The sequence below is a fragment of the Dellaglioa algida genome, from assembly GCF_030127605.1.
Classification (GTDB): Bacteria; Bacillota; Bacilli; order Lactobacillales; family Lactobacillaceae; genus Dellaglioa; species Dellaglioa algida.
This window is the reverse complement of the sequence record NZ_JANXLE010000004.1, coordinates 115,154-172,824: the sequence shown is the minus strand read 5'-3', so window position 1 is coordinate 172,824 and position 57,671 is coordinate 115,154. Positions and strand designations below refer to the sequence as shown.

General features: G+C 35.1%; 56 protein-coding genes and 1 CRISPR repeat array (2 of these 57 running past the window's edge). Of the genes, 11 read left to right on the top strand and 45 right to left on the bottom strand.

Annotated elements, in window-relative coordinates; all coding sequences use genetic code 11:
• Positions 1-672 carry the 5' portion of an ABC transporter permease gene (locus N0K73_RS04995; RefSeq protein ID WP_112249768.1) on the bottom strand. 303 nt of this gene lie to the left of the window's left edge, so 672 of the gene's 975 nt are visible here — the first part of the coding sequence; its start codon is at positions 670-672; its stop codon lies beyond the left edge, outside the window.
• Between the two features lie 22 nt (positions 673-694).
• A complete protein-coding gene (locus tag N0K73_RS04990; protein ID WP_057973486.1) occupies positions 695-1,018 on the bottom strand; it encodes a metal-sulfur cluster assembly factor in 324 nt (107 codons plus the stop codon).
• Between the two features lie 173 nt (positions 1,019-1,191).
• On the opposite strand from N0K73_RS04990, the gene N0K73_RS04985 reads away from it, so the two are divergent.
• Positions 1,192-2,004, top strand: coding sequence for a Cof-type HAD-IIB family hydrolase (locus N0K73_RS04985; RefSeq protein WP_057973485.1), 813 nt, complete (start codon positions 1,192-1,194; stop codon positions 2,002-2,004).
• A gap of 89 nt (positions 2,005-2,093) precedes the next feature.
• Here N0K73_RS04985 and thmT read toward each other — a convergent pair whose 3' ends face one another.
• Positions 2,094-2,282 (bottom strand): 2-hydroxymuconate tautomerase, encoded by a 189-nt coding sequence (gene thmT, locus N0K73_RS04980; protein WP_057973484.1) that lies wholly within the window; start codon positions 2,280-2,282, stop codon positions 2,094-2,096.
• Between the two features lie 15 nt (positions 2,283-2,297).
• Positions 2,298-3,188 (bottom strand): YitT family protein, encoded by an 891-nt coding sequence (locus tag N0K73_RS04975; protein ID WP_057973483.1) that lies wholly within the window; start codon positions 3,186-3,188, stop codon positions 2,298-2,300.
• Between the two features lie 217 nt (positions 3,189-3,405).
• Here N0K73_RS04975 and N0K73_RS04970 point away from each other — a divergent pair, with 217 nt between their 5' ends.
• Together N0K73_RS04970 and yjeM are read left to right on the top strand one after the other, a co-directional pair.
• A complete protein-coding gene (locus N0K73_RS04970; protein WP_112249766.1) occupies positions 3,406-4,842 on the top strand; it encodes a C69 family dipeptidase in 1,437 nt (478 codons plus the stop codon).
• Positions 4,843-4,874: 32 nt separating this feature from the next.
• A complete protein-coding gene (gene yjeM / locus N0K73_RS04965) occupies positions 4,875-6,350 on the top strand; it encodes a glutamate/gamma-aminobutyrate family transporter YjeM (RefSeq protein WP_112249764.1) in 1,476 nt (491 codons plus the stop codon).
• A 39-nt stretch (positions 6,351-6,389) separates the two neighbouring features.
• Here the strand turns inward: yjeM and N0K73_RS04960 are convergent, their stop codons facing one another.
• Positions 6,390-6,746 (bottom strand): iron-sulfur cluster biosynthesis family protein, encoded by a 357-nt coding sequence (locus N0K73_RS04960; protein ID WP_057973480.1) that lies wholly within the window; start codon positions 6,744-6,746, stop codon positions 6,390-6,392.
• Positions 6,747-6,859: 113 nt separating this feature from the next.
• Between N0K73_RS04960 and N0K73_RS04955 the strand changes: the two genes are divergently transcribed.
• Both N0K73_RS04955 and N0K73_RS04950 read left to right on the top strand, forming a co-directional pair.
• Positions 6,860-7,852 carry an MBL fold metallo-hydrolase gene (locus N0K73_RS04955; RefSeq protein WP_112249762.1) on the top strand — a complete coding sequence of 331 codons (993 nt, stop codon included), beginning with the start codon at positions 6,860-6,862 and terminating at the stop codon, positions 7,850-7,852.
• Between the two features lie 49 nt (positions 7,853-7,901).
• Positions 7,902-9,119, top strand: a complete 1,218-nt coding sequence (locus tag N0K73_RS04950) for a multidrug effflux MFS transporter (protein ID WP_112249760.1) — start codon at positions 7,902-7,904, stop codon at positions 9,117-9,119.
• Between the two features lie 55 nt (positions 9,120-9,174).
• Here N0K73_RS04950 and N0K73_RS04945 read toward each other — a convergent pair whose 3' ends face one another.
• A complete protein-coding gene (locus tag N0K73_RS04945) occupies positions 9,175-9,597 on the bottom strand; it encodes a hypothetical protein (protein ID WP_057973477.1) in 423 nt (140 codons plus the stop codon).
• A 47-nt stretch (positions 9,598-9,644) separates the two neighbouring features.
• Here N0K73_RS04945 and N0K73_RS04940 point away from each other — a divergent pair, with 47 nt between their 5' ends.
• On the top strand, positions 9,645-10,685 hold the full coding sequence (locus tag N0K73_RS04940; RefSeq protein ID WP_112249758.1) for a protein kinase domain-containing protein: 1,041 nt from the start codon (positions 9,645-9,647) through the stop codon (positions 10,683-10,685).
• Positions 10,686-10,726: 41 nt separating this feature from the next.
• On the opposite strand, the gene N0K73_RS04935 is transcribed toward N0K73_RS04940, so the two are convergent.
• Positions 10,727-11,281: a DUF4352 domain-containing protein gene (locus tag N0K73_RS04935; RefSeq protein ID WP_057973475.1), complete on the bottom strand. Its 555-nt coding sequence runs from the start codon at positions 11,279-11,281 to the stop codon at positions 10,727-10,729.
• A gap of 186 nt (positions 11,282-11,467) precedes the next feature.
• Positions 11,468-11,926 carry a Fur family transcriptional regulator gene (locus N0K73_RS04930; protein ID WP_057973474.1) on the bottom strand — a complete coding sequence of 153 codons (459 nt, stop codon included), beginning with the start codon at positions 11,924-11,926 and terminating at the stop codon, positions 11,468-11,470.
• A gap of 131 nt (positions 11,927-12,057) precedes the next feature.
• Between N0K73_RS04930 and N0K73_RS04925 the strand changes: the two genes are divergently transcribed.
• On the top strand, positions 12,058-12,738 hold the full coding sequence (locus N0K73_RS04925; protein WP_057973473.1) for a VIT1/CCC1 transporter family protein: 681 nt from the start codon (positions 12,058-12,060) through the stop codon (positions 12,736-12,738).
• Positions 12,739-12,755: 17 nt separating this feature from the next.
• Positions 12,756-13,454, top strand: a complete 699-nt coding sequence (locus tag N0K73_RS04920; protein ID WP_112249756.1) for a VIT1/CCC1 transporter family protein — start codon at positions 12,756-12,758, stop codon at positions 13,452-13,454.
• Between the two features lie 156 nt (positions 13,455-13,610).
• On the opposite strand, the gene N0K73_RS04915 is transcribed toward N0K73_RS04920, so the two are convergent.
• Positions 13,611-14,456 (bottom strand): SDR family oxidoreductase, encoded by an 846-nt coding sequence (locus N0K73_RS04915; RefSeq protein ID WP_112249754.1) that lies wholly within the window; start codon positions 14,454-14,456, stop codon positions 13,611-13,613.
• Positions 14,457-14,573: 117 nt separating this feature from the next.
• Between N0K73_RS04915 and N0K73_RS04910 the strand changes: the two genes are divergently transcribed.
• A complete protein-coding gene (locus N0K73_RS04910) occupies positions 14,574-15,041 on the top strand; it encodes an Rrf2 family transcriptional regulator (RefSeq protein WP_112249752.1) in 468 nt (155 codons plus the stop codon).
• A gap of 111 nt (positions 15,042-15,152) precedes the next feature.
• Positions 15,153-17,366: a CRISPR direct-repeat array (repeat unit 36 nt; unit sequence GCTAATAAACTCATTGATTTGATACTCTTCTAAAAC).
• A 26-nt stretch (positions 17,367-17,392) separates the two neighbouring features.
• Here the strand turns inward: N0K73_RS04910 and csn2 are convergent.
• The 19 genes from csn2 to N0K73_RS04815 all read right to left on the bottom strand — a co-directional run bounded on the left by csn2 (position 17,393) and on the right by N0K73_RS04815 (position 39,066).
• On the bottom strand, positions 17,393-18,064 hold the full coding sequence (gene csn2, locus N0K73_RS04905; RefSeq protein WP_112249750.1) for a type II-A CRISPR-associated protein Csn2: 672 nt from the start codon (positions 18,062-18,064) through the stop codon (positions 17,393-17,395).
• Positions 18,061-18,366, bottom strand: coding sequence for a CRISPR-associated endonuclease Cas2 (gene cas2, locus N0K73_RS04900; RefSeq protein ID WP_225416472.1), 306 nt, complete (start codon positions 18,364-18,366; stop codon positions 18,061-18,063). The genes csn2 and cas2 overlap by 4 nt, the downstream gene beginning before the upstream one ends.
• Positions 18,344-19,249 carry a type II CRISPR-associated endonuclease Cas1 gene (gene cas1, locus N0K73_RS04895; RefSeq protein WP_112249746.1) on the bottom strand — a complete coding sequence of 302 codons (906 nt, stop codon included), beginning with the start codon at positions 19,247-19,249 and terminating at the stop codon, positions 18,344-18,346. The genes cas2 and cas1 overlap by 23 nt, the downstream gene beginning before the upstream one ends.
• 238 nt (positions 19,250-19,487) lie before the next feature.
• Positions 19,488-23,549 (bottom strand): type II CRISPR RNA-guided endonuclease Cas9, encoded by a 4,062-nt coding sequence (gene cas9, locus N0K73_RS04890; RefSeq protein ID WP_112249744.1) that lies wholly within the window; start codon positions 23,547-23,549, stop codon positions 19,488-19,490.
• 157 nt (positions 23,550-23,706) lie between these two features.
• Positions 23,707-24,054, bottom strand: a complete 348-nt coding sequence (gene rplS / locus N0K73_RS04885; protein WP_057973468.1) for a 50S ribosomal protein L19 — start codon at positions 24,052-24,054, stop codon at positions 23,707-23,709.
• A 129-nt stretch (positions 24,055-24,183) separates the two neighbouring features.
• Positions 24,184-24,915 (bottom strand): tRNA (guanosine(37)-N1)-methyltransferase TrmD, encoded by a 732-nt coding sequence (gene trmD, locus N0K73_RS04880; protein WP_112249742.1) that lies wholly within the window; start codon positions 24,913-24,915, stop codon positions 24,184-24,186.
• Between the two features lie 2 nt (positions 24,916-24,917).
• Positions 24,918-25,433: a ribosome maturation factor RimM gene (gene rimM / locus N0K73_RS04875; RefSeq protein ID WP_057973466.1), complete on the bottom strand. Its 516-nt coding sequence runs from the start codon at positions 25,431-25,433 to the stop codon at positions 24,918-24,920.
• Between the two features lie 71 nt (positions 25,434-25,504).
• Entirely contained in the window at positions 25,505-25,750 is a 246-nt protein-coding gene (locus N0K73_RS04870) for a KH domain-containing protein (protein ID WP_057973465.1), read from the bottom strand.
• Positions 25,751-25,760: 10 nt separating this feature from the next.
• Positions 25,761-26,036, bottom strand: coding sequence for a 30S ribosomal protein S16 (rpsP, locus tag N0K73_RS04865; RefSeq protein WP_057973464.1), 276 nt, complete (start codon positions 26,034-26,036; stop codon positions 25,761-25,763).
• Positions 26,037-26,176: 140 nt separating this feature from the next.
• Positions 26,177-27,613 carry a signal recognition particle protein gene (gene ffh, locus N0K73_RS04860; protein ID WP_057973463.1) on the bottom strand — a complete coding sequence of 479 codons (1,437 nt, stop codon included), beginning with the start codon at positions 27,611-27,613 and terminating at the stop codon, positions 26,177-26,179.
• 15 nt (positions 27,614-27,628) lie between these two features.
• The gene (locus N0K73_RS04855; protein ID WP_057973644.1) at positions 27,629-27,970 is read right to left on the bottom strand and encodes a putative DNA-binding protein; all 342 of its coding nucleotides are present in this window, start codon (positions 27,968-27,970) and stop codon (positions 27,629-27,631) included.
• Positions 27,971-28,083: 113 nt separating this feature from the next.
• Positions 28,084-29,109 (bottom strand): signal recognition particle-docking protein FtsY, encoded by a 1,026-nt coding sequence (gene ftsY, locus N0K73_RS04850; protein WP_112249740.1) that lies wholly within the window; start codon positions 29,107-29,109, stop codon positions 28,084-28,086.
• Positions 29,110-29,140: 31 nt separating this feature from the next.
• Positions 29,141-32,671 (bottom strand): chromosome segregation protein SMC, encoded by a 3,531-nt coding sequence (gene smc / locus N0K73_RS04845; RefSeq protein ID WP_112249738.1) that lies wholly within the window; start codon positions 32,669-32,671, stop codon positions 29,141-29,143.
• Positions 32,672-32,695: 24 nt separating this feature from the next.
• Positions 32,696-33,388: a ribonuclease III gene (rnc, locus tag N0K73_RS04840; RefSeq protein WP_057973460.1), complete on the bottom strand. Its 693-nt coding sequence runs from the start codon at positions 33,386-33,388 to the stop codon at positions 32,696-32,698.
• A gap of 145 nt (positions 33,389-33,533) precedes the next feature.
• Positions 33,534-33,776 carry an acyl carrier protein gene (gene acpP / locus N0K73_RS04835; RefSeq protein WP_057973459.1) on the bottom strand — a complete coding sequence of 81 codons (243 nt, stop codon included), beginning with the start codon at positions 33,774-33,776 and terminating at the stop codon, positions 33,534-33,536.
• Positions 33,777-33,836: 60 nt separating this feature from the next.
• Positions 33,837-34,847 (bottom strand): phosphate acyltransferase PlsX, encoded by a 1,011-nt coding sequence (gene plsX, locus N0K73_RS04830; protein WP_112249730.1) that lies wholly within the window; start codon positions 34,845-34,847, stop codon positions 33,837-33,839.
• 24 nt (positions 34,848-34,871) lie between these two features.
• Positions 34,872-36,905: an ATP-dependent DNA helicase RecG gene (gene recG, locus N0K73_RS04825; protein WP_112249724.1), complete on the bottom strand. Its 2,034-nt coding sequence runs from the start codon at positions 36,903-36,905 to the stop codon at positions 34,872-34,874.
• Between the two features lie 76 nt (positions 36,906-36,981).
• Entirely contained in the window at positions 36,982-38,664 is a 1,683-nt protein-coding gene (locus N0K73_RS04820) for a DAK2 domain-containing protein (protein ID WP_112249722.1), read from the bottom strand.
• A 39-nt stretch (positions 38,665-38,703) separates the two neighbouring features.
• Positions 38,704-39,066 (bottom strand): Asp23/Gls24 family envelope stress response protein, encoded by a 363-nt coding sequence (locus tag N0K73_RS04815; protein WP_057973455.1) that lies wholly within the window; start codon positions 39,064-39,066, stop codon positions 38,704-38,706.
• 239 nt (positions 39,067-39,305) lie between these two features.
• Between N0K73_RS04815 and rpmB the strand changes: the two genes are divergently transcribed.
• Positions 39,306-39,491, top strand: a complete 186-nt coding sequence (rpmB, locus tag N0K73_RS04810; protein ID WP_057973454.1) for a 50S ribosomal protein L28 — start codon at positions 39,306-39,308, stop codon at positions 39,489-39,491.
• 46 nt (positions 39,492-39,537) lie between these two features.
• Here the strand turns inward: rpmB and N0K73_RS04805 are convergent, their stop codons facing one another.
• The 11 genes from N0K73_RS04805 to gmk form a co-directional block, all read right to left on the bottom strand.
• Positions 39,538-40,191 carry a thiamine diphosphokinase gene (locus tag N0K73_RS04805; RefSeq protein WP_112249720.1) on the bottom strand — a complete coding sequence of 218 codons (654 nt, stop codon included), beginning with the start codon at positions 40,189-40,191 and terminating at the stop codon, positions 39,538-39,540.
• Entirely contained in the window at positions 40,188-40,838 is a 651-nt protein-coding gene (rpe, locus tag N0K73_RS04800) for a ribulose-phosphate 3-epimerase (RefSeq protein ID WP_057973452.1), read from the bottom strand. Before rpe ends, N0K73_RS04805 begins: the two co-directional genes overlap by 4 nt.
• 10 nt (positions 40,839-40,848) lie before the next feature.
• The gene (rsgA, locus tag N0K73_RS04795) at positions 40,849-41,736 is read right to left on the bottom strand and encodes a ribosome small subunit-dependent GTPase A (protein WP_057973451.1); all 888 of its coding nucleotides are present in this window, start codon (positions 41,734-41,736) and stop codon (positions 40,849-40,851) included.
• A gap of 102 nt (positions 41,737-41,838) precedes the next feature.
• On the bottom strand, positions 41,839-43,833 hold the full coding sequence (gene pknB / locus N0K73_RS04790) for a Stk1 family PASTA domain-containing Ser/Thr kinase (RefSeq protein WP_112249718.1): 1,995 nt from the start codon (positions 43,831-43,833) through the stop codon (positions 41,839-41,841).
• Positions 43,830-44,576, bottom strand: coding sequence for a Stp1/IreP family PP2C-type Ser/Thr phosphatase (locus N0K73_RS04785; RefSeq protein ID WP_112249716.1), 747 nt, complete (start codon positions 44,574-44,576; stop codon positions 43,830-43,832). Before N0K73_RS04785 ends, pknB begins: the two co-directional genes overlap by 4 nt.
• Before the next feature lie 15 nt (positions 44,577-44,591).
• Entirely contained in the window at positions 44,592-45,944 is a 1,353-nt protein-coding gene (gene rsmB / locus N0K73_RS04780; RefSeq protein ID WP_112249714.1) for a 16S rRNA (cytosine(967)-C(5))-methyltransferase RsmB, read from the bottom strand.
• The gene (gene fmt / locus N0K73_RS04775; protein WP_112249712.1) at positions 45,941-46,888 is read right to left on the bottom strand and encodes a methionyl-tRNA formyltransferase; all 948 of its coding nucleotides are present in this window, start codon (positions 46,886-46,888) and stop codon (positions 45,941-45,943) included. Before fmt ends, rsmB begins: the two co-directional genes overlap by 4 nt.
• A gap of 14 nt (positions 46,889-46,902) precedes the next feature.
• Positions 46,903-49,329, bottom strand: coding sequence for a primosomal protein N' (priA, locus tag N0K73_RS04770; protein ID WP_112249709.1), 2,427 nt, complete (start codon positions 49,327-49,329; stop codon positions 46,903-46,905).
• 30 nt (positions 49,330-49,359) lie between these two features.
• On the bottom strand, positions 49,360-50,562 hold the full coding sequence (coaBC, locus tag N0K73_RS04765; protein ID WP_112249707.1) for a bifunctional phosphopantothenoylcysteine decarboxylase/phosphopantothenate--cysteine ligase CoaBC: 1,203 nt from the start codon (positions 50,560-50,562) through the stop codon (positions 49,360-49,362).
• A gap of 113 nt (positions 50,563-50,675) precedes the next feature.
• Entirely contained in the window at positions 50,676-50,891 is a 216-nt protein-coding gene (gene rpoZ / locus N0K73_RS04760) for a DNA-directed RNA polymerase subunit omega (RefSeq protein ID WP_057973444.1), read from the bottom strand.
• Positions 50,888-51,508, bottom strand: coding sequence for a guanylate kinase (gmk, locus tag N0K73_RS04755; RefSeq protein WP_057973443.1), 621 nt, complete (start codon positions 51,506-51,508; stop codon positions 50,888-50,890). The genes rpoZ and gmk overlap by 4 nt, the downstream gene beginning before the upstream one ends.
• Positions 51,509-51,689: 181 nt before the next feature.
• Here gmk and N0K73_RS04750 point away from each other — a divergent pair, with 181 nt between their 5' ends.
• Positions 51,690-52,022, top strand: a complete 333-nt coding sequence (locus N0K73_RS04750) for a hypothetical protein (RefSeq protein ID WP_112249705.1) — start codon at positions 51,690-51,692, stop codon at positions 52,020-52,022.
• Positions 52,023-52,062: 40 nt separating this feature from the next.
• On the opposite strand, the gene N0K73_RS04745 is transcribed toward N0K73_RS04750, so the two are convergent.
• The 6 genes in view from N0K73_RS04745 to N0K73_RS04720 are tightly spaced (at most 59 nt apart) and all read right to left on the bottom strand, a layout consistent with a single transcriptional unit that may run on beyond the window.
• Positions 52,063-52,716: an ABC transporter permease gene (locus N0K73_RS04745; RefSeq protein WP_112249703.1), complete on the bottom strand. Its 654-nt coding sequence runs from the start codon at positions 52,714-52,716 to the stop codon at positions 52,063-52,065.
• Positions 52,717-52,718: 2 nt separating this feature from the next.
• A complete protein-coding gene (locus tag N0K73_RS04740) occupies positions 52,719-53,651 on the bottom strand; it encodes an osmoprotectant ABC transporter substrate-binding protein (RefSeq protein WP_112249701.1) in 933 nt (310 codons plus the stop codon).
• A gap of 13 nt (positions 53,652-53,664) precedes the next feature.
• Entirely contained in the window at positions 53,665-54,294 is a 630-nt protein-coding gene (locus N0K73_RS04735; protein WP_057973439.1) for an ABC transporter permease, read from the bottom strand.
• A 2-nt stretch (positions 54,295-54,296) separates the two neighbouring features.
• Positions 54,297-55,496 carry a betaine/proline/choline family ABC transporter ATP-binding protein gene (locus N0K73_RS04730; protein WP_112249699.1) on the bottom strand — a complete coding sequence of 400 codons (1,200 nt, stop codon included), beginning with the start codon at positions 55,494-55,496 and terminating at the stop codon, positions 54,297-54,299.
• Between the two features lie 56 nt (positions 55,497-55,552).
• Positions 55,553-57,232 (bottom strand): DNA repair protein RecN, encoded by a 1,680-nt coding sequence (gene recN / locus N0K73_RS04725; RefSeq protein WP_112249697.1) that lies wholly within the window; start codon positions 57,230-57,232, stop codon positions 55,553-55,555.
• A 59-nt stretch (positions 57,233-57,291) separates the two neighbouring features.
• On the bottom strand, positions 57,292-57,671 hold the 3' portion of the coding sequence (locus N0K73_RS04720) for an arginine repressor (protein WP_057973436.1). The gene runs 76 nt beyond the window's last position; the window shows 380 of its 456 coding nt (coding positions 77-456); its start codon lies beyond the right edge, outside the window; it ends in the stop codon at positions 57,292-57,294.

Sequence of the window (57,671 nt, the reverse complement as noted above, 5' to 3'; positions counted from 1 at the left end):
CCCAATTGTTTGTTGCCAGTGCCGACGAATCCATGAATGGTTAGTTAAAATAAGATCTGCCTTAACTTGTTTAGAAACAGTCGTATTAGCTAATTTTGAAGTTAATGTTGGCTTCGTCATTAAATCCTTTGAATCAAGTATAATGTTTGCATTTTCTGCCTTTAATTTACTTGGATTAGCGTCTGACATTGCAATAAAAATTTGATTATCTAACTCAGAATTGTATTTATCTCCCATAATCCCGATAACAGCAACATATTGACCATTTAATTTATAATATTGCTGGTGAAATGGTGAATACAGCGTCTTGCTAACGTTTCGCCCTACCACAGCAACTGGCACCTCTGATAAGAAATCATTGCTTGAGAAAAAAGTCCCAGAAACCATAGGTGGCTGTTCATAACTACCTTTCGCGTAAAAATAAGAAACATTTTTCTTATTTTTCACCTGATAATGGATTTGAAAATCAGATATTTTTTTTGAATTAACTAATGTCGTATTATAGTTATCCAAATTTTGTTCCTTTGTTTTAAGAACATACGCATTTTCAGAAAGATTATGGTTATCTAATTTTGTAATTAAATCCTTTTCCTGCATCTTAAAAAATAAAAAAGTAGTGAAAAATGTGAGTAATAAAATAACCACTATGAATATGTATCGTCTTCGCATCATGAACTCAGTTACCCCTTAACTTTTAATGTACACCCAATGCCATCTTCGCGTATCTTGACATACGATCAATTGACCAAGCTGGACTCCAGATAAATTGCACAGTTACCTTTTGTATTTCAAGAATTGGTTTTAAAGCATCTTCAACTAAATCCGATAAAATCCCTGTCAAAGGGCAACCCATTGTTGTTAAAGTCATTTGTACATTACAATTATTGTCATTATCTAACTCTATTTCGTAAACTAACCCCAAATTAATAATATCCATATCCAATTCAGGATCCATAACTTTTTCTAAACGCGCTAAAATATCTTGCTTAATTATTTCTATATTTCGTCTCTCTGCCATAGGATTAACCTCCTCTTGAAGAACTAATATTTACAGTTTATCGTTTATATTTTGGCAATGCAATCAATTATTTTAATGTTATTAAACTCTTTACCATTGTAAAAAAGTAATTGTACTAGAATTCAGTACGGTTATATGATATTTTAGATTAAGTTAATGGAGGACATAAACATATGAATAAAAAGTTAATTACAATTGATTTAGATGGTACCACTTTAAATAATAAGGCGGAAGTTAGTTCAACCACAAAAAAAGTACTTAGCCAAGCAACTGCCGAAGGCCACATTGTCAGTATTGTGACAGGTCGCCCTTATCGAATCTCAAAACAAATATATGATTCATTAGGCTTAACAACACCAATGATTAATTTTAATGGTGCATTGGCTCATATTCCTCATAAAAATTGGGATAAATCATATGAATATACAATTAATCGCGATATTGTTTTTGATATCCTGAATTCAAGGAAAGAACTTGGTATTAACATGTTGGCTGCTGAAGGAAAACATATGCTCCTAGCAGATAACACAAGTCAATTAGTTGAAGGTTTTTTCCCGCAAGCTTTAAAATCAAATCAGATTCTTAATCAACAGAACCTGCAACATGATCCAACATCGATTACTATGTTTGTTGATCAAGACAAAAAGCAATTAATTACGGATAGATTACTAAAAAAATATGGCGATGTGATTGAAGTAAACACTTGGGGTGGCCCAAAAGCAGTCCTTGAAGTTGTTTCAAAGGGTATCCAAAAGGCCGTTGGCGTTTCATACCTGGCTGATTACTATGGTATCGCGCAGAAAGATATTGTTGCCTTTGGTGATGAAAGTAACGATAAAGAAATGCTTTCATATGCCGGTTGGGGTGTTGCTATGCAAAATGGTACTCCTGAAATTAGAGGATTAGCTAATGATGTCACTACATTAAATAATCAAGAAAATGGACTTGCCCACTATCTAGAAGATTACTTAAACTTAGCTAAATAATATTTATTGCTGGACCAATGTTGGTCTAGCTTTTTTTGTAAAAAAATGACCTACGGATATTAATATCCATAGGTCATTTTTAATAGTGATTAGTTTTCGTCACTTTTTAAAACACCGCCAACACTATAACGATCTTTTCGCATTTCATTTAAAATAACATGAATGTGTTCTGCAGGTGCCCCAGTATTTTTTGCGACAACATCGGTAACATCTTTAACTAAATTTTTAAGCTGGTCTTGCGAGCGTCCTTCAATTAAATCAATATTTACAATAGGCATAATAATTCTCCCTTCTTATTTCGTTAATTGTTCTCTTCGCAATAATTCTTGTTGATCCGAGTTCAAGAAGTTACCTTCAATGTCAGCCGTATTAACTAAATTTATAAAGGCATTTGGATCAACTTCTCTAATTCTCATTTTTAAATTATATAATTCATAACGTGTAATAACTAACATTAACACTTTGCTATTCTCGTTTGAGAATGCCCCTTTTGAATCAATAACTGTAATCCCACGGATTAATGATTTTTGTAACGTGCTAATAATGACATCGGCCTTTTTTGTAACAACAAAGGCCGTTAATTTTTCATGAGAAGTATGGATGCTGTCAACAACTCGTGACATAGCGTAATTCGAAATAATTGTATAAAGAGCACTTTCCCAACTAAAATAAAAACCCGCCGTTAAAATAATGATCATATTCGTTAGCAACATTAATGAGCCAACCGTTCGTCCTGTTGTTTTAGTAAGAACTAGCGCAATAATATCCATACCACCAGTTGAAAATCCATATTTCAATGCAAATCCAACACCCGCACCTGTTATCACTCCCCCAAATAATGCTGCCATTAATGGGTTAGTTGATAATTGATGTACCGGTAAAATGATAGTAAAAATTGTTGTCACTGCAACGGTCAAAATACTGTAGTACGTAAAGGTGCGACCAATTTTATACCAACCTAAAATACCAATCGGAATATTTATTAACATAATTAAATAACCAGTGCCTATTTTAATATGAAATAAGTCATTAAAGATGGCAGAAATTAACTGAGCAATACCATTTGCGCCAGCACCAAAAATATTTCCAGGAATCAGAAAGAAATTAAGTGCTAAGGCAATCAATAAGCCGGAAAATCCGATCATGCCTAATCGTTTACTTGTATCAGAAATTGGTAACTTCATAAATTTTCCTCCTTAATATGTGATTCTATTTATTTTACCTTTTATTAGATAAAATTATTAATAAAATGAGAAATCTCTCATTTAATTTTTCTATTAAACTAACATTATACAAGGTAACCGGTTTATTTTGATTATTTATTCTCATATGGCGTTCAAAATGACAATTAAATGATAAAATGGTGATATATAAATTTATCCATTAGGAGGAGAAATATCCATGACAACGGACCCTTTCAATTTTTCAGCATGTACAAGCGTTTTAGCTGGTTCTAAAGCTACCGCAGACGGGTCAACATTTATTGGGCGTAATGAAGATGCTAAGACGGCTTGGCCAAAACATTTTATTGTTCACCCACATACAGAATTTGACCAATCTCCTTTATTTGAATCACCTGATAATCAATTTAAAATGGCATTACCAAAAATTCGTGGAAAATATTCATCAACACCTGAATGGACTCCTGATTTTGGCGTTTTTGAAGAAGACGGATTTAATGAATTCGGTGTCGCCATGAGTGCAACTGAGAGTGCCTACGCTAATAGTCGCGTCCTAAGTTATGATCCTTTGCTACCTGAAAATGGTATTGGTGAAGAAGCTATTGTTACCATCACACTTCCCTACATCCACTCTGCAAGAGAAGGTGTCAGCTATCTTGGAGCCTTAATTGAGAAATACGGTTCAAGCGAAACAAATGGTGTTTTATTCTCAGATAAAAAAGATGTTTGGTATATGGAAATTGCAACTGGTCACCATTGGGTTGCTCAACGCATTCCAGATGATTCATATGCCGTTGTTGCCAATCAGTTAGCCATTCAAGAAATTGATTTTACTGATTCTACGAATTTTATGTTCAGCACTGGTATTCAAGAATTCGTTACTGATAATCATCTAAATAATCAAAGAGACTCATTTAATTTTAGAAATATATTTGGAACGCATGACCAATCTGATGCTATCTACAGCACACCAAGAGTTTGGTATGGCCAACTACTTTTAACGCCATCATCTGAAACCCAAGATCCTATGAGTATGGACCTCCCATTCATCCGTCAAGCGGATAACTTAATTCAACTTGAAGACTTGGAACAAATCCTCGGGTCACACTACCAGGGAACCCAATATGATCCAATTGGTTCAGGGTCAACCCAAGATAAACATAAATTTAGACCCGTTAGTTTAGCAAAAACACAAGAATCACATATTCTACAAATTAATCCAGCATTACCTTTTGAAATTGGTGGTATTCACTGGCTATCAATGGGTGTCACGGCTCAAAGCGTTTATGTGCCTTTCTTCGCTGGTATCACGGATACGCCAGAAAATTACAAAATTGGTACCGATATGTATGACGATAAATCTACTTATTGGTTATACAAACAGTTGGGTATTTTAATTGATTCCCATTACTTAGAATTTGGGCCTTTACTAAAGGATTTACAAAAAGAACTAACTAGCCAATTTAACGCTAACGTAAAATCAATTCAGTCGAAATCTATTTCAAAAAACAACGCAGATCTTACTGATTTTTTAACTAAAGAAAATCTAAAAATTGCCAGCGATGCCGAGATTAAAGTTAAAGCCTTAATTGGCAAACTAATCACCCTGTCCACTGACTTTTCACCATTAAATTTCAAAACTGATCAAAACTTATAAATATAAGAAACTGAAAGGAATTACAAAGTCTAATGGACAAACAAAAGAAGATTTCTCTAACAAGTTTTATTTTAATGATATTTACAACAATTTTTGGATTTGCTAACACGCCCGTCGCTTTCATTCAAATGGGATATGCCAGTATTATTTGGTACGTTTTAGCCGCATTTTTCTTTTTCTTACCAACTGCTCTAATGTTCGCTGAATATGGTTCAGCACTAAATGAATCAAAGGGCGGCATCTACTCTTGGTTAGCAGAATCAATTGGCCCTAAACTTGCTTTCATGGGGACCTTCATCTGGCTTTTCTCATGGATTGTCTGGATGGTATCAATTGCTTCTAAGGTTTGGATTCCACTTTCTACAATATTTGCTGGAAGTGATCAAACTCAGTCTTGGGCAATCTTTGGTTTATCGTCTACACAGACTATTGGTATCCTTGCTATTCTATGGATTGTAATGGTTACATTTGTTGCAAGTCGAGGAATCAGCAGTATTGCTAAGATTTCTTCCATTGGTGGTATTGCAATTCTAGGCTTAAATGCCTTATTCCTGATACTAAGTGTTATCATCTTAATCGTTAATCATGGTGCGTTACAAGAACCATGGCACGGTATGACCAGCATTATTACTTCTAGAAATCCTAACTATCAATCACCTATTGCCTTAGTTTCATTTATTGTTTTTGCTATTTTCGCATACGGTGGTATGGAATCAGTTAGTGGTGTCACAGACAGTATCAAAAATCCCAAAAAGAATTTTCCGAAAGGATTAATCGTTTCGACCTTACTGATTCTTTTTGCTTATTCCATCTCAATCTTCTTCTGGGGAGTTAGTACAAATTGGAGTAAACTTGGTGGTCAAAATGCTAACTTGGGTAATATTTCTTATGTCTTAATGGAGAACCTTGGTAATTTTGCCGGTCAAAGCTTCGGCATGAGTGCTAGTGCCTCTACGATTTTGGGTCATACCCTTGCCAGAATTACTGGTTTAAGCATGTTTATGGCCTACACAGGCGCTTTCTTTGTACTTATCTACTCACCACTTAAATCTTTCATTCTTGGAACGCCAAAGGAAATATGGACACCAAGAATGACTAAATTGAACAAACACAACATTCCTGAATTTGCAATGTGGGTTCAAGCTATAGTCGTAATCGTAATCATCATGGCCGTATCATTCGGTGGTTCAAATTCAACATTATTTTATTCAAAATTAACGTTAATGGGTAATATCTCAACCTCTGTTCCTTACCTATTCCTAATTGGTGCATTTCCATTTTTCAAAAAACGCCAAGATTTAAATCGACCTTTTGAAGTGTATAAAAATAAAACCATGACAAATATTATTACTATTTTCGTCTGGTTAGTTCTAGCATTTGGAATTATCTTCACAGTCATCAGTGACTCATTAAGTAACGCCCTTTGGATGGTCGCTGGTCCCGTTATTTCTGGATTAGTTGCCTTCCTTTACTACTCTCGTTATGAACGAAAGTTAAAAAATAAATAAAAAAATGACGTAAACAAGAAATTGTTTACGTCATTTTTATTAATTCTTAGCAAAATTTTCTAATTTAACTGTACCCGTTAATAGACCTGAATTATCACCATGCAACGATAACGTGTTAAATCTCTCATTAATCAAGAGTTGCATATTTTCGTCCATATAGGTCTTACTATATCCTTTTACTCTGACTGGCCCTAAATCAGACTCGATGATTTCATCATATGCCTCACTATCATTTTGACTGTTGACAATCAATAATCTGAAGCTCGAATCCAATGAACATGTTCCCGCTTTTGATAAAGCACCAACACCGTCATCAAAATCAAGCAAAATATCCGAATCATCACCAACAAGTTTCATAATTTTCTTCTTTGCATCTTCACTAGCTTTTAAATACATAAGATTACCACCTTTCTTTAATAACTATATTGTACACCATCTATTATTCATGACAACTATACCGACTTCAAATGTCGTGGTATGATAACCTTAATTAGAAAGTGAGGCACATTATGACCACAATTAATTTAACTAAAAATAGTTACGGTACTCAATTAAAGTTTGAGCGTTCACATTCAACAATCCAATTTAACGTGAATGTGGTCCCCACAGAAAAAGTAACTGCTCTTTTTTTAACGCATTTCTCAATAGACGCACAAGAAAAAATTCTCTCATCAAAACTTATGACTGATTTACCTATTTACTTGTCAAAGGAAGCATTTGAATTGAGACAACAACTTATTTTATTAGGTGAACTTGAAAAAACACAATTAAATTATAAGATTATCCCAGTTAACATACCCGTAATTATAGATGATTTTACGATTACGGCCTTAATGTCAGATTCTATATATACTGGATCTCTAGCATTTTTAATCGAAGATGATGACCGCAAACGAGTTTTCTTTACAGGCGATACAAGGCTAAACGGGCCCCGTAAGAAGAGAACAAAAAAATGGATCCACCATATAAATCAATCACCATTAGACACTCTAATCTTGGATACTAATCACGAACCGAACGTTAATAATTATACTGAAATTACAATTCTGGACCACCTCAATAAACAACTTAAAATAAACGATCTAACAGCCATCACTTTACCTAATGAAAATCTTCATTTAGTTTACAGTTTAACCGTCCTAGCTAAAAAATTAGATAAAATAGTTGTTCTTAATTCCAAGTTAAATCACTTATTAGCTTACTTTTATCCCGAATCAAAAACTATATTATTAGATAGTTCCAGTATTCCGGTAATTAAAAATGATCCCGCTAAATATATTTTAATCAACGTTAAAGATGTCTCAGATTCATTTACCATAACGCCCAAAAATAGATATGTTCTCGCAGATTATTTTGAAGACAACAAAAATAAAAATGCACTTTCCATTAGTTCACATCTATCTCAATTAGATGTACATGAGCTTTTAAATAGATTATCAGTCAGTCCTAAACAACTAATCGTAATGGACCCAAATTTTACCGATAATACGGTATCTTACTAACATTTATTTATGGTATGCTTACTTAATCATTTAAAAGGACGTGAATCAGTTGGTTTTAACTTATTTTAAAAATCCAAAAAAACATGAGTTATTTTTAACGGTATTACTAGGAACATTAAGCGCGTTTGGGCCACTTTCAATGGACATGTATTTACCTGCTTTACCGGTTATCCAACAACATCTACATACAAATGCGTCCCTTACTCAACTAACAATTACCACCTGTTTATTAGGGTTAGCGCTTGGTCAATTAATCGTAGGCCCATATAGCGATAAAATAGGCCGTAGAAAACCTTTATTGTGGGGTTTAGTCTTATTCGCCGTCACATCTGTCATTGCAGCAACAAGCCAAAATATCACTATTTTAATTGCTATACGCTTACTGCAAGGATTAGCTGGATCTGCTGGTCTTGTTATTTCGCGGGCAATTGCCCGTGATCTATATTCCGGTAAAAAGTTAACAAAGTTCTTCTCTCTTTTAATGGCAGTGAATGGTATTTTCCCAATCATATCGCCAATAATTGGTAGCTTCATCTTAAAATTTACATCTTGGCGTGGTATCTTTGTTATTCTAACCATCATTGGCCTATTGCTATTCTTTGTCGTATTAATAACCTTACCTGAAACAAATGAAGTTACACTCTCTAAATCTAAATCAGAAGCTGCTCTTGATTCGACAGGTAACATTCTTAAAAATTTGATCTCTGATAAATTTTTCTTAAGTTACGCTTTGATTCAAGGATTCATTTCTGGTGCAATGTTCTGTTATATTTCAGGATCTTCATTTGTTTTACAAAATCTATTCGGTTTATCATCAAACATGTTTAGTTTGGTATATGCAATCAATGGATTCGGTATTGTTTTAATGTCTCAGCTAAGTTCCCGAATTTCAGATAGTTTTTCCGAAAATACTGGGCTTAAATTGGGTGTTTATCTCGCATTACTTGGAAGCTTGTTATTAACAATATCACTGTTCATCAGTAATTCACTACCTTTAGTATTAATTAGTTTATTCCTCATTGTCTCAATGGTAGGACTTGTCAATACCACGGCATTTTCATTAGCAATGCAAAAACAAGGCCAACATGCCGGAAGTGCATCCGCCGTTTTAGGCGTAGGTATGAATCTGGTTGGAAGTATCCTGTCACCGTTTGTTGGCATCATGGGTGACCATTCGTATATTCCAATGACCATCTTAATTTTAATTTGCGAATTTTTTGCATTAATCATTTATTTAAGTATTTCTAGAAAGAAAGTAGAAATTTAACTTTTTCAAAAAAGCGACGACAACCTTCTCAATTAAGTTGGTTGTCGTCGCCTTTTTATTTTTCTTCATACAATGGTTCCAGATTGTTCATCGTCAAGTGCGTTTCTAATTCAGATTTATTTTCTGAATGTAATAACGAATAAATAATATATGCATCTCGCTTATTTTTTGCGTATAATTGTGAATAGTTACTTTGTTTCAACAAGATATTCATTTCTTCTAGAGACAATTCAAATCCAAATCCTAACGAAATTAGTGCATTTCTATTCGGATTACGTCGTCCATCAAACCATTGATACGCGGAACTTGCATTTAAATCAGCACGTCTAATAACATCAATTTTTTTTGTTTTTTTTAATTTTAATAAATTTTTTAAATGTCCCGCTGCATCGCTTGGGATAAATTGATAATTATTTAAATGATCACTTGAGTCTGCATTTTTTATTTGATTAATAAACTCACTAGTATTTTTATCCATTATATTAGTACTCCCTACAACTATAATTTTTGAAAGGTTGAGATATTTTGACATTTCCTTCAGATGACACAATAGAAACTCTGCTACTTTCCCAAGATTATCAAGTTATCAGTAGGCTTAAAAGTGACTCACCAAGTCCATTGCTTGTTAAAAAAAGATCACAAATTTTTGTCGCTAAATTGATTTCTGACAATGACTTACAATTAGTTACTGCTTACAACAATAAAATACCACGTCATATGCCAAAAATTGTTGAAATAATTACGGAGCCAACACTTAAAATGACAATTGAGGAATACATATCCGGCTCAACACTAACCGATGTCGTAAATATCACACCCTTAACCTTCCAACAAATAATTAAGCTTGCCACTCAATTATTAGATAGCCTTTCGGACCTACATGAAATAAGTATTTTACATCGTGATATTACATTGACTAACATTATTCAAACTACAGACGGCAACTACCAATTAATTGATATTCATGCAGCCAGAATCTATAAGGGCGATTTACAGAGTGATACCGTCCATTTAGGAACAATTGGATTTGCTTCACCGGAACATTTTGGTTTTGCGGAAACAGATGTTAGAAGTGATATTTATTCACTGGGAGTTGTTTTAAATTTAGTGTTATTACAATCAAATCTAGATTTAACCGGCTCAAAAGTTAAAAATCTAAGATTCGTCATTGAAAAAGCAACCCAAATTGATCCGGCACAACGTTTTCAGACAATTAGTGACATGCAACAAGCGTTAACTTCCAAAAAAAAATCGAAACCAATGTTCACCATTTTAGATTGGACGGTCTATATTCTTTTTATCATATCACTTCTTTCTGAATTTAATCTCAACAATTTGGCTGAAACAGGATTTAATTGGGTAATTGTTTCCACTTTAATGCTCCTTCCGTATCTTTTTTTCAGATATTTAGCTTATTTTAATCGAATTAAACCAATCAATTATTTCACAAATGGTACTTTTTCATTAAAAATAATCGGAATAATCCTGTTTATCATCATCTGGTTTACTATTAATGGCTTCCTGCTGACAACAATTGCAACATTATTAAAAATTAAAATACAATAAAATACATCTAAGAAAGATTTATTTTTCTTAGATGTATTTTATTATTTTAAATTAACTTTGAATTTAGCAGCCTTATCAAACGAAACTAAAGGTGAAAATTGGAGTTCAATCTGTCCAAGTTCATCCGTCCCATATGCAGCCGTTACATCCATTTGCTTGCCTGCAGCAACTGCATCTAATGTTGTATTTAATGCGTATGAATCCAGTTTCTTGTTATCAGGTCCATAAGCCTCTAAATCTGTTCCAACTGGAACGTCATCCTCCGATTGATTATCAACCGTATATTTAACGATAAAAACGTTCTTTGGTTTTGTATCAGCGTATTCATTACGTTCTGTAGTCGTTTGGACACTCGTTAATTTATAGGTAACTTTCCCCACTTTAACAGAATCGCCAATTTTATAAAATTGTGTCGTTTTTTTAGTCGATTGCGTGCTTGAACCAACCTTTTCTCCCCCATTTGAAGAACCACTACTTGATACTGAAATTCCAGCAATAACTAAGATAATGATTAAAATCCAAAACCAAACTCGTTTATAGAATGGTTTCTTCTTAACATACGTATTCCCATCCGCATCTGTTATTTTTTTTGCCAAATTAATACACTCCTTCTAAATTAAACTCTTATTACTTTTTTAAGTATAATAAATTAACAATTAAAAAACGTCTGCATTTTGCATAGTTTTTAAATTTTTCCATTTATTTTAAAATGCACAAATAAAAAAAAGTATTATTAGCTTGCGTTATTTATTCAACGTAACCCGATAATACTTTTTCCATTATTATTTATTAATCTTCGTCAGTCCCAGCTTTATTTGACATTCTGGGCAGTAACCATGTGTTTCAACATGTGTACTTTCAATTAGATAACCACTTTTTTGTTCTGCCTCACGCTCTGCCTCATGAAAAGTTAATTCTGTGAATATATCCGTTATCTTCCCACAATTAAGACAAATAGCGTGATAATGTGGAATGCCGAAATAATCATAACGCATTTTACCATCATCACCATTTGATAATTCGATAACTAATTTTTGAGCAACCAGTATTTGTAACGTATTATACACGGTCGCTATGCCGAGGCCTACGCTACCATCTTTAATACCATTAAAAATTTGTTCAACAGATGGATGATTATGTTGCGTAACCAAGTATTCAAGAATTACCTTTCGTTGTGGCGTAATCCTTATACCACGATCTTTTAAAATATCCAATGCTTGTTCTAAATTCTTATCAGTCAATTCAACGACCCCCGTTTTCTCGATTAGCTACAACCATTATCGCATAATTTATAAAATTTATGGACATTATCGATTAATTTAGTTTATAATGATTATATATTTAGAATCATTATAACAAAGGAGAGTTGTTTATGTCTAAAAAAATATCTTTATCGCAGAAAATAAATGTTTTAAGAGCGGGTGTCATGGGTGCCAACGATGGCATTCTCTCAGTCGCTGGAATTGTTATTGGTGTCGCCGGTGCCACCAGTAATAATTTTTCAATTTTCATTTCAGGTATCGCTGGTATGTTAGCCGGTACGGTTTCTATGGCAATGGGAGAATATGTTTCCGTAAGTACTCAAAAAGATTCACAAGAAGTTGCCACGGCTGATTCAGAATTTAATTTAAAAAATAATTACGATGATGAATACGCATTTGTTTATAAAAAATATTTAAAAACCGGAATTTCATCAACGTTAGCCTCAAAAGCAACAACAGAAATGATGACTGCCAACCCGCTAACGACTATCGTCCGTGAAAAATATGGTTTTAACCCCGAGGTTTACACAGATCCTTATGCAGCCGCCATTGCGTCAATGATTTCTTTCCCTATTGGGTCTTTACTACCCTTGCTAGCCATCACCATGTTCCCCGCTAAATTTAAAGTTACGGCCACATTTATTTCCGTTATTATCGCACTTGCCATTACTGGATTTAGTGCTGCTACTTTAGGTAATTCAAACCGTTCAAAAGCCATTATTCGTAATATCATTTCTGGCGTCTTAACTATGTTAGTTACATATTTCATCGGAACCTTATTCGCGCACTAAGAAAGGACACTTTATTTATGACAACTGAAACAAAAATTAATACCAAAAAATATAAAACAATGGATGAAAAACTCAATTCACTTCGCGCAGGTATACTAGGTTCTAACGATGGTATTTTAACCGTCGTTGGCGTTTTGTTCAGTGTTGCCGCCGCTACAACAAATAACTTTATTATTTTCATTGCAGGACTCACCGATTTAATTGCCTGCGCATTCTCGATGGCAGCCGGCGAGTACGCCTCAGTTAGTTCACAAAGTGATACCGAAAAAGCAGCCGTCGCCGTTGAACAACAAAGAATGCTGACAAACCGCGCAACTCAAATTGAAGAAGTTCAATCCTTTTACGCTTCAAAGGGTGTCTCTCAAGCAACGTCTCTTGAGATTGCAACAGAATTAATGCAGAAAAAACCATTAGAAACCATTATTAGCGTTAAATACGGACTTGAATTAGGACACTATATGAATCCCTGGGATGCTGCTTTTTCTTCATTTATTTCTGCGGCACTAGGTGGCATCTTCCCATTATTAGCTATTATCATTTTACCAAGTAATTGGAAAATGGTGGGCACAATAATTGCTGTTTCCATAGCCGTAGCCCTAACAGCATTTATTAGTTCTAAATTAGGGGATGGTAAAATTAAAGTTGCCATCATTCGAAATATTATTATTGGATTCATCACAATGCTCATTCATTATGGTATCGGACAGTTCTTTTAAACGCATTATTCTATTTAATTCATAAAAAAATCCAAGTAACTACCCACATAACGGTTAGAATAAAACACTTCCGTTTAAAGTAACTACTTGGATTTTTTGTTTCTATCCGGACCAATTATCCCTGAATAGAAAATAAGTACTATCAAAATTTTATTATTATTTTAACAATTCCTTCAACGCTTCGGGGAAAGGCGTCAAATCGTGACCTAGTGCTTTCTCAAAGTCTGTTGAATTAACGTCTAATTGCCCGTCCTTAATATCATATTGAAAAGACAAGAAGATTTCTGCAACATTTTCAGGTAATCCGACAGCCATTAAACTATCAATGAACACCTGATCACTACCAGAAATCACTTCTAATTTCTTTCCTGTCCCTTTTTCCAATGCTTCAGCGAGTTCCACGTAAGTTGTTGGCTTACGTGATAATTCAAGTACTTCCGGGAAATCGGATCCAGCGAGTGCCTTCGCACCAACCTCAGCATATTCACGTTTCAATGCCCATCCCGTCTTACCTTCTCCCGCAGCGTACACAAATTTACCACTAGCCATAGCAGCTCCAATAATAGGCATTTCGTTTTCTAGGTACCAGTTGTTACGTAGAAAAGTATGCGCAATTCCAGAATCTTTAATTAGCTTTTCCGTAAATCGATGATCACCTGAAAGACCGCTCTTAGAGTTATCTGCATCTGGAAAACTTGTATATGCAATATATGACACACCCGCTTCTTTTGCAGCACTCACAACATTTTTTTGATTAGCTTGTCGATTATCAGTACCCATTGAAACAAAAAGCAATCGATCAATACCCGTCAAGGCTTCCTTCATTGATACCTCATCAGAATATGTACCAATGCGAACGTGATAACCAGCATCTTTCAGTGCCTGACCTTTTTCTTCGCTACGAGCCAACACGTAAGTCTCTGAGATTGGAACTAACTCCTTTAAAACCTTCAATGCATAACTACCGTAACCACCAGTTGCACCCGTTACTAAATATGTCATATTAATCGCCCCTTAAATCATATTTTATATTACCTGTACATTTATTTATCACAGGTATAGAATAATACCTATCGAGCAAATAGTCAAGACTTACATTTAAGGAGGAGCATTAATATCATGAAATATTCAGTCCAATTTAGCGATGCAATTCATATTCTTGCATATATTGAAATGTCGCAAGGAACAAATCTTTTATCCAGTCAAAATATCGCAGATAGTGTTGAAACGAATCCATCAAATGTCAGAAAAATTATGAGTCTTTTAAAAAAATCTAATTTGATTATAACCACTAATGGGCAGGCCGGGGCATTACTTGCAAAGTCACCCAAAGAAATTAGTTTATTAGATATCTATAAAAGTATCGAAAATGATACCAATTTAATTCAAGTGGATCCTAAAACAAATTCTGCCTGCTTTGTCGGTGGTAACATTCAAGATGTTTTATCCGAACAATATGCGTTACTTCAAGAAACTATTGAGAAAGAAATGAGTCAGATAATGTTGTCTAGTATTATTCATCAAATAGCAACATTGGAGACAGATCGTAGACCTGAAAATTCTGAGATTATGATGCCGTTTGTTTGAGATGTGGTAGTCTAGGTTTTTTTAGTGACTCAAATCTTATCAGATGTATAATAAAAATGGATTCAAGAAGGGTAACTAACACCCTTCTTGAATCCATTTTTTACAGGTATAACTTATAAACTCATTGATTTGATACTCTTCTAAAACGGGTTAGCTTCATTATTTAAAAACAAAGAAGCTAATAAAATCATTGATTTGATACTCTTCTAAAACATAAAGGTTCATTCAGTCGTGATGAAATTTGCTAATAAACTCATTGATTTGATACTCTTCTAAAACCGTTCAATATATTCAATAAGTAACTGACGTGCTAATAAACTCATTGATTTGATACTCTTCTAAAACTCATTACGATGTTAAAAACGTTGAAGAGAAGCTAATAAACTCATTGATTTGATACTCTTCTAAAACCCGCCATTTAATACTAGTGAATCACTGGCCGCTAATAAACTCATTGATTTGATACTCTTCTAAAACAATGGGTCTATTTCAAAATGGAACGAAAGTGCTAATAAACTCATTGATTTGATACTCTTCTAAAACTATCCGTCAATACTAATGCCAGCTTCAACTGCTAATAAACTCATTGATTTGATACTCTTCTAAAACCAAGACACAATTGATGAATATGATTTATATGCTAATAAACTCATTGATTTGATACTCTTCTAAAACGATTTCGTTGCAAATCTGTAATCATCGATTGCTAATAAACTCATTGATTTGATACTCTTCTAAAACTTTTTATAACGAACAAATTTATCAATTGGCGCTAATAAACTCATTGATTTGATACTCTTCTAAAACTCATGCGTATAGTAATCGCCAAATGTTTCGGCTAATAAACTCATTGATTTGATACTCTTCTAAAACACAGTTGTATTCACTAATCATATTACTATAGCTAATAAACTCATTGATTTGATACTCTTCTAAAACATTAAATTATTATTAATTAAATAATTATAAGCTAATAAACTCATTGATTTGATACTCTTCTAAAACGGATTATTCAGGAGTTCTTCAAATCCCATTGCTAATAAACTCATTGATTTGATACTCTTCTAAAACACAGTGCTGTAATCTTTATCATTTTTCAAAGCTAATAAACTCATTGATTTGATACTCTTCTAAAACAGAGCAGTTGAGTCAATGGAACTCAGTTTAGCTAATAAACTCATTGATTTGATACTCTTCTAAAACAAATGGCACGATTACTGCTGAATCGACATTGCTAATAAACTCATTGATTTGATACTCTTCTAAAACACAGTATCGCCTAGCTCTGGTACTTCATCAGCTAATAAACTCATTGATTTGATACTCTTCTAAAACAAGAATTGTTCGGGTAATATTCCTTTATCCGCTAATAAACTCATTGATTTGATACTCTTCTAAAACAACTGTTTACCTAACTGCTTTTCGTTAATAGCTAATAAACTCATTGATTTGATACTCTTCTAAAACAAAATGGCACATGGTAAAACAGAATTACAGGCTAATAAACTCATTGATTTGATACTCTTCTAAAACAGATAATCAGCTTCTTCTGGTTTTGTCATTGCTAATAAACTCATTGATTTGATACTCTTCTAAAACCATCAATCGGAGATGATACTGATGAAGAAAGCTAATAAACTCATTGATTTGATACTCTTCTAAAACTAGAGGCAGATAAAAAAATACTCGCTGAATGCTAATAAACTCATTGATTTGATACTCTTCTAAAACTGAGGTACCATCCGATAATGCTGTTAATAAGCTAATAAACTCATTGATTTGATACTCTTCTAAAACAAATTAATTGTAATCTTGTATCTAGTTATAGCTAATAAACTCATTGATTTGATACTCTTCTAAAACTCGTCAATTGCGTTTTTAATACACGATCCGGCTAATAAACTCATTGATTTGATACTCTTCTAAAACCTTGGAGCAATGGTGTTGCCAGTAGCAGCAGCTAATAAACTCATTGATTTGATACTCTTCTAAAACAAATAACTTTCATTTTATGTAATGAAAGGAGCTAATAAACTCATTGATTTGATACTCTTCTAAAACAACGTTGCTGCAAACTGTTTAATCGTTTCAGCTAATAAACTCATTGATTTGATACTCTTCTAAAACCTGGTATAATGGTCATCGAAAGTCTTTATTGCTAATAAACTCATTGATTTGATACTCTTCTAAAACGTCTGTTAAATCGACTATTAAGTTAACATCGCTAATAAACTCATTGATTTGATACTCTTCTAAAACCAACATTCGCAATCTTTTCAATTATTTTTTGCTAATAAACTCATTGATTTGATACTCTTCTAAAACCATTTTTTTCTCATGAAATATTCATACTATTCATATCGCCACTCTATGTAGTCATTATCAATATGATAATACCGGCAGTTTTGATACTTTTTTGCATCAATTATTTCTGAAAATTCGATGATAAAGAGTTTTACATCTAATGTCGCAACTAGTCTTACCAATTCGTTGAATTGGCCGATACTAAGATAGTGCGAAACGTTCATTAACACGATAATTTTTGTTTCATTTAATTCTGAAGCGGTTAATACTATACTTTCTATTATACCATATGAGTTACCTTGAACGACATTAGAAAATGTTAAATTAAAAAATTTAATTGTTCTTGCTATATCCCACTCTTGGTTGACGTCTAGAGATATATCGTACATAAAAGCAATATCCAAAATGGCGGTGCGCATTTCCGTGTCCAATTGATTTAACTTTTGGATTTGTCCATCGCTCAAATCGCCAATAATTTTTTTCGTTAATCTACTTTGAAATAATTTATTCAAATCAATAGTTGACACTTCTCCACCAAAAATAATTGCCTTAGTTATTTCCATAACCTGATACTGATCATCACTCACTTTAACGACATCCTGTTGTTCCTTTATTCCCGCAATCATCTTTGTATATACTTCGGCTGAACTAGTACTGAATACCGTAATTTTATGACTTTTAATTTCAAATGGTTGATAAGGATACAAAGTTATTTTCATAGAATTAACGTCCTTTCCGACGAGTTACGGACATCTTTTTTTAGCTCACCCGCTAAAAAATGCATTTTATTATATTGTTGTTCAGTTACCATCAAGGTCTGAATAAGACCTTCGTCAGGAACATAACCCGCAATTCTATTTTCTATAAATTGAGCCGACTGTTTACTAACACATACCCGAACATAAACCGAGTATTGGATCATCAAAAAGCCTTCATTTAATAATGATTTTCTGAAATGGCGATATGCTCTACGTTCAGAGCTTGTTTTAGTGGGCAAATCAAACATTACTAATAATCGCATTATTCGGTACCTCATGAATCATCTCCACCTTTACAGTTAGATTATCTTTCGAATCATTCATAAAATTCAAACAATTTTGGACATGCCTTGTTAAAGCGTTTCTTAATATCATTGTCTGGTTATTATAGTTTAATTCTAAATTTAATAATTCAATTAATCCGAATTTAACATCAGGCGTTAAATCAGTCATTTTTTGATGTGCAACCCAATAATCAATAACGGGACGAAATGGTTCCATTAAATCTGAGCCCAAATTAAAATCATTCATTGTATTATGATGATGAATGCCTAACTGCGTGAGTGAGCCGTTGCAGACAATTTCACGATTTACGGCGGATAATAGCAAGCTATAACCATAATTAAGCGCCGCATTAATAGCACTAAAATCACTACGTGAAAATTTATTTCCAAATATCAATTGAAAATATTTACGTGCAATAACGGCTTCTCGGTTACTTTGATCCCCACGCTCTAATTTTTGCGCCTCTAACTCTAAATCCAAAATTTCTTTATCTAATAGTTTGGCAACCTGAATTTGCATTGCTATCTTAGCACCCACCACTTCTGTCCAGGCGATCTCCTTTAGGTCTAATGACCAAGCAAACTGATTTTGCATAGATACAACACTTCTATTTCCTGGATACTGCTCAACAACCTCACATGTTGGATTACCATCACGACCAGAAAAAATAATTTTTGCTCCTGAGTTACTCAATTCCGTAATTGCCGGAACCGTTAGAACTGCCTGCGTTGTTTCAACTAACAATATTTGAATATCATCAATTGGAATCTGATGTGTCTCGTTGTTAGTTTGAACAATTATCTTTCTCCCAGAATAAGATATTTTTGCATGCTGTGTAACAACAACTGTTCGCCATCCCATAACATTTCACTCCCGTTTCAATAACACTACTTGTTTATAACCGCTAAGCGTGTTATAATTTTTTTGTTGAGTCCGATACGCTCAACTAATGAACTTATTGATTTGATACTCTGCGTTAAAATCAAACGAAACCTTCGGGTTGAGTTTTTACTTATGAGCCTCGTATGAGGCCTTTTTTTGTGCCTAAAATTTTAAAAAGCTGGCGTATCATTTCAATAATGATACGCCAGCTTTTCGTCTATAAATCTTTTAAAGCAACTCTTCGTTCAAACAATCCCGTTGGCGATTGGTAAATAATTTGCGTTTCTGGTGAAAAGCTTATTTTTTTTGCTACTAACATGCCAAATGACGTTTTAATCCCTAACTCGTCAAGTTTTGTTCTTGATGCATTGGCGTGTAACCCTATTAAAATTCTATCTAAAAGCGTTTTTTGGCCAATTTGAACCACCTTGCGATTCTCCCATTTGTCATCCCATGGTAGTTCATTAAAAATTATTTTACCTTTATTTAAATTTTCTCGAAATCCATTAATATCATAAATTGGAAAATAAGTATTAACCTGGTCTAATATTTCTTCATATACTTCTGGAGCCATATCTCGGGATTCATTTTTTGAATAATTATTGTTCAATAATTGAACAGAACTTTTTCTTAAAAATAATTCTTGAGCGTTATGTCTGTAATTATCTGACGCAACTGTTAACTCCTGACCGTTATCATAGAAACGTTGATTAATCATGACTCTTTCTATCACAATATCAAACTCTATATTTTTTTTAAATTGTGATGATAGCAGTGACTTTAATTTTCTCTTTCTTTCTTTTATATCAATAATTCTTTCAAGCTCATTAACCCATAATCTGTTTACACCACAAATCTGGTAACTTTCCCCTTTTTTATCTTTAACGCGAACTAAACACATATACCCATTTTTCTTGCTCGAGTATCCGCCATAAAGTTCCGTAGGCCGATCATCTTTAGCAGGAATTAATTGTTTAGCCCCACGTCCGCTTGCCTTATCATCTTTAGCTTTATAAATTGTTTGATTGTATAATGCGCCATTATTAGTGTGCACTTCACGCGCCATGACAATTTTTTTGAAATTATATATTTTATTCATGTAAGCCAAATCGGCAGCCTGTTGCCAAATTATCTCTCCTGTGTCTTCAACAACTACTTGCTCTTTCCTGAGACCAGACAAAAAATTAAAATTACGCCATTCAGCATTTTGGGGCATCCCTTTTTGATACTCACCATAAACAAAGTAAGATTCTAACTTAGGATATTTTTTCAATAAATATAAACCAACAAATGAAGTCAAATATGCGTCAAATGCATGGTGATGATTATTTAAATTCCGATTTTTGGGGAAATCAAAATCTTGTCTCATTTGATGCGTTAAATTACTCTTAACGGTAATTAACTTCACATCATCATCAGCATATTTACTAATTAACAGATTAGTCGCCAATTTAATAATTTGTCTTGTTTCAACTAATTGTCGATTAATGAACCCGTTCATCGTATATTTATTCATATGTTCTGGGTTTAAAGTTAAGTTATTGTATTTTTTACGCGTAATTAATCCTGCGCGTAACATCTGTTCCCAATTGGCACGCATCTCTTTACCAAATTTAACTTCAGCAAAGTCATTTAATGGTAATTGATCAGACTTACTTCTATTCATTTTGGCCGAAACTAACACACGATTATCTAATGAATTATCTTTAATAAATGCTTGCGGTAAGATATGATCAATATCATATTTTGATAAATCATCAATATTCAGCGGTTGGTTAGTATACATATCACGACCACCCTGCATGAAGTAGAGGAATAATCTTGTATTTGCCAATGCAGAATTTGAAAGGTCTTTTAGCTCTTGTTTAATTTCTTGATCATTTAAGAGATCAGAACTAATTGTTTGGTAAACATTTTCAACCTGGCGTTTACGCTGTACCGATAATCTTGGATTATCTTCCTTACCTTTTGCAAATTCAATTAAAATTCGACTTGGTGCTTTATTTTTCATTGCTTTTTGGATATCATCAACAACTAATAAAATTTGGCGAAGCGCCTTTTTATTTTGTGGTGACGTATATAAGTTATTAATGACATCGTCTGAATCATTGTCGCTTAAAAGAAGTTGATTTGAATCTGTAACTGCCTTATCAATATCTTCCGAATGGACAATTTGCATAAAATTATCATTCGTATCCCAGAGTTTATCCATAATTCGTTGGCCATTTTGATCAACTAATTTCATCAATAATTTATCCGATAGTCGACCCCAACCACGATAACGTTTAAGCGACATATTTTTGCGTTGCTCGTCTGACAACCATTCAATTTCATTTAACTTATCAGCGAATATTCGACCGTCTTCAAATATAGTTGACCACTCAATAATTTTTTCAAAATTAGCCTGTTTATCCGTATTGTCCACTAAATCACCAAAAATTAGTTTTAATTCATGGTAAGTACTTAAACTGCTATTGAATTTTTCGCCATCAGCTAGTCCAGTAATAATTGGATTACTTGCATATTGCCCTTCTGTTACTAGATAAGACTGAATATTTTTAACCGTAACATGCGGCTGTTTTAAGAATAGGTCATTAAAGATAGCTTGTTTTTGCTCAAGCGTAATTCGTTCGTCATCAATTTTAATCACATTTAGTTCATTTAAGACTTCAAATCTTTGATAGATCATACTTCTCTTTGGTAAAACGTCCTCAGCAAGTAAATAAGTATCCGTTGTCGTCATTCTCTTAATAAACTCATTTGCCGAAGCCTGGCGATCTACTTTTTCATCAAAATTCCAAGGTGTAATTCGGCCTTCTTCTTTTCGCACCATCCATGCAAATTTAGCGTTTGACGTTTGTTGTTGGTCTTCAGCTGTAATCATCGGTCCAACATAATAAGGGACTCTGAAATTGACGAGTTCATCCAATTTATACTTGGCAGTTTTTTGTCTTTGCTCATTCGGATTAATTTCTGCCAACCAAGGATAGTATTTTTTCTGGTTATCAATAATTTGATCAAGTTCTTTTTGATGCAATTGATGCGGAATAGCGCCATTGTCTTTTGTACGCTGTTTAGGCATAAATTGACCTAACTCAATTAAATTCAAAATTTCAGTAATCTTGTCATCAGCGTCTTGTTTCTTAAGAACTTTGCTAATAACGGTATAAAAGTTTTCCAATGTCTCATTGTCATCAATATACGCATCATAGGCAGTTCTTAATTCCTTTTGATCCTTCTCGGGTAATTGCCCACGGACTTCTTTTAATAAAGCTAAATGTTTATGGTGATCGTTATACTTTTCAATCATTGACTCCGATAATGAATACCCTTCAGGAACAATACCGGCTAATAAAATACTAGAATATAAATCTCTCAATACTTCAACCACTTGTACCGCTTGATCATTATCGCTTATCTCTAATCCATTTAATTTATCATCAAAATCTTCCGAGTTAAAACTTAATGTCCAAGCCTTAGCGTCATCTACTTCAATTCCAGTGAAAATATTAAATTTAGCTTTTAATCCCAAAATTGCTTTTAAGATTTCCGTCGCAATCGTCTTGTTTAGTTTTTCTTGTTTTTTATCTGTCACGGCGCGATAAATTAACGGTAATGCTTGACGTTGTCGCTTACTTGCGCTCTTGTCGTTATCCAACAATATTTCTTTAATATCATTTAAATGATCCGTTGACAGTTTGAATTCAGACTCGCTAAAAATGTCGTCGAACACGCTTGTTAATTGATTAAAATGTCCGTCTAAATCAAATTCTCCGCTCTTAAATGAGCTCGCTGGTGCCACGTTCAAAAAATGGCCACGATATTTAACAATATGATGAATAGCTAAATAAATTTCGCGAATGTCAAATTGTTTAGATTCCGTCATTAGTTTAGCTCTTAGATGATAAATAGTTGGATATTCATGATAAAAATCCGCATCGAATTTATCATTAAATAAGCTCATTTGCGGATATTTTTTTTGACCGTCTTTAGGACTCAAATTAGATTGTTTCTGTCGTAAAAAGAACGATTCATCAATTGGCGTTATGTATGGTTCAAATATTTCACGCAATAATCCTAATCGCCATTTTCTACGTTTTAAACGTCGATGCGTTGTTCTAAATCCTCGACGTTCTTCGGCTGTCTTTCCTTCGTCATACAGGCGCACACCGTATCCCATTTTTCCCTTTACACGAACTAATTTACTTTGATCGTCTACCACCGACCAACCGATAGAATTGGTTCCAATATCTAACCCAATATTATACGAATCGTTCATTTTTCCACTCCCTCTTCTAGCAAGATACAACTGCTCGGCCATATCTCCTATAATCATGATAATAATATTCTTAAAATTATTACCTTATACTGCCATATTTTAACATATTTTTGGGCAAAAAAAAAAGCCTTGATTAACAAGGCTTTTCAACGTCTTTCTAACGGCGAGCTTCTTTAATACGAGCAGCTTTACCATTAAGAGCACGTAAGTAGTACAATTTAGCACGACGTACGCGACCATGACGGATAACTTCAATTTTAGCAACACGAGGTGAATGCAATGGGAAAGTACGTTCAACACCGACACCGTTACTGATTTTACGAACAGTGTAGCTTGAGCTAATACCTTTACCACGGCGTTTTAAAACAACACCTTCGAAAAGTTGGATACGTTCACGTGTGCCTTCAACAACACGGGCGTGAACTCGAACAGTATCACCTGGGCGGAACTCAGGAATATCTGTACGTAATTGTGCTTCTGTAAGTTTTGCGATCATTGGACTCATAATTTGGATCTCCTTTTCGACAGAAATTCATACACATTTATATGCCAGCGGAATATCGTAATTTTATGTGGCTTTTAACCACTTTTGAAAGTGTATCATATTAATTTAGAGGCGTAAAGGTAATTTCCTTTACTTCTCCGATTTTATATCGGCCAACCATTCAACTTGTTGTTTAGATAATTGGATATCTTCCAGCAAGTCCGGTCTTCTCTCAAGCGTTCGTCTCAATGATTCTTTTTGACGCCATTCTTCAATTAATTTATGGTTCCCATTTGTTAATACATCTGGAACCTTCATCCCTCTAAAATCCGCTGGTCGCGTATATTGTGGATATTCCAACAAACCATTTGAGAAAGAATCTCCTGGGGCTGATTCTTTATTACCCAAAACTTCAGGCAATAAACGAACCGTTGCATCGATCATAACCATTGCTCCGAGTTCACCACCCGTTAAGATATAGTCACCAAGTGAAACCTCGTCTGTTACAAGTTCACGAATACGTTCGTCGTATCCCTCGTAATGACCACAAATGAAAGTTAAATGTTCTTCATTGGCAAATTCTTCGGCAACTTTTTGATCAAATTTACGGCCGGCTGGGTCTAACAGAATAACTTTACCTTTTGTGTTAGATTCTTTTTGAACGGCTTCTAGAGCGTCAAAAACGGGTTGCGCCTGTAGTAACATCCCTGCGCCACCACCATATGGATAATCATCAACATGGTTCTGTTTATCAGTCGTAAAATCTCTAAAATTAGTTAATTTTAAATCAAGAACATTATTATCAATTGCCTTACCAACAATTGATTGTTTCATCGGTCCATCAAACATTTCTGGGAACAAACTCAAAACATCAATTTTCATATTTAGTCGTCCAATCCATCTAAAAGTTCAACTGTTACAAGATTATTATCGATGTTAACATTTTTAATAACATCTTTAATAACGGGCAATAACAGATCACCCTTACCTTGTCGTTTAACAACCCATACATCGTTGGCACCTGGACTTAAAATTTCGTAAATGGTCCCAATTTTTTCTTTGTCTTCGTTTTGAACGTCTAACCCAATAATTTGATGGTAATAATAATTACCTTCTTCTAATTCTTGAAGACCCTCATCAGCCACTTTTAAATCCAGACCTTTATATTTTTCAACCAGGTTAATATCTTGTAATCCTTCAAACGTCACGAGTTCAAAATTTTTATGATGTCTATAGGTCATAACCGTTAATGAAATAACTTGTTTACCATTTTTATCAAACAGATACAAGACGGTTCCCTTTTTAAAACGTTCAGAAACGAAGTCAGTTGTTGCCATAATTCTGACTTCTCCTCTGATCCCATGAGTATTGACGATGGTTCCTACTTGATAATAATCCATATTTGCTCCTTTTCATTGTAAAATAAAAACTCCTAAACAAAACATTCCTGCTTCATTCAAGAGTTACTATTTTAATCTAATATGTTTAGACGCACTCGTTTCGAACTTGCTAGACGCACACCATAGATTATTGTTCTAATAGCCTGCGCAACTTGTCCGTGCTTCCCAATAATACGGCCAATATCATCTGCATTCACAGATAATTCAAAATAGACATAATGATCATCTTGCTTCTGTCCAACTTGGACATCATCAGGATTTTCAACAAGCGGTTTGACAATTGTTAAAATTAAATTTGTCACTTCTGCTTCAGTCATTTAATCGTCCTTATTTTTTAGAGAATTTAGCTTCATGGAATTTCTTCATGATGCCTGCATTTGAAAGAATGTTACGAACAGTATCTGATGGTTGTGCACCATTGTTCAACCAGTTAATAATACTTTCTTCTTCAAGTGTTACTGTTTGTGGTTCTGTTAATGGGTTGTAAGTACCAACGTTTTCGATGAAACGGCCATCACGTGGTGAACGTGAATCAGCTACAACGACACGGTAGAACGGTCTCTTTTTAGAACCCATACGTTTTAAACGAATTTTTACTGACATTAATATACACCTCCTGATATCTACTTCAACAATAATTAATATACCAGTTATTTAATGGCTTGTAAAGGTTTTTTTCTTGACAGTTAAAATAAATTTCAAAAATGCCTTTAAAGCCACACCAGTATTGATTTATTTATCGATTATTTTCTAGAATTTTTATTTTTTTTCATGCGTTTTTTCTTGTTTTTCTTATTTTTACGAACCATTGAATTCATGGACATCTTGGCCAAGCGACCCGTTACGCCCTTACCAAGCATTCCTTCCATTCCCTCAAAATTACCACTGTTCATTTTCTTCATCATCTTTTTCATCTCGCCGAATTGTTTAATCATACGATTAACTTCAACGATTGGACGTCCTGCACCAGCAGCAATACGACGGCGACGACTTGGATTTAAGACATCTGGATTTTCACGTTCTTGTGGTGTCATTGAATAGACAGTTGCTCGCATATGATCAATATCTTTAGGATCCATTTTAACGTTCTTCATGGCTGGGTTATTAGCCATACCGGGGATCATCTTCATGATATCTTCCATAGGACCCATATTTTGTAACTGATCCATTTGACTTAAGAAATCATTAAAATCAAATGTATTTTCTTGGAATTTTTCAGCCATTTTAGCTGATTCTTTTTCATCAAAATCTTGTTGCGCTTTTTCAATCAGCGTGAGCATATCACCCATGCCTAAAATTCTTGATGCCATACGATCGGGATAGAACACATCCAAATCAGTCATTTTTTCGCCTTGACCAATAAATTTAATTGGTTTACCTGTTACGGAACGGATTGATAAGGCAGCACCACCACGAGTATCACCATCTAATTTAGTTAAGACAATACCAGTAACGTCTAATTGCTCATTGAAGCCCTTAGCCACGTCTACGGCACTCTGTCCAGTCATTGAATCAACTGTTAAAAGAATTTCGTTAGGTGCGGCTAATGCTTTTATTTGAGCTAATTCATCCATTAAATTCTCATCAATTTGTAGACGACCGGCCGTATCAATAATAATGTAATCATTTTTATTTTCTGCAGCCTGTGCTAACCCTTGTCGAACGATCTCTACGGGATTAACCTTTGTACCTAGTTCAAAAACGGGAATTTCTAAATCACGACCTAATACTTGTAATTGATCAATAGCAGCTGGACGATAAACATCGGCTGCAATCATCAAAGGTCTAGCATTTTCTTCTTTTTTTAATTTTAAGGCTAACTTACCAGCTGTCGTTGTTTTACCAGCCCCTTGTAACCCAACCATCATAATAATAGTTGGGATTTTAGGTGATTTATTTAACGGAACAGCTGTTTCACCCATAACTTTAGTTAACTCTTCATTAACAATTTTTACGATTTGCTGTGATGACGTTAAACTATCAAGAACCTCTGACCCAATTGCGCGTTCTCGAACGACTTTAACGAATTCTTTAACGACCGTAAAGTTAACATCAGCTTCAAGCAAGGCTAAGCGAATTTCACGCATAACTTCCTTTAAATCAGTCTCGGAGATTTTACCCTTGCGACGAAGCTTCGTCATCGCATTTTGTAATCTTTCTGTTAGTCCTTCAAATGCCATTTTAACTACCTACCCTTATTCTTCGTCTAATTCTTCTAATTGATTAATTAGATCGGTTAATTTTTGGTCTTCTTCATAGTTGCTATCTGTATACTGTTTAATTTGATCCAATTTTTCATTACGTTTAATAAAATTATGATATAAATTCAACTTATCTTCATAATCTTCTAAAATTTTTTCGGTTCGCTTTATATTGTCATAGACGGCTTGTCGACTGACATCAAAGTTATCCGCAATTTCTCCAAGTGAGAAATCATCGCCATAATACATAGCCATGTATTCAGCTTGTTTTTTAGTTAATAATGATTCATAAAATTCAAACAATGCATTTACTCGATTTGTTTTATCAATCGCCACTAAAAAAACTCCTTCGTTTTGTTTCATTTAGTCCTATTAGAAGGGTACCGATTTTAAGGCTAAACGTCAATAGCAAAAAGAAGCCAGATTAGATTAAATCCGACTTCCTAACTTTATTCTTCTGTTGTTTCTGCTTCTTCTTTTGTAGGTTGTTCTCGAACAAGTCCTTTAAACAAGCCATAAACGAAATCTTCCGCATTAAAATCACGTAAATCATCCATCTGTTCACCTAATCCAGCAAGTTTTACTGGTAAATGCATTTCATTACGAATTGCTAAAACAATACCACCACGGGCGGTGCCATCAAGTTTTGTTAAAACAATACCGCTGACATCAGTTGTTTCCTTAAATTGTTTAGCTTGAATTAATGCATTTTGACCCGTTGTTGCGTCCAAGACAAGTAGGACTTCGTGAGGTGCGTCAGGGATTTCTCTGGAGATGATACGTTTAATTTTGTCTAACTCGCTCATTAAATTAACTTTATTTTGTAAACGACCTGCCGTATCAACAAGTAAGACATCATAGTCTTCCTCTTTAGCCCGTTTAACGGCATCAAAGATAACTGATGCGGGATCACTTTTTTCTGGACCACGTACGACTTCTACATCCACACGACGTCCCCATTCAGCGAGTTGTTCAATTGCACCGGCTCTAAATGTATCTCCGGCAGCCAAAAGAACCTTCTTACCTTCTTCGTGGTAACGATGTGCTAATTTACCAATTGTAGTCGTTTTACCAACACCATTTACGCCAACAAATAAAATAACGGTTGGACCCGATTCAGCTTGTGCAATCGAATTATCTTCGTTTTCACCCTCTGATTCGTATAAATCAACCAATTTTTCAATAATTGCGGCGGAGACAGCATCAGGATCACTAACATTGCGTAATTTAACCTCTTCTTGTAATTCACGACTAATTGTCATAGCTGTTTCAAACCCTACATCAGCTTCAATTAAAGTTTCTTCTAGTTCTTCAAAAAAGTCCTCATCGACCGTTCTAAAATTTGCAAACAATGAATTTAATCGTTGTCCAAAAGTTTTTCTTGATTTCTCGAGACCCTTATCATATTTTTCTTGTTCAGAAGATTCTGGTTCTTCACCCGTAAAGGCCTGTTTAATTCTACTAAATATTCCCAATTTTAGCGCCTCCTAGTCTTTTGGTAGTATATCAAACCGCATTATCTAATGATACCGAAACCATCTTAGATATACCCGATTCCTGCATGGTGACACCATACAGCGTATTTGCTTCGACCATCGTTCCATTTCGATGAGTAATCACAATGAATTGCGTTTCTTGATGAAAGGATTTTAAATAACTCGCAAATCGGGCGACGTTAGCATCATCAAGTGCCGCTTCAGCCTCATCTAAAATACAAAAAGGAACCGGTTTAACTTTTAAAATAGCAAATAATAACGTTATTGCCGTTAGTGCCTGCTCGCCACCAGAAAGTAAACTTAAACTTTGGACTTTCTTACCAGGTGGTTGAGCCAAAATATCAATCCCGGTTGTCAGAAGATTATCCGGATTGGTTAATTGAAGCTGCGCTTTACCGCCACCAAACATAACCGGAAAAATAGCCTCAAATGCCTTTGAAATATCATCAAAACTATTTTTAAATCGTTTTTCAACTTCCGTATCCATATCAAACATCGTTTTTTTCAATTGTTCATCAGCTTCTAATAAGTCTGTTTGTTGCGCCAATAAAAATGAATAACGCTCATTAACTCTTTCAAACTCATCAATTGATGCGACATTAACATTACCAATTTCTTTTAACCCTTTTTTCAATAATTTTTGTTGTAGTAAGATAGTTTCAAAGGTCTGATTACTTTCTGATTTTGCCGCTTCCTCAAAAGTTTTCTGAAACTCGCTATTTAACTTATTTAAAGACGTATCAAGTGAGTCATCAAGTTGTTGTTGCTGATTTTCAGTTTTTACCTTATCAGCAATAACATTTCTCTGTAATTCAGAAATACGCGATAAATGTTCATTTTCTTCGGTTAAAACTTGATTAATCTCAGAACGTTTTTGTTTAAAATCAATCAGGTTTTGGTTAGATTGATCCATTTTCTTTTGAAATTCTTGAATTTTTTCTTGAATTTCACTTTCTTGCATCTGGCCGTTTTCGGTCCGTTTAATTAGTTCTTGGTAGCGTTCTTTAATTGACGCCCGTTCTTGTATTAAACGTTTAATTTCAGTATTTAATTGAGTAACGTGCCCATTTTGTTGTTTTAATTGCTCTTGAAAAACAAGTAAACTCTCACGATGATTTTGTTTTTTTACCTGTTGCTGTTTTTCAAACTGTCCAGCATTTTTTAACCTCAAATTAATTTCAGTAATTTCGGTGTTTACTGTCTCAATTTGTTGCGTCAAATCAGTTATTTTTTCTGTGTTAACTTTATATTTTTGTTCATTATTAATTTGATTAGTTTGATTTTCTTTCAACGTATTACTTTTTTCAGTCATCATTAATTCTTGTTGCTCTAAAGTTAAACGACCCGTTGTTAATTGCGTCTGCGTCTCTTGATACTGGTTTTTCAAATCGACAATCAATAGCTCAATCGACTCAATAGTCTGTTTTTGATTTTCAATGGCCACTCTTGTCTGGTTACCTTGAATCTCACGAGTATCCAATTCTCGTTGCATTTTTTGGATACTATCATCCAGCTGTACAATGGCTTGTTTTTGATTTAATAAGCCACCGGTTCGTTGTTGCTTACCACCAGTCATTGACCCACCAGCATTCATTACTTCTCCGGTAAGTGTAACAACCTTAATTCGATGGCTCAACAAACGGCTAACCGTAATTGCAGCATCCATATTTTGAACAATAATCGTACTTCCTAACAAGTAACTGTTAACCTCAGAGAATCGAGAATCAACCTGAACTAACTCAGCGGCAACACCAATTACACCAGCATGACTTAAAACAGAACGTTGGGTGCTACTCAAAACCCGACTTTTAATAACTGATATTGGTAAGAACGTTGCCCGTCCGTAATTTTTTTGAGTTAAAAACTTAATTGCACTTTTAGCAACGGTCTCATCTTGGACAACAACTTGTTGCAATTGTGCACCCAACGCCGTTTCAATCGCCGTATTAATTTTTTTTGGCACTGTCATTAATTCGGCAACAGAACCATACAACCCAGGAAACTGATCCTTTTCTTTTAAAATTTCTTTAACACCTTGATAGTAACCGTTATAACTATTTTGAATTGACTGTAAATTATCTTTTTTATTTTTCGCTTGTTGTAGTATATTGGACGCCTCAAACCAATTACGCTGTTGACTTTCATAGGTTTCAACATCAACTTTTAAATTGGCTTTTAACCCAGCTATTCTTTGTTCCTCGTTAGCTAGATTACCAGCGACCAAATCAAATTTAGTTTTTTTAATCGAAAAATCATTTTGTAATTGGTTTAACTGATTTTGCTCGTTAATTAACGGCTGTTCATCTGTGATTATATTGGTCTTTATTAATTTTTGTAAAAACTCATTTTCACTTTGTAGTCGTGTTCGCTGTTGAATGGCTTCATTAGCATTGTTCTCTAAGTTCTTTAAGTTGTCTTCGCCGGACACAGCAATATTAGATAATTCGTTATCAATTGAACTGATAACCACTTCTTCATCCGTAATATTTTGTTGCAATACCAATAATTGTTTATTCATATTCGCTAACGCTTCTTGTTTTAACTTAATTTGGCTAGCCAACGTCTCTTGCTCATTCTTTAATTCCGTTATTTTTTGTTTTTCAAAATCTTTTTTTTGAGTGGAGACATTACTTTGTCCCGTTAAACGTTCCTTATTGATTGTTAAATCTAGTAATTCATTTTGAGTTTGATCAATCAAATTTTCAATCTTTTCTAGTTCAGTTCGATGTTTAGTTACTTCTTGTTCTTTTATCGTTACTTTAATTTTAAAATCGCCGTCCATTTTAATTAACTTATCTAACGACGATACCACAGACTCTTTTTGTAATGATTGTCTTTTAATAGATTTCACTAACCGGCTGAGTTCTAATTCATCAAATTGCTTTTTTTGGGCCACATAATCTTTTGCCAGACTACTTTGCTCACGTAACGGATCCAATTGACCTTTGAGTTCAAATATAATATCAGAAACTCGGTCCAAATGTCCCTTTGTTTCTTCTAACTGTCGCACAGCAACATGTTTTTCTTGTTTATATTTTAAAACGCCCGCAACTTCTTCAATAATTGAGCGTCTATCTTCAGGTTTACTATTAAAAATTTCGGCAACTCGACCTTGAGAAATGATCGAAAATGATTCTTTTCCAAGACCGGTATCCATAAACAGGTTCGTAATGTCCTTAAGTCGACACTGTCTTTGATTAATCATAAATTCACTAGTGCCATCTCTAAATAACCGTCGGGTAACGGTTATTTTTTCGGGATTATCTTGAATATAAAAATCAGAGTTATCGAAAGTAATGCTAACCTCGGCACGGTTAATCGATACTCGGTTTGTTGACCCTGCAAAAATGACGTCCGGCATTTTACTCCCACGTAAATTTTTTGCCGATTGTTCACCAAGTACCCAACGAATAGCTTCAATAATATTACTTTTACCACTACCATTAGGGCCAACGACGCCAGTCATCCCATCTTTAAATTCAATTGTTGTTTTGTCTGCAAATGATTTAAACCCATCAATGACTAAAGACTCTAATTTCATTTATTACTGACCCCCTGAACATTTTTACTTTCTTAGTAACCCCAATGCATTACTTGCTGCTTGTTGTTCCGCAACTTTCTTAGAGTGTCCAGCACCCTGTCCGATAATCTTGCCATCAGCACTAACAGTCATCACATATTGTCTGTCATGTTCCGGTCCAAGGTCATCAACGACATCGTACGTAATCACGATATCACCATCTTTTTGTAAAAACTCTTGTAGCGACGTTTTATAATCCATAACGTGATCAAACCATCCCAAATCTAATTTAGGAAAAATAACTTTCCTGATAAATGTTTCGACGGCTAATTTGCCCTGATCTTGATAAAGCGCTCCTACAAAAGATTCAAAAATATCACACAATAATGCAGGTCTTTGACGCGCATTCGCTTTTTCCTCACCTTTACCTAAGCGAATAAATTCATCAAAGCGACATTCTTTAGCAAATGCACTGAAACTCTCTTCACAAACCATTGCGGCTCTCAAACGCGTTAATTTGCCTTGTGGTAGCATCGTGTATCTTTGATATAAGTATTCTGAAACCGTTAACTGTAAAACAGCATCCCCTAAAAATTCAATTCGTTCATAAAATTTTAAATTTTCTTTTGGATGCTCGTTTACATACGATGCCTGTGTAAATGCTTCGTCCAACAAAGCCACATTCGTAAATTTAATACCAAAATCTTCTTCCAACATTTCGTTTAGTCCTTTTATCATTTATTATCCTCCATTTATTATCATTAACGCTCCTACAATTATACCCGTTTTATGAATTAAAGGGTACTTAATACGCAAAAAAGCGCTGGCAAACTGAATTGCCTCGACGCTTTTACAAACCTATTCAATTTATTAATTTTAATAATTATTTTAAGTTAGCTTTGATGAAAGTAACAACGTCTCCGATGGTTACCAAACTTTCTGCATCTTCATCAGAAATTTCTGCGCCAAATGTATCTTCAAGTTCTAAAACAAATTCAACAACATCTATTGAATCTGCATCCAAATCTTTTTTAAAGTCTAAATCAGGCGTAATCTTTTCCGTTGGTAAATCAAAATGTTCTTCAATGATTTTAGCAATCTTTTCAAAAATTTCTTCTTCTGTCATTCTAATAACCTCCTTTTAAATCATGACGTAATTTTAACCATTTTTCAGAGAAATGTCTAGTTAATTTTGCGTTTTATCAGTCTCTTTTTCAAAATAGTCAACAATATTGGGAACCATATTTGCGCTTACCATATCGTTGGTTTGTTTAATAGTGTAATAAATTGACTCAGCTTTACTTGAACCATGGGCCTTCACAACGGGTGCTTTGACTCCTAATAAAACGGCACCGCCATACTTTGGTGAATCCATTTTATTTTTCAATTGTTTCAAACTTGGTTTTAATAAAAGCGCACCTATTTTAGCACGTAGCCCACCATTCATGATGGCACTTTTTAATAAAGAAAACATCCCTAATGCCGTTCCCTCAACTGATTTCAAAACGGCATTACCAGTAAAACCATCAGAAACGATAATATCAGCTTTACTAGAAAGTAAATCATTAGATTCAATATTACCCACGAAATTTATTTCGGGATCATTCAATAGTAATTGGTATGCTTCTTGCGTCACTTTATTACCCTTATGAGGTTCAGAACCATTATTTAAAAGACCAATCTTAGGCTTTTCAATATGACGAACATTTTTAGCGTAGTAATTTCCCAATACAGCATATTGATGTAAATGTTCAGGTTTACTCTCTGCATTTGCACCAGCATCTAATAAGTTAACAGTTCCATCATTAGACATAACAGGTAGTGTTGCCATTAAGCCAGGTCGTGAAATACCTTTAATTCGGCCGATTACAAAAAGACCTGCGGCAAGTAATGCTCCCGTATTTCCACATGAGAAAATGGCATCATTTTCGCCATCTTTAACGGATTGAGCTGCTAGAACCATTGACGCTTTTTTTTTCGAACGAATTGCCTTAACTGGTTCATCGTTCCCGTCGATTTCTTCGTCAGTATGCACTATTGCAATGTTTGTATCATCGTTCAAAAATTCACGAATTCTTTTTTCATCCCCATACAATGTAAATTGAATCGTGTTATCATCATTTCTAGCGCGTTCAACACCCTCAACGACTGATCGAGGTGCAAAATCGCCACCCATTGCATCAACTGCTAATTTCATAATTATCTTATTCTCCTAACTTATTTAATCGAATTTTAAATCCGTATTTTGGTGTTCTCTTAAGTAATCATTCAATGGTTTAAATTCGGGATTATTTTCAAAATCATCCCGAAATACAATTTCATGTGCTTCTTGTTGAGCGACTTGTAAAGCATTAATGTCACCAATCGGGTCACCAATTTTAAATTCAGGAATACCCGACTGCTTACGACCCAATACGTCCCCAGCGCCCCTCAACTCTAAATCTTTTTGAGAAATCACAAAACCGTCTGTTGTTTCTGTCATAATTTGCATTCTTTGAATACCAAATTCGTTCTTTGGATCCGCAATTAAAACACAGTACGACGCTTTTTTTCCTCGACCAACTCGTCCTCGTAATTGATGTAATTGTGCTAACCCGAATCTTTCCGCATTATAAATCATCATGACAGTCGCATTAGGAACATCAACGCCGACTTCGATAACCGTTGTTGACACTAAAGCTTGATACTTATTCGCCTTAAAGTCAGCCATCATTTGGTCTTTTTCATCATTCTTCATTTTACCATGTAACAGGCCAACTTTATATTTTGGTTCAAATATTTCTTTCATATTCTCATATAAAGCTAACGCATTCTTTAAATCCAAAGTTTCTGATTCGTCAATTAATGGCGTAATAATGTAGGCCTGTGATCCCTGAGCCAACTGTTCTTTAATTAAATCAATGCCTTTTCCCACCTGGGAGCTTTTTAACCATGATGTCGTAATCGGCTGACGTCCCGCGGGTAATTCATTAATCGTGGAGACATCCATTTCGCCGTAAGCGGTGATTGCGAGCGTTCTCGGAATTGGCGTAGCCGTCATTGCTAAAACGTCTGGTTCGGCACCTTTTTCTCTTAAAATACGTCGTTGATTCACACCGAATCGATGTTGTTCATCAGTAATTACCAACCCAACACGTTTAAATGAGACATCCGGTTGGATGATGGCATGTGTTCCAACAATCAAGTTCACTTCACCTGACTCGAGATGGGCTAATAACTCACGTCTAGCCTTCACCTTCATTGACCCTGTTAAGAGCGCAACGTTCACTGGAAAGTCTGCAAATAAAGTCGCCATATTATTGGCATGTTGTTCGGCTAAGATCTCAGTTGGGGCCATTAAGACAGCTTGATAACCGGCAGTTATGGCAGCGTACATGACTATTGCTGCCACGATTGTTTTACCCGATCCAACATCTCCTTGAAGCAAGCGATTCATATGAATCGGTTGCTTCATGTCAGCACAAATTTCATTAACTACCCTTTTTTGGGCGGCAGTTAACTCAAAAGGCAATGTTTGAATAAATTTTTTTAGTTCATTATTTTGATAATTAATTTTAATTCCATAATTTTTAGTATCAGTCTTTTTTACATATTGTAATTTTAACTGGAATAAAAAGAACTCTTCAAAAATAGCCGTTCGTTTCGCTTCATGAAAATTTTTTTCATCCTTTGGAAAATGAACATCATGCAGCATCATTTTACGATTTACTAAACGGTACTTCTGAATTAATTCTGTTGGTAAAAACGAGCCGACTTCATCGGCATATTGTTCAAACGCCTGGGTAATTAATTGTCGAATTGCCGTTTGGTGAATATCCTTAGATGACCGGTAAATTGCAGCTAACCCATCATCGGTTTGTTTAGTTAATAATTTCATTCCAGACAAACTTTTTCGCTTATCGTCCCACTTACCGTACACGGCAACTTCCTTACCAATCTCAAATTGCTTCTGCAGAAAAGGTTGATTAAAGAAACTAACAGTTATATTGCCGTCATCAACTAGTAGACGAACATTTAACAGATTTCTTTTCTGACCAAATCTAACTAAAACGGGCTCAGAAGAAACAGTGCCCTTTAATGTCACTTTTTCTTGGTCCGTAATCTCGGATAACTTTTTCGCTTTTAAATCATCATATCGATAAGGGTAAAACGTTAATAAATCTTCAATAGTATTAATACCTAACTGGTTAAGTGCCGTTAATTTTTTAGGTCCAACACCCGTTAAGACCCCAACCGAATCATCTAATGATGTCATTTTGATACCTCACTTTCCTCAGAATATAAAAAAAAGGAGAGAACATAGCCTCATCCCGCCTTTATTTTATGTTATTTTATTCAACCGAAATTAAATAAGGATAAACCGGTTGGTTTCCTTCATGGATTTCAACTTCTAAATCTTCATCAATTTCGTAAATAGCCGCTTCGATTTCTTTAGCCTCAGCTTCGGAACCGTCTTCACCTACAATAATTGTAATGATTTCACTGTCTTCATCCAACATTTCCTTAGTCATTTCGATGGCAACTTTTTTACGATCATTATCAGTTACTTTGATGCTGCCATCAATGATCCCCATATAGTTGTCTTTTTTAATTTCAACGCCTTCAATCGTTGTATCACGCACAGCAATTGTTACTTGTCCAGAAGTTACTGTATCCAAGTTTTCAATCATAACTTCTTTATTTTCTTCTAATGTACTATCAATATTAAATCCAAGCATTGCCGTCATTCCTTGAGCAATTGTACGACTTGGTACAACAACTGCGGGAACTGCTGATACTTCAACAGCTTGTTCAGCAGCTAGGAAAATATTTTTATTATTAGGAAGAATAATAACATTTTTAGCTTTAGTTGCTTCAATGGCTTTAACAATATCTTCCGTACTTGGATTCATTGTTTGTCCACCACTTAAGATGTAAGAAACACCTAAACTCTTAAATAACGTTGCAACACCGGCACCTGATGAAATTGAAATAACTGCGATTTCGCTAGGTTCCACACTTGCATCAGCTGCTTCGGCTTCTTCTTCGTCATTTTCCAAGATTGTTTCGTGTTGTTGACGCATATTATCAACTTTAACTTTAATTAATGAGCCATAATGTTGGCCATAAGTCATTACTTCACCGGGATTTTCCGTATGAACATGCACTTTAACAACTTCGTCATCAGCAACAACGAGAAGCGAGTCACCAATTTCACTTAAATGATTTCTAAATTCATCATAATCAAATTTTTGATCAACTAGACGACCAGCACCTAATTTAAGCATAATTTCCGTACAGTAACCAAACTGAATGTCTTCAGTACTTAATTGACTTTGGACACTTTGATGGTGACTAGCATTAACCATTTCGTCCATCTCTTTTTCGTTTGGCTTATATTCTTCGCTAACTGTTTCCTTACCAGTTAATGCATCATAAAAACCTTCATAAACGAATGTTAATCCTTGACCACCCGAATCAACAACGCCGACTTCTTTTAAAACAGGTAATAAATCGGGTGTTGTTGCTAAGGCCTTCTTAGCTGCCTCATAAGTTGCTTCCATAACGACAATAACATCGTCACTTTCAGAAACGGCTTTATTTGCCGCCTTAGCAGCTTCTCTGGCAACCGTCAGGATAGTTCCCTCAGTTGGTTTCATAACAGCTTTGTAGGCAACTTCTACCCCACCTGTTAGAGCGTCTGCTAAATCAGCAGCAGTTAAGACCTCTTTAGATTCAATTCGCTTGTAAAAACCTCTAAAAATTTGTGATAAAATAACACCCGAATTACCTCGAGCGCCCATTAACAAACCTTTAGCTAAAATTGAAGATAATTCCCCAACATGTTCAGAAGGTGAATCTTGAACATATTTTGCACCACTTGCAAATGAAAGGTTCATATTAGTACCTGTATCCCCATCTGGCACTGGAAATACGTTTAATGAGTTAATAAATTCGGCATTTTTAGCCAATCGTTGTGAACTAATTTGGACCATTTGTCTGAATTCTTGGTCCGTAATTTCTGTTACAGTCACTTCGTCTTCCTCCTCGGTCACTACTAAAATAGCTGGTTACTAATCGCCTAGTACGCGAACGCCCTGTACTAACACGTTTACTGAATTAGCAGATACACCTAGCATCGTTTCTAAATTGTATTTCACTTTTTCTTGGACATTACGACAAACTTCAGATATTTTTGTGCCGTAGCCGACAATAATGTAAACATCAATAGCAACACCATTATCTTCTTGACGAACAACAACACCCCTAGAATAATTATCTCTTCTTAAAATTTCATTTACATTGTCACGGATTTGGTTTTTACTTGCCATTCCGACAATACCAAAAATTTCAGTTGCGGCACCGCCAACAACTGTCGCAATAACTTCATTATCAATATCAATCGTACCAAATTGCGTTTTGATCTTAACAGCCATAAGAATAGCCTCCTTATATTTTCACACAATCAATAAGAGTATTTTATCATAGGATATGATAGAATAAAAGAAAAATAGCAGCCAAGTAAATCCAATTCCCCGACACGTGGGAATTTCAAGCTGTCAAGCAAATTTACTTGAAAGAAAAGTATTGCATTATATGGTTAAATATGATATTTTTGTTTAGGTAAGTAAGCATAGCTTTGCTTTTTAAGTGAATTGCAGAGGAGGATATGAATATGGCAAAAGATTTTATTACAGGACGTAAGACTACTTTCGGTAAGAAACGTTCTCATGCATTGAACCAAACAAACCGTAGCTGGAAACCTAATTTACAAAAAGTTCGCATCTTAGTTGATGGTAAACCTAAAAGAGTTTATGTATCTGCTCGCGCTTTGAAGTCAGGTAAAGTTACTCGTGTTTAATTCAATTTAAAAAGACTCAGCATTATGCTAAGTCTTTTTTTTTGCCCTATTTTTCATCATCGCGACTTTGAATAACCGCAACAACTCCTGATTTAAAACTAAATTCACCTGTATTCCCCATAAATTCGTTACTTGCTAACGAGACCGGGTATACAAAATCAATTTTATTCAACGTATATTTTTCATCTATTAGGCTTAAATGGGTCACCTGAGTTAACGGAATAAAAGCAAGATATTTTTTCCCGTCTTCCTTCACCAAATGGTAACTTCCTGGTTTAAAAAAACGAATTGAATTCTGTTTATCAACTAACCATATTTTTTCAAACATCGTGTTAAACGGTTCTCTAAAGATAAAAAATAGATTGGCCAATAAATGATCAATTCGACCACCCGTCGCACCATAAATCATAACGGTATCAAACTTAAAATTCGCAATAGCTTCTCTCAAAGCCAATTCCGTATCCGTATCATCCTTTTCAGGGTTAGCCGTTTTAGTATGCCTACTGTGTTGTGTCACTAATTTAAATTCAGATTCAGTCATTGAATCAAAGTCACCAATTGACAACTCTGGTGTAATTCCTAATTGAACTAATCTTAACGCACCCCGATCGACACCTATCCATGGACCCTGAATATTTCCGGCAACCAATTCGTCCGGCCACTGTTCCTTAGGTCCACCAACCAAGATATTGAGGATCATTTTGTTGATTCTCTTAACTTATTAATTTGTTCAGTTGGGTTGTCACTATTGTAAATATATGATCCGGCAACTGCAACCGTTGCACCACTTTCAAGACATTCTTTAATCGTTTGGTCGTTAATGCCGCCATCAACTTCAATATCAAAATCATAATTTTGAACTTGTTTAATGCGGTCTAATTGATCAATTTTACGTTTCATTTCTGGAATAAACGATTGACCACCAAATCCAGGGTTAACGGTCATTATAAGGACTTGATCAACAAGTGGTAAAACTTGTTTAATCGTTTCTAATGACGTTCCTGGGTTAATCACAACTTCGGCTTTAACGCCTAGTTTTTTAATTTGTTGAATTACACCAAAAATATGTGCTGTTGCTTCAACATGGACACCAATAATATCAGCACCCGCTTTAGCAAATTCTTCAATATATGTTTCTGGGTTTTCAACCATCAAATGACAGTCTAAAACCATTTTTGTTAATGGGCGAATTGCTTCAACCACGTTTGCGCCAAAAGTTAAGTTAGGCACAAAGTGACCATCCATAATATCAATATGTAGGTACTCTGCTCCTGCTTGATCGACTACCTTAATATCCTTTTCCAAATTTGCAAAATTAGCGCTTAAAATCGAAGGTGATAATTTCATTTTGGTCATCTCATTTCTTATAGTTTGGTTTTTGATCAACAATTAATTGATTGAATTGTAAATAGTTTTTATAACGACTTTCTAGTATTTCTCCTTGCTCTAGCGCTGCCTTAACTGCACATTTAGGTTCTTTAATGTGCAGGCAGCCTCTGAACTTGCAGCCCACGGATAATTCATTTAATTCTGGAAATAATTTTGGTAGTTCTTCTTTTGACATATCAAACAAGTCAAAAGATGAAAATCCTGGTGTATCAGCAATCAATCCACCGGCAATAGGCATCAAGGTTACTTTACGCGTTGTATGCTTCCCACGATGTAACGCCTTTGATATTTCAGCCGTCTGCAATTCTAGTTCCGGCATAATCTTATTTAATAATGTTGATTTACCGGCCCCAGTCTGCCCCATCACAACTGCGATTTTACCTGGAAAAGTATCTTGTAACGATTTAACCACATCATCCTCATTTTCACCAAAAGGAAAGAATGTCGGGTAAATCTTGCCATATGCTTCAATAATGTCACTTAATTCTGTCACTTTTCCCTCGGGAATAAGATCACCCTTTGAAAAGTATAAAACGGGTCTAACATGGTGCGATTCCAACATAATTAGTTGTCTATCTAACAAATTACTCGAAAATGCTGGTTCAACACACGATGTCACAACAATTGCTTCATCAATATTAGCAACGGGTGGACGAATCAAACTGTTCTCCCGTTCATGAATACTAAGAATGTAGCCTTCTTTTTTATTTTCAGCTTTAAAGTCAACCCAATCGCCAACTAACGGAGCCTGATTTGAATTTCTAAAATTACCTCGAGCTCTTGTTCGATAAGTTTCACCGTCAACATCAACGTCATAAAATCCACTTAGCGATTGTCTAATCTGACCTGTTACCAATAAATCAACCTCCTCTAGACAACATAATGTAATCGTTTTATATTGCTAACTAAAAAATTAGGTAAAAAGTTACCTTCTACCTAATTTTACCACATCTTTTATTTAATTCTTAGTGACATTACCATTTTCCGCAATTACTTTATCATCACGTAAAATTTTATACTTACCTGATTTACCAGAATCTACAATAAATGATAACTTAAAATCAGTATCTTTTGTAATTGTTTTTCGTTCATACAGGGTATCAATACTATGTGTCTTATCTTCAATATAGACTTCAATAACATTTTCATCTATTTTTGATTCTGAAGAACTCGAGCTGGAGTTTGAACTCTCATCTGACGAATCCTCTTTGTCTTTGTCGGATGAGCTTGAGCTTTCCATAACCATTGATTTAAATGGAACCGTTACAGTTCTTGTAAATTCATCCGTTGTCTCTTTTTTTCCTTTAGAGATAGTGACAGATAGACTACCACCTTTAGACATATTCGAACCAGCACTCGGAGATTGTTTGACAACCTGACCCTTTTCAACTGAGTTTGAATAAGCCTCACTAATTGACAATCTAGCACCAATTTCAGTAGCGTAATCTTGAACACTTTTTGTCGTGTAACCAGATAAATCTCTAAGTGTAAACATTTCAGGCCCTGAACTAACGGTTAACGTTATCACGGTATCACTTGGTACCACTTTATCGCCTGCCGAAATATCTTGTTCCATAATTTCATTTTCAGTTACGGAGTCTGAGTGTTGTGTCTCTTTCTCAACAGTAAATCCATCTTTTTCCAGTGTTGATTTAACGTCGGAATAGGTACTACCAACATAATTTTCCACCGTAATTTTAGACTTTCCTTTTGACACAATCACATCAACTTTATTTTCTTCGCGAATTGTTTCATTCTTTTTAGGCGCGGAGTTAATAATATCCCCACTAGAAACAGTTTCGCTGTTAGTTCGAGTAACTTTACCTAATTTTAAATTTTTATCTGCCAAACTTGATTTGGCTTCGCTAATTGTCATCCCACTTAAATCGGGCACTTTAACTTCTTTTGGTGAACTGGTGGCAATGGCAACGCCACCGACAATAAGCATCAGTAAAGCAACCATAATAACGCCAATAGTCCATTTTTTTCGGCGACTCATTTTCTTCTTTTTATCTATTGTTACTTCCGGTTCTTTAGCCGCGTTTATTGCTCCCGCAGCGTTTTTATCAAGTACCGGTAATACCTTTGTTTCACCACTAACTAATACTTCAGGATACCATTTTTCTGCATTCTTTTGCGATAAAGATTTACTTAACGCAATTGACATCTCTTCAGCAGACTGAAATCTATCTTGTGGGACCTTACTTGTTGCTTGTAGGACTATATTTTCAAGTGATTGTGGAATATTAGGATCAAATTCACGAACGGAAGGAACTTCACTTTGGAAATGCTTCAAGGCAATCGAAACGGCTGTCTCACCTTCAAAAGGAACCTTTCCGGTTAACATTTCATACAAAATGATACCAAGTGAATAAATATCAGAACGTTTCGTTGCCATGCTACCTCTGGCTTGCTCTGGTGATAAATAGTGAACAGAACCTAATAAGGTGTTCGTTTGCGTCAAGGAATGATCAGCTAGCGCCACCGCAATTCCGAAATCGGTAATTTTAGCATTACCTTCCTCATCAATTAAAATGTTTTGTGGTTTTAAATCACGATGAATAATATTATGATCATGCGCCACTTCAACAGCCGATAATATTTGAGTCATAATATCAATAACGACTTGGTATGGAATTGGAAATTGTTTTGTGATATACGTTTTCAAATCGTATCCCGCCACATATTCCATCACCATATACTGGAATCCATCAACTTCACCAACATCATAGACGCTCACAATATTAGGATGGACTAATTCAGTTGTCGCCAAAGCTTCTCGTTTAAAACGACGGATGGTATCTTGATCATCCCTCAAATCAACTCGTAAAACCTTTACTGCTACTGGTCGATCTAATATTAAATCAGTTGCAAGATAAACGTTTGCCATACCGCCTTCGCCCAGCGATTTAATTATTCTGTAGCGCTCATTAAATATCATGTCAGGTTTCATTTTGCCGTCCTCCGTCGATTATCATTAACTAGGAGAACTGTAATGTTGTCTAATCCACCTGCTTTGTTTGCCATTTGAATAAGTTCTTCACATTTTTCTTCAAGACTTTTTGGATTTTCCAAAACGGCTTTCATCTCACTGTCAGAAACCATATTGGTCAGGCCATCCGTACATAAAACTAATAAGTCACCCGGTTCAGAATCATTAACCGCAATGTCAGCATCAGCATCTGAAGAAATCCCTAGACTTCTCGTAATCATATTTTTTTGAGGATAATTTTTAGCATCTTCCGCTGATAGTTCCCCGCGTTTAATTAATTCGTTAACTAGTGAGTGGTCTTCAGTTAATTGGTAAAACTGTCCAGCACGCAATAGATAACCCCTACTATCTCCAATGTTGGCAACAATAAACTTGTCCTCAAAAAAGATGGCACATACCATCGTTGTCCCCATACCAGAAAGATCTTCATATTGATTAGATTTTTCAATAATCTTTTTATTTTCCATCTCTACTTCTTTGGTGATCCATTTAATCGCGTCACTAGGTTCACCAAAGTCTGTTTCCTCAAACCGAAATCCCATGTGTGAAACGGCCATTTTCGAAGCAACATCTCCGCCCAAATGCCCGCCAATACCATCTGCGACCATCACGAAAGAAATATCACTCTTGTTTTTAAAAACGCCAACATAGTCCTCGTTATTTTCTCTAACACTACCTACATCTGTTTGATAGGCAACCTTCATACTTACACCTCGAATTTAAAGTTGTTTTTCTAAACATGTAATGAAGAAACCATCTGAATGATAGTCATCCGGATAAATGGTTAATTCTTTGTCGTCTCGATCTTCCTTCAACGCTAAAGCCGTTGGCGTTTCAATCACTATGAATTCAGGATGTGTTTCAACAAATTGTTTAACAACATCTTTATTTTCAATATCCAAAATAGTACATGTACTGTAAGTTAAACGACCACCGTTCTTTAAAGTTGGTGCCACTTTGTCTAAAATAGCTAATTGAATTTTTTGTAGATTATTTGAATCAGCCAATGTCTTCTCATATTTAATCTCCGGTTTACGACGTAATAAACCAATTCCGGAGCAAGGTGCATCAACAAGAATAGAATCAAAATACTCATTATCAAATTCTTCCGAAATTAAACGTGCATCTAAAACCATTTCTTCTACAACACTAGACAAACCTAATCGTCTGGCATTATCACCAATTAATTTAACTTTATGCGCATGAATGTCTAATCCAACAACTTCTCCAAATAGAGATTCATCTAAAAATGACGCAATATGCGTTGTTTTTCCACCAGGTGCAGCACAGGCATCCAAAACTTTATCGCCCGGTTGAATATTCATTGCGTCAGCAACTAACATTGCACTTTCATCTTGAATTGTGATTAAGCCATCGTGATACACGCCACTGTCGGGAGCAAATCCATTAGTCACTAATAAGCCAACTGGTGAAACCTGACTGCGTTTAACGTCAAAGCCTTCTGCTTCCATTTTTTCAATCACTTCTTCAACTGTCGCTTTAGTTGTATTCACTCTGACAGATTGATCAGGTGCCTCATTAATTGAAGCCAACATATGAGTCGTTTTCTCTAACCCAACTTGTTTAATTAATTCATTAACTAACCAAACGGGCGTACTGCTTTCGATACTTAAACGTTCAATGTCATCTTTAATGTCAGAAATTGGACGAATACCTTCGCGTTCAATGGCATGTAAAACACCCGTTACGAATTTACGTGTTCCCGCATGACCTTTTCTCTTTGCAATTTCAATTGATTCATTAAAAATTGCTCGAGTTGGAATTTTATCGAGGTAATGCATTTGATAAATGGCACTCAATAATAATTCTTGAACCCAATTATCCATTTTTGCAGGATTCTTAACAAATGGTGCCAACCAGTATTCCAAGGTTAGTCGTCTCTGGATAACGCCATAAACCAGTTGTGTTAATAAATGCGCATCGCGAACTTCCATATGATTATTTTTGATTACTTGATTCAATGCAATATTCGAATATGTTCCTTGTTTAGCAACTCTCGTTAAAAGATCAACTGCTAAGAATCGGGGCGTTGTTTTTAAATCAGTTTTCATACATCAATCACCTGTTGTCCTTCTTTTATTCCTTGTCCACTACCATTTAGATAGTCAACAATGGTTTGTTTCGATTTACCATTAGGTTGGAGTTCGTTGACTGCTAACACTGTTCCATTACCACACGCGATTTTGAGTAATTTCTTAGCTACTTCAACGACTTGTCCAGCTGCTAATTCAGTTTTTTCGTCTAAAACAGTAACATCCCAAAATTTAGTTCTTTTACCTTTCAAAATCGTATATGCGCCAGGTACTGGTCTTAAACTACGAATTTTCCAGTCAATTTCTTTAGCCGTCTTTGTGAAATCAAGTGCCTCTTCTTCTGGTTTAATTGTAGGAGAGAAAGTAACCTCATCTTCGTTTTGTGGTATCGACTCGCTCGTCCCATTAATCAATTTTGGTAATGCTTCTAAAAGTAACTCTTTACCCAATAAACTTAATTTTTCAAACATTGAACCAGAATCATCATTATCTTCAATTTTGATAGCTCGACGACTAATAATATTTCCCGCATCCATTTGTTTAACCATGTAAATAATAGTGATACCTGTTTCTTGCTCACCATTCATAATAGCATATTGAATAGGTGCGCCTCCGCGATATTTAGGTAATAGTGACCCATGGACATTAATGGCACCAATTTGAGCAGCCGCTAATAATTTTGTTGGTAAAAATTGTCCAAATGCTGCTGTTACTAAAAAGTCTGGTTTCATCGCAATAACTTCGGCCATTTCGTCACTACCACTTAATTTTTCTGGCTGTAACACTTTAATACCGTGTTTAACTGCTACTTGCTTCACTGGTGACTGAGTCAAAACCCGTTTACGACCAACCATCCGATCCGGTTGAGTCATAACAGCTTTCACGTCGTACCCATTTTCTATTAAGCTTTCTAAAATTGGTGCTGAAAATTCTGGTGTTCCCATAAATACAATTGACGTCATAGTTTCTCCTTAACCTAAATAAAGTTTACTGGTTCAGAATCAATTGTTAATCTTAAGCCTTTACGAACTTCGGCTTGTGATTTTGTCATTAATTCTCTTAATCGTTCTTTTAACTGTTCCTCTGATTTATATTTAATAACGACTTGATAATAAAATCGATTATTAACTCGCATAATTGATTTTGGCGTCGGACCAAGAATAATCGCTTTATCCGACAACGCCGGTTTCAAAAACTGAACGGCCTCCAACATTTTCTTAGCCGCTCCCGCTTCATCCGTGTAGCTCGCAGTAAGCTGGATGGTGTAGTAATATGGCGGATAATTTTCCATGTGCCGGACAGCCATTTCTTTTCTGTAGAACGATTCATAATCATGATGTTTAGCATATTGAATGGCATAATGATCCGGATTAAAGGTTTGAACAACGACCTGCCCTTCCTTATCAGCCCGACCTGCCCGACCACTCACCTGCGTTAATAATTGGAAGGTTCGTTCACTTGACCTGAAATCCGGTAGACTGAGTGCCGTATCAGCATTTAACACGCCAACCAACGTTACATCAGGAAAATCGAGCCCTTTTGCAATCATTTGTGTTCCTAATAGAATATCGGCTTCTTTAGCACCAAATTTAGCCAGAATTTTCTCATGGGCGCCTTTTTTACGTGTTGTATCGACATCCATTCGTAAAATTCTAGCTTCTGGATATAAGGTTTTGAGTTCTTCTTCAACTTTTTGTGTACCCGTACCATAATATCTTATTTTACGGCTATGACAATTGGGGCAAATCTTAGGAATTCCCTCCTCATGACCACAATAATGACATTTCATCGTATGCGTATCCATATGCAATGTCAAAGAGGTATCACAGTTAGGACAAGGTAAAACAAATCCGCAATCTCTGCACATAACAAAAGATGAAAATCCACGACGATTTAACATTAGAACCGTTTGTTCTTTTTTTTCAAGTCGTTTGGTAATTTCATTCCTAAGTGGTTCAGAAAAATTACTTTCACCCGTATTTTTCATTTCTTCTCTCATATCGACTAGCGTCACTTCAGGCATCGGTTGACCATTAATACGTTGTGGTAATTGTAGCCACTCGTACACACCCTTTTGAGCTCTAGCACGAGATTCGAGTGACGGTGTTGCACTTCCTAATATTACGGGACAATGGTGTCTCTGACTTCTCCAAAGAACAATATCCCTTGCATGATATCTTGGTGTCTCTTCTTGTTTGTAACTTGATTCATGTTCTTCATCCACAATAATAATGCCAATATTATCTAGAGGCGCAAAAACAGCTGAGCGCGCACCAACAACAACTTGGGCCTCTTTACGTTCAATTCGGCGCCACTCATCATATCGTTCACCATCAGACAGTCCACTGTGCAAAACAGCAACCAAATCACCAAAACGAGACTTGACTCGTTTCACCATTTGCGGTGTCAGCGCAATTTCCGGAACAAGCATTAACGCCGTTTTACCAAGTTCCAATGCCTTCGCAATAGTCTGTAAATAAACTTCCGTTTTACCACTACCGGTGACCCCTTGAAGTAAGAAAGTTTTATTTATTTCATTTTTAATTGCCTCATCAACAGCTGTTACTGCAATATCTTGATTAGGCGTCAGTTTCTGCATACCAGTTGATTCAATAACTGTATCTTTATAAGGATCTCGGTAAACTTCTGTCTCAATTTTTTTGAGCCAGCCATTTTTTGCCCCAGACGTGATTGTTGCTGTTGTGATACCCATTTCTTTAACAACCTGTTTTTGTGGTACCAACTTATTTTCAGATTCCGTTAACGACTGGAGATAATTAACTAATAAATACTGTTGTTTAGCATTTTTACGTAAGCCACTTTTAATGTCTTCATAAGCTTCAAATCCAAGTTCGGGTTGAATAGAAAGTTGCATCTTAAACTTTGCTTTGTTGCCAACTTCATAAATTAGTTCAGCTTTTCCAGCTTTCGTAAGTTGCAACAACTCTTTCATTAATTCCGCACCCATGCGTTCTGAATCAAATTCAATCGAATCGTTACCTTGAAATAATTTATCTTGTAGACTCTCATCTATTTCGTCAATTAACTGAATTCTTTTTTTATACGTGGCACGCATAACACTTGGCAATACCATTTGTAAGGCAGTAATTCGAAATGAGAAGGTTTCATTAGCTATCCATGCGGATAAATCTAATAGTTCGGTATTCACAACAGGTTTGAGATCTACAACTGATTGAATGGCCTTCACGTCGCCATCAAACTGATTGTTATCAATAATTTCAATTACAAATCCTTGAACAAGTCGTTTTCCATTACCAAACGGAACAACAACACGCATACCAATTTCAATCTGATGCGTTAATAACTCAGGAATTGAATAGGTATATGGCTGGTCCGTTTGCATCGTAGGAACATCAACAATAATTTTTGCGAACTGTGTCATACCAAAACCTCCTTTCTTTTAATTAACTGCTTATTTTTTTAAATCACTAATAACAACATTGAGTAACTCCCTGGCAATTTGTTTTTTACTTGTTTGCTTGATAAAAATATTTTCCATCTGCGGTCTAAGTAACGTCACTTCGTTTTCATTACTATTAAAACCAATTGCGGCATTCGAGACATCATTTAATACTAATAAATTTAAATTTTTCTTTTCTAATTTTTCTTGCGCATTTATTAATCCGTTTTGAGTTTCAGCTGCAAATCCAACTAAATATTGATTTTGCTTAATCTTACCTAACTGTTTTAAAATATCTGGATTTTTTTCCAAGGTTAGTGTTAACGTATCTTCGTCTTTTTTAATTTTCTGGTCCGCTACGTTCTGAACCCGATAATCTGAAACCGCAGCTGCCATAATTAAAATATTTTGTTCAGCGAAGTGGCGAGTAATTGCTTCAGATAATTCTATGGCAGTTTTAACCCGAATAGTTGTGATACCAACTGGATCTGGTAATTTACTTACGCCACTAACTAAGGTAACGTTAGCGCCCAATTTTTGAGCTTCAATAGCAATCGCGAACCCCATCTTACCTGAAGAGTCATTACCAATAAACCGAACTGGGTCAATTCTTTCCTGAGTACCACCGGCAGTAACTAAAATATTTTTACCTTTTAATGGTTTATCTTTGTCGCTAAAATTAGCATTAACAACCGCCATGATTGTCTCCAATTCTGGGAATCGGCCCTTACCTGAATAACCTTCCGCTAAGAATCCAGTCTCTGGTTCAATAACCTGAACACTATCTTGTTCTAATAATCTAAGATTGCGTTGCATGGCTGGATTCATTAGCATGTGTTCATTCATTGCAGGCACAACAACTTTAGGCGCCTCAGTTGCTAATAGCGTCGTTGACGCGAAATCATCCGCAATTCCATTGGCCATCTTAGCAATCATATTTGCTGTTGCTGGTGCTACAACCAATAAGTCTGCCCAATCCGCAAATTCAATATGGGCAACATGTTCAGATTCTTTTTCTGAAAAGAGGTCGGTTAACACATTATTTTTACTTAATATTTCGAAACTTAACGGCGTCACAAACTTAGTAGCCGCATTCGTCATGACAACTCTGACTTCTGCACCTTGTTTAATCATCGATCGAACTAACCCTAAACTTTTATATGCCGCAATACCGCCCGTTACAATAAGACCGATTTTTTTATTTTCTAATGTCATTTCATGTTACCCCCATATCGAATTTATATTAGTTTCTATTGTATCAATTTTCTACGAAATAAAATAGGAGCTAGGACAATTAGCTTGTCTTAACTCCCTTTCATTTAATTGAATTAACGAATATCTTCTTTTTCAACTGGATCAATAATTAAATCACCGGTAACGACTTCTTCCAAAGCACGTCCAACGTTTTTAATTGATTTATAACTTGAGAGCATTGGTAAAGCACCGGCGTCTAATTCATGGGCACGTTTACTTGCTAACATAATTAATGAGTATCTTGAATCTACTTGTTTTAATAAGTCATCGACTGAAGGATATAAAATCATTTAAATACATCTCCTAATTGTTTTCTATAGTCAGGTAAAAATCGTTTTACACGCCAACGTTCAGCTTTTATAATTGTTTGAATTTTCTCAACAGCGTCATTTATTTCATCATTAACGACCGCGTAGTCATAATTCTGCATCATATCAATTTCACCAATGGCTTTTGTCATTCGTTTATCAATTGTTGCAGAATCATCTGTTCCACGTCCCGTAATTCTCTGTCTTAATTCCATTAAATCAGGTGGTGTTAAGAAAATAAATAATCCGTCAGAAATTTTTTCTCGAACTTGCATAGCACCTTGTACTTCAATTTCAAGAAAGACATCTTGACCGGCGTCAAGCATCTTATTTACATATTTTAACGGTGTTCCATAGTAATTGTCAACATACTTGGCATATTCTAGCATACCGCCCGTTGAAATTTCGTTCTCAAATTCTTCTTTTGACACAAAATGATAGTCAACACCATCAACTTCTCCCTCTCGCATTTTACGAGTGGTCATTGAAATCGAATAAAGAAACTTATTGTCATCTTGATCAAAAATCGCTTTTCTTACGGTTCCTTTACCGACCCCTGATGGACCAGATAGTACGATCAACATTCCACGATTAGCCATTAATTTTGTAAACTCCTCTAAGATAAGTATTAATAAATAGTATGCACTTTTTACGTCGATTATTCAAGTCCTTTATCCGCTACAATGGGCTTTTACAAATTAACTTAAATTGATACTTGCTTTATCGAACGTTTGTTCGTATAATGAAAATACAAACAAATGTTCGGGGAGGACTTTTATTATGCAAAATAAACAACAGACAACTATTCAAACAATTGGATCAACGCTTCAATACTCATATCACAAAATTTTTGATTTAGATGATTTCGTTTTAAAACCACAAATGCCTCAATTCCAGTTGGAACTCTTTACTGAGAAAGTTTTAGCCATGAAGAAAACGATCACTCTACAGTTAAACCCTTCTGGATTCCAAAAAGAATTCCAAGAACTTCGTGGTACTTTATACAGACATCCAGTCTCAGCTCAATTAATATTTAAAACGCAATATACTAACGTTACTTATTTGCTTAACGATGATCAACTTCGCTACATTACTTTACTTGACTCAATATAAAAATGGCCATTTTCTATTTAACTAGAAGATGACCATTTTTTTATTTACGCTTAATTGTCGCTGGATCAAATTTTCTTTGGATAAGTGCCAAAATTGCATCGGCAATTACTGCCATTAGGGCAGTTGGTAACGCACCTGCTAAAATAATAGCAGCACCGTCCGTAGCATTTGTTCCTCGAATAATAATATCTCCAAGACCACCTGCACCGATGAAAGAACCAATCGCCGTAATCCCAATAGCAACGACTAATGCATTTCTAACACCAGCCATAATAACTGACAATGATAATGGTAACTCAATCATATATAGAATTTGGAATCTTGTCATGCCCATCCCTTTACCAGAGTCGAGTACCCCAGGATCAACATTAATCATCCCTGAATACGTATTTTTCAAGATAGGTAAGAGCGAGTATAAGGCAACCGTCACAATAACCGTATTAACACCCAAACCTAAACCCAACATAATAATAGATAACATTGCCAGGGAAGGAACAGTCTGGATGACATTTGCGGCACCAATGACAACATCACTTAATCTGTGATGCTTAGAAATAAATATTCCAATTGGGATACCAATAGCTGCGGCAATTAAAACACCATATATTGATATTAAAAAATGTCGTGTGAATTCTTGTAAAACGTATAACCCATTATTACCAAAATAAGACATTAACTGATCAAAAGTATTCATAATTAATCACCCGCCTTTTCAAAGTAATGATGTTTCTCTAAGAATTGTTTTGCGACTACCGATGGTTCATAGAAATCATTATCAACTCTGTAATTCAACGATTGCATCGTTGACAAATCAATTTTATTTGTAAGTCGATTAATCAGTGGTCCTAATTCTGGATGTTTTTTCAAAATAGAATTATTTGCGACTAGACTTGCCGTGTATGGTGGAAAAAATTGACGATCATCTTTTAATATTTTCAAATCGTAACTTTTAATTCGTCCATCCGTTGAGTAGCCCAGCACAACATCCATTTTACCTTTTGCAAGCGCACTATAGACTAACCCAATCTGCATAGGATAAATATTTCCAAATTTAATATTGTATTCTTTTTGGAATCCATCATAGCCATCACCAATCCGACTAATCCAGTTAGCATCAACACCAACAGTTAATTCTGATTCAATTTTCTTTAAATCAGAAACTGTTTTTAAATTATATTTTTTTGCTGTTTCCTGCGTAACCATAAAGGCATATGTATCAGCAAAACCTAAGGTATCAAACCACTTCATTTGGAATCTATCCTCAAAGCCCTCTTTAACCATCTTATTAGCCTTAACGGTATCTTTTACGACCGGTTTATTCAACACAGCGCTTAAATCGGTTCCTGTATAACGAGCCGATGATACATCTGCATCACCATTTTTAAGTGCATTAAAACTTAATGTACCAGAACCTAAATTATTAATTAGTTCTACTTTATTATCTGATTCATGTTCAATTAATTGTTGCAGCATTGAACCAATAATTTGAGATTCTGTCGTTGATTGCGCCACAATTTTAATTGTTGACTGAGATCCACCTGTTAAACCAGGAAACCCACAACTTGATAAACTTACACCAACAAACAGAAGGCTTAAGCTAACAAGTATTTTTTTTATCGATAATTTCATGTTAAAGCCCTCCTTAATTTCTGGTTGTTTTTGGTGTTAATTTTTTTTCAACTTGTCCGAGTATAAAATCAACTAATAAAGCTAATAAAATAACCGGAATCGTTCCACCGAGAATTAATTTTGGTTGGTATAGGTTCAACCCATTAAAAATCATATCACCTAATCCGCCAGCACCAATGTATGAAGCCAACGTTGCCCAAGCAATGACATACGTCGCAGCTAACCGAATTCCTGACATAATAACTTGCGAAGCCATTACCAATTCAACTTGCATAATAGATTGCAAGTTAGTCATTCCCATTCCTTTTGCGGCATCTTTCAACACTGGATCAACACCATTAATCCCAATATACGTATTTCTCAAAATTGGTAGTAATGAGTAAACAAACAATGCGATAACGGCTGGAAATTTACCAATTCCAAATAATGGAATCATCATAGCCAATAGAGCCAAGGCAGGGATTGTTTGTAACATACTCGCAATTGCAATCACGACACTTGCCGTTTTGGGTAATCTCGTTAATAAGACACCTAACGGAACGGCTATGACAACTCCGAGGAACAGTGCCATCCCAGAAATTTCAATATGTTCCCATAATTTCGAGATAATCATCGCGCCATATTCTTGTAAAAATGAAGTCATTATTAACCCTCCTTCGTTGAACTTGGGTTATTCTCGTTCGTAGTTTCAGTTGTTGTTCCTGATACCTCTTCATGCGGTGCGCTATTTTCATCACCCCAAAGTGCATCATAAACAATATCAACTAACGTTGCCCGGGTCACAATCCCGACCAAAATACCTTCTTTGTTAATAACTGGTACGTTCTTAAAGCCACGTTTTAAAATACGTTCAACAGTATCACGAACTAATGAATCTTCTTTAACGTAAAAAATATCCTTATTCATAATATCGCTAACACTACTTGACGTATTGAAATTATAATCTAAACTCTCAATATCAATATAACCTTTCAAAATGCCGGCATCATCAGTAACCAACAATGTATCAACTCGACGATCATGCATCAAACGAATAGCCGTTACCAAAGATTTACCCGGCGTAATTGACACCGGATTAGCCAACATTACCTGTCCAACCGTTGTGATACTTGGACGCGCTTGAATCAATCTATCTTGTCCAATCAAGTTTTCAACGAATTTATTGGCTGGGTTTTTCAAAATGTTATCTGGCGTATCTGCTTGAACAATTTTACCCTCGGACATAACAACGATACGTGTTGCCAATTTTAAGGCTTCATCCATATCATGTGTTACAAAAATAAATGTTTTACCTAAACGTTCTTGTAAATCCTTAACTAAATCTTGTAAAGCTTCTCTAGTAATCGGATCAAGCGCACCAAAAGGTTCATCCATTAGTATAATATCTTGATCAGCAGCTAGGGCACGGACAACCCCAATTCTTTGTTGTTGCCCACCTGAAAGTTCAGATGGATAACGGTCCAGATATGATTCTGGCAACTCAACTAATTCAATCATTTCTTTGGCACGTTCATTTCTTTTTTCTTCGGGCCATTTTAACAATTTTGGCACCAATGTTATGTTTTCACGAATCGTCATATGTGGCATTAATCCAATATTTTGAATAACGTAACCAATTTGACGACGTAATTTAACTGGATCCATTTTCGCGATATCTTTACCGTCAATTGTGATTGTCCCGGACGTTTGCGTCAACATCCGATTAATCATTCTCATTGTGGTTGTTTTACCCGAACCTGAAGTTCCAATAAAACAGATAAATTCGCCATCTTGAACCTCTAAATTAAAATTATCTACAGCCTTATTACCTTTATAAATTTTTGATATATTGTCAAACTTAAGCATATTAACACTCTCCTTTTTTATAACTAGTTATTACCCAGTTATAAAATTACCTTGGTCTAATTATTTTTTTGGGCCATATTCAATAGCTCTTCGGCATGTTTAACGGTTAACTTAGTAATTTCAGAACCAGCCAACATACGAGCTATCTCTTGAATTCGTTCTTCTTTAGACAATAACTTTATAGATGTTTCTGTACGTTCACCAATAACTTCTTTGGATATAAAGTAATGGTGTTCACTAATCGCGGCTACCTGTGGCAGATGCGTAATACATAACACTTGTGAGTTTTGAGCAATTTGACTAATTTTTTCGGCAATTGCTTGCGCAACACGACCGCTAACGCCCGTATCAACTTCATCAAATATGATACTCGTAACGCCTTGCGTCTTAGAGAAAATAGTCTTTAACGCTAACATCATTCGAGATAATTCACCACCCGAAGCAATCTTAGCGAGCGGCCCCATTGTTTCCCCAACGTTTGTTTGAATATAAAATTCAACTTTATCTTGTCCGGAATTATTCAATTGACTTAACGTCTCAAATTTAACTTCAAAGATTGCCTTATCCATATAGAGCTCACTTAATTGCTTGTGTACCTCTTTTTGTAAAACAAGAGCCGCTTTTTTTCGCGTTTTAGTTAATTTATCAGCTATTTTTTGAGCTTCTTTTTTGGCCAAGTTAACCTGATTGTCTAAATTATCGGCTGTCCCTTCAGTCGCCTCCATTTCAAATAATTCTTCTGAAATGGTTTTTAAATATGTCAAAATTTTTTCAACGGAATCACCATATTTATGTTTTAACTGAACGATAATTTCGAGTCTATTTTCGATCTCGTTTAATCGTTGTTCGTCCCACTCTAAAGCATCCAATTGTCGTAACAAGTCACTGGAGGCATCTTGTAACATGTAATAAGCTGATGACAAACGCTCCGCTAGCTCTTTGTATTCGCTATCCAAATTATCAATCTTTTGCATATTAGACATTGCCACACCAACACGATCAACTGTGTTCTCATCCTCACCTGATAATGCTTGGTAACTGGCATCCAATGATTGGTTAATTGTTTGAAAGTTCTCTAATCGTTCTTTTTCAGCGCTAAGTAACTCTTCTTCGTTTTCAATTAAATCAGCGCTCTCAATTTCATCTTTTTGGAAATGTAACATATCTAAGCGTTGTGCCCATTCATTTTGGTTCGTTTGTCGCTTAACTTGTAATTTGTGTAAGTTTTGATATTGTTCAAATGCATCTTGATACTTTGATGTCAATGTTTGAATATCATTTTTGATATATTCATCTAGCATGCCTAAATGTTTGTCTTGTTGCATTAATTCTTGATGTTCATTTTGACCATGAATATCAACCAATGTTTCACCGATTGATTTAAGCGTACTCGTATTGACCAACATCCCGTTGATACGACAGATGTTTTTTCCAGATCTATGTATTTCGCGTTGCAAAATAACAGAATTGTCATCATGTCCAATACCTAGTTGATCTAATTTTATCAATGTATTTGACTGTTTCGCCGGAATAAATAGACCTTGCAGGACCATTTTTTTTGCGTCTTTTCTAATAAATTCTTGTGACCCTCTACCGCCTGATAGAAGACCTAATGCATCAATAATAATTGACTTTCCGGCACCCGTTTCACCCGTTAAAACAGTCATATTAGCCATAAAATCGATATTCAAAGAATCAATAATGGCAAAATCTTTGATTGTCAATTCTTGTAACATATGTTCACCCCTTTAAAATAAAAAAATCTGAAACAGAATGTCACAGATTTTTCGTTTGTTTATTCAATTACGATTTCATTTATGATTCTACTTAGTTTCAATGCGTCTTTATTTGAATGACAAATAATTAACGCCGAACCATCTCCGCCTAAAGTCCCAAAAACAAATGAATAGTTCATTTGTTCAATTAACGATACGATTGCTGGCCCACTTCCCGGGGTCACCTTAATAAGACACATTTCATTTTGAACATCCGTTGAAATAAAAGCATCTTTTAACGTTTTTGTTAATTTTTTTTCTGTATTTAATTGTTTTTGAACAGGTAAGTTATAACTATAGGTCCCATCAGTAGCCGGAACTTTAATTAATTGCATTTCTTTAATATCTCTAGAAATTGTAGCCTGCGTGACGGTTATACCTTCTTTTTTTAGCAAAATAA

Bases quoted from the DNA above. Each gene is read 5' to 3' on its own strand.
- N0K73_RS04990 (WP_057973486.1), bottom strand. From the start codon at position 1,018: ATGGCAGAGAGACGAAATATAGAAATAATTAAGCAAGATATTTTAGCG.
- N0K73_RS04985 (WP_057973485.1), top strand. From the start codon at position 1,192: ATGAATAAAAAGTTAATTACAATTGATTTAGATGGTACCACTTTAAAT.
- thmT (WP_057973484.1), bottom strand. From the start codon at position 2,282: ATGCCTATTGTAAATATTGATTTAATTGAAGGACGCTCGCAAGACCAG.
- N0K73_RS04975 (WP_057973483.1), bottom strand. From the start codon at position 3,188: ATGAAGTTACCAATTTCTGATACAAGTAAACGATTAGGCATGATCGGA.
- N0K73_RS04970 (WP_112249766.1), top strand. From the start codon at position 3,406: ATGACAACGGACCCTTTCAATTTTTCAGCATGTACAAGCGTTTTAGCT.
- yjeM (WP_112249764.1), top strand. From the start codon at position 4,875: ATGGACAAACAAAAGAAGATTTCTCTAACAAGTTTTATTTTAATGATA.
- N0K73_RS04960 (WP_057973480.1), bottom strand. From the start codon at position 6,746: ATGTATTTAAAAGCTAGTGAAGATGCAAAGAAGAAAATTATGAAACTT.
- N0K73_RS04955 (WP_112249762.1), top strand. From the start codon at position 6,860: ATGACCACAATTAATTTAACTAAAAATAGTTACGGTACTCAATTAAAG.
- N0K73_RS04945 (WP_057973477.1), bottom strand. From the start codon at position 9,597: ATGGATAAAAATACTAGTGAGTTTATTAATCAAATAAAAAATGCAGAC.
- N0K73_RS04925 (WP_057973473.1), top strand. From the start codon at position 12,058: ATGTCTAAAAAAATATCTTTATCGCAGAAAATAAATGTTTTAAGAGCG.
- N0K73_RS04920 (WP_112249756.1), top strand. From the start codon at position 12,756: ATGACAACTGAAACAAAAATTAATACCAAAAAATATAAAACAATGGAT.
- N0K73_RS04915 (WP_112249754.1), bottom strand. From the start codon at position 14,456: ATGACATATTTAGTAACGGGTGCAACTGGTGGTTACGGTAGTTATGCA.
- N0K73_RS04910 (WP_112249752.1), top strand. From the start codon at position 14,574: ATGAAATATTCAGTCCAATTTAGCGATGCAATTCATATTCTTGCATAT.
- csn2 (WP_112249750.1), bottom strand. From the start codon at position 18,064: ATGAAAATAACTTTGTATCCTTATCAACCATTTGAAATTAAAAGTCAT.
- cas2 (WP_225416472.1), bottom strand. From the start codon at position 18,366: ATGCGATTATTAGTAATGTTTGATTTGCCCACTAAAACAAGCTCTGAA.
- cas1 (WP_112249746.1), bottom strand. From the start codon at position 19,249: ATGGGATGGCGAACAGTTGTTGTTACACAGCATGCAAAAATATCTTAT.
- cas9 (WP_112249744.1), bottom strand. From the start codon at position 23,549: ATGAACGATTCGTATAATATTGGGTTAGATATTGGAACCAATTCTATC.
- rplS (WP_057973468.1), bottom strand. From the start codon at position 24,054: ATGAGTCCAATGATCGCAAAACTTACAGAAGCACAATTACGTACAGAT.
- trmD (WP_112249742.1), bottom strand. From the start codon at position 24,915: ATGAAAATTGATGTTTTGAGTTTGTTCCCAGAAATGTTTGATGGACCG.
- rimM (WP_057973466.1), bottom strand. From the start codon at position 25,433: ATGGATTATTATCAAGTAGGAACCATCGTCAATACTCATGGGATCAGA.
- N0K73_RS04870 (WP_057973465.1), bottom strand. From the start codon at position 25,750: ATGACTGAAGCAGAAGTGACAAATTTAATTTTAACAATTGTCAAACCG.
- rpsP (WP_057973464.1), bottom strand. From the start codon at position 26,036: ATGTCAGTAAAAATTCGTTTAAAACGTATGGGTTCTAAAAAGAGACCG.
- ffh (WP_057973463.1), bottom strand. From the start codon at position 27,613: ATGGCATTTGAAGGACTAACAGAAAGATTACAAAATGCGATGACGAAG.
- smc (WP_112249738.1), bottom strand. From the start codon at position 32,671: ATGAAATTAGAGTCTTTAGTCATTGATGGGTTTAAATCATTTGCAGAC.
- rnc (WP_057973460.1), bottom strand. From the start codon at position 33,388: ATGATAAAAGGACTAAACGAAATGTTGGAAGAAGATTTTGGTATTAAA.
- acpP (WP_057973459.1), bottom strand. From the start codon at position 33,776: ATGACAGAAGAAGAAATTTTTGAAAAGATTGCTAAAATCATTGAAGAA.
- plsX (WP_112249730.1), bottom strand. From the start codon at position 34,847: ATGAAATTAGCAGTTGATGCAATGGGTGGCGATTTTGCACCTCGATCA.
- recG (WP_112249724.1), bottom strand. From the start codon at position 36,905: ATGACATCATTAGATGATTCGGTTGGGGTCTTAACGGGTGTTGGACCT.
- N0K73_RS04815 (WP_057973455.1), bottom strand. From the start codon at position 39,066: ATGGCTGTTAAGATCAAAACGCAATTTGGTACGATTGATATTGATAAT.
- rpmB (WP_057973454.1), top strand. From the start codon at position 39,306: ATGGCAAAAGATTTTATTACAGGACGTAAGACTACTTTCGGTAAGAAA.
- N0K73_RS04805 (WP_112249720.1), bottom strand. From the start codon at position 40,191: ATGATCCTCAATATCTTGGTTGGTGGACCTAAGGAACAGTGGCCGGAC.
- rpe (WP_057973452.1), bottom strand. From the start codon at position 40,838: ATGAAATTATCACCTTCGATTTTAAGCGCTAATTTTGCAAATTTGGAA.
- pknB (WP_112249718.1), bottom strand. From the start codon at position 43,833: ATGAAACCTGACATGATATTTAATGAGCGCTACAGAATAATTAAATCG.
- N0K73_RS04785 (WP_112249716.1), bottom strand. From the start codon at position 44,576: ATGAAGGTTGCCTATCAAACAGATGTAGGTAGTGTTAGAGAAAATAAC.
- rsmB (WP_112249714.1), bottom strand. From the start codon at position 45,944: ATGAAAACTGATTTAAAAACAACGCCCCGATTCTTAGCAGTTGATCTT.
- fmt (WP_112249712.1), bottom strand. From the start codon at position 46,888: ATGACGTCAATTGTATTTATGGGAACACCAGAATTTTCAGCACCAATT.
- priA (WP_112249709.1), bottom strand. From the start codon at position 49,329: ATGACACAGTTCGCAAAAATTATTGTTGATGTTCCTACGATGCAAACG.
- coaBC (WP_112249707.1), bottom strand. From the start codon at position 50,562: ATGACATTAGAAAATAAAAAAATCGGTCTTATTGTAACGGGCGGTATT.
- rpoZ (WP_057973444.1), bottom strand. From the start codon at position 50,891: ATGATTTTATATCCTTCAGTCGATGACTTATTAAAACAAGTAGATTCA.
- gmk (WP_057973443.1), bottom strand. From the start codon at position 51,508: ATGGCTAATCGTGGAATGTTGATCGTACTATCTGGTCCATCAGGGGTC.
- N0K73_RS04750 (WP_112249705.1), top strand. From the start codon at position 51,690: ATGCAAAATAAACAACAGACAACTATTCAAACAATTGGATCAACGCTT.
- N0K73_RS04745 (WP_112249703.1), bottom strand. From the start codon at position 52,716: ATGAATACTTTTGATCAGTTAATGTCTTATTTTGGTAATAATGGGTTA.
- N0K73_RS04740 (WP_112249701.1), bottom strand. From the start codon at position 53,651: ATGAAATTATCGATAAAAAAAATACTTGTTAGCTTAAGCCTTCTGTTT.
- N0K73_RS04735 (WP_057973439.1), bottom strand. From the start codon at position 54,294: ATGACTTCATTTTTACAAGAATATGGCGCGATGATTATCTCGAAATTA.
- N0K73_RS04730 (WP_112249699.1), bottom strand. From the start codon at position 55,496: ATGCTTAAGTTTGACAATATATCAAAAATTTATAAAGGTAATAAGGCT.
- recN (WP_112249697.1), bottom strand. From the start codon at position 57,232: ATGTTACAAGAATTGACAATCAAAGATTTTGCCATTATTGATTCTTTG.